Origin of the sequence: Streptomyces tauricus, from assembly GCF_014650955.1 — a bacterium.
Classification (GTDB): Bacteria; Actinomycetota; Actinomycetes; order Streptomycetales; family Streptomycetaceae; genus Streptomyces; species Streptomyces tauricus.
The window spans coordinates 56410-111556 of the sequence record NZ_BMVY01000006.1 but is presented as its reverse complement, the minus strand read 5'-3'; the positions used below and the strand labels follow the sequence as shown (position 1 = coordinate 111556).

The window sequence follows — 55147 nt, the reverse complement described above, 5'->3', positions numbered from 1 at the left end:
TGGAAGAGCGTCAGCTCATGGAGCGGCTCGACCCGTCGTACTGGGTCGAGCACGCTCCGGACCGGGGTCTGTCGGGCACGGTGACCACGCCCCCGGCCATGGAGCCGGGCGGTATCCGGTGTGAGATCCGGTTGGATGGCACGTGGACGGTCAAGACGCTCGCGGACAGGGCCGATTCGGTGCGTGCGCTGATCGGTGCCCGCACCGCGCTGCGCATCCGGATCACGTCCGCCTCACGCGGCGGCTGGGCTGTCGTGACGTTGGCGACTCGGTCGGCAGCCGCGGGGGTTTCCTCGCTGTGGACTCCGGACCGTATCCCGTCCGACCCGCTGATGATGAGCCTCGCTCTGGACACCGAGACGGGGGAGGAGGTCCTGGTCCCGTTCGACGAGCGGCTGTTGGTGTCCGGCGCGTCCGGCACCGGCAAGTCCTGGTCGTTCCGCCCACTCATGGCCACCGCCCACCTGCGCGGGGACCTGCTCCTCATCGACGGCAAGGGCGAAGAGGCCAACATCTGGGAGCACTCGTGCCGCGTCGCCGTAGAACGCGACGAGATCACCGACGCGGTAGATGAGGCACACGCGGAGATGAACCGCCGCAAGGTCGACATGAAGCAGCGCGGGATCAGCGTGTGGGACGGCCGACAGCTCACCGTCGTCGTCGACGAGGGACAGGTGATCCTGGCCCTGATCACCAAGGACAAGGATCGGCTGCAACGCCTGATCGAACTGTCCTCGCTCGGCCGCTCGCGCGGTGTCGTCCTGTGGTGGGCCACCCAGTACCCGCTCACCGACGGCGGGGCGCCAGGCGTGCACAAGCTGATCGCACCGAACCTCCTCACACGGTTCTCGCTGCGGGTGGCCGGCACGACACAGGCCCAGGTCGCACTGGACGACTGCGCGCACTACGCCCCGCACCAGATCCCCGACGGCCGCGAGTACCGAGGGCACGGATACCTCAAGGGCTACGGCCCGCGCATGCTCCGCACCTGGACCCTCGACGACGCAGGCGTCCGCGCACTGCCCAAATCGATCTGGACCCCCGCGCAGACAACCGGCCGACAGGCGCCGCGTGCGCTGCACCTGGTCAAGGACACGCCCGCACCGTCCGGCGCGGCGTCCAACCGGGACAAGGTACTGGCCGCCGTGCAGTCCGGGGCGCGCACCGCGAAGGACGTGGCGGATGCGACCGGGCTGAACAAGGGCACCGTGTCCCGCGAGATCAAGGCCCTCACCGCGAGTGGAGCCCTGCACCGGACGGCAGACGGCCGGCTTCTGCCGGGCCGGCAGGCGGCCTGACCCTTCCAGCGAACGACAACGGCGGCCCCAATCCAACCAAGAGCCGGGGCCGCCGCCAATCCAGCACGTCTAGGAACTGGAGACCTCCAGCATGACGCAACCCACCGACATCCGGCGAGACGGCGAGCGCCCGTTACTGCTGGACCTGTTCTCCTGCGCCGGCGGCGCCGCCATGGGCTACGCCCGCGCAGGGTTCCGCGTTCACGGCTGCGACATCGCCGACCGGCCCAACTATCCGTTCACCTGGTACCGGGGTGACGCGCTCGACTACCTCGCCCGCCTCATCACGTCTGGCGAGATCGGGCGGTACACGTTCGTCCATGCGTCGCCGCCCTGCCAGGCCAAGAACACCTTGACCGTGGGCACCAATCGTTCTCGCGGATGGGGCGGCACCCACGTGGACCTGGTGGCTCCCACCCGAGACCTGCTCGATCGGACCGGCTTGCCGTACGTCATCGAGCAGCCCAACGGGCAGGCGGAGATCCGCAAAGACCTCACCCTGTGCGGGGAGATGTACGGGCTCGGAGTCATCCGCCACCGCAACTTCGAGGTGAGCGGCTGCACGATCGAGCAGCCCGCCCACGTCCCGCACCGGGGCCGTGTGCGCGGCTACCGGCACGGCCACTTCTACGACGGCCCGTACGTCGCCGCCTACGGCAACGGCGGCGGCAAACCCACCGTCCCGGAGCTGCAAGAGGCCATGGACATCACATGGACGAACGTGCGCGAGGAACTGACCGAGGCCATCCCGCCCGCCTACAGCGAGCACATCGGCCGCTCGTTCCTCGCCTCCCGCGTGCTGGGGGTGGCGGCATGAGCGAGCACCTGCGCACCGCCCTCGGCCTGGCCGCCTCGCAGATCCCCGTATTGCCGTTGCGGGTGGGCAAGGTGCCGTTCGGCAACTGCCGCCGCTGCACCGACAACGCGTGTGGTGGCCGGCCGAACATGAAGACCCCCGGCCCCTGCACCTGCCCGTACCCGTGCCACGGATGGGCCGCCGCGACCACGGACCCGGACGTCATCCAGTCCGGCATGTGGCGCCGTGCCTGGGTGCAGGCGAGCGCGGTTGCCTATCACCCGGGCGGAGCCTGGCTGACGGTCGTAGACCTGGACCACGCCGAAGCCATCGCGTGGGCCCGCGAAACCCTGCCCTCCACGCAAACGGTGCCGACCACGCGCGGTGAGCACTGGCTCTACATGGGGTCCATGCCGTCCGCCAACGCCGTACGGCCCGGCGTCGACATCAAGTCGACCATGGCCTACGCCCGCTACCTCGGGCCCGGTACCGGCACCATGACGGCCCTGCCCGACGCCGTGCGCGCGCTGACCGTGAAGGAGACGGCCCCGACCCGTCCGGTGTCCGTCACGGTGCCCGCGCTGCCCGGTGGTGGCGAGTGTCCGCACCGCACGCCGACCTATTTGGACCGTGGCATTGCCATGGCGGAGCAGCGCATCACCGAGGCCCGCAGTGCGGTCCACGCGACCGTCTACCGGACGTTCCTCGCGGTGCTGTCCACGCACGGCCGGTGCGGCTGCCTCACCGAGACGCACACCGCGCGCCTGTTCACCGCCGCGCAGACCAAGGGCGAGACCGCCCGGCACTGCACCGAGGCGTGGACCAACGCCCTGACCACGTTGGGACTGAACCATGGCTGACGACGACAAGACCCCCGCCCGCGAGATCATCGCGGACTACGCACAGGCCCACTTCCGGTACTTCCGCACCGCCGACGGGACCGTGTACGCGCAGAAGAACGGCCACCCCGTCGCCCGGCCGATCCGCTCGCAGGGAACGACCGGTAGCCACCGCCAGGAACTCATGGTCGGCCTGTACCGGGACGGGCGCGGCGCGTTCAACGGGTCCGCGATCAAAGAGGCGTTGGACCTGATCGAAGCACTCGCCCTCACGGAGCAGGTGCAGCCCGTGCACATCCGCGTGGCCCCCGGGTTCGACGGGGCGACGTGGCTGGACCTGGGCCGCGACGACGGGAAGTCCGTCCGCATCCATCCCACCGGGTGGGACATCCTCACCCCCGACCCGCGTGAGGTGTCCTGGCGGCGCACGCAGCTCACCGGGGAACTGCCCCTGCCGGTCAAGGACACCGAGGGCAAGGGCATCGACCTGCTGATGCGGCTGTGCAACTTCGCCAACGCGGAAACCGAGTGTCTGGCCATCGTGTGGCTGATCGGCTGCCTCGGACCGTCGGTGCCCGTGCCCGCGCCGTTCCTCACCGGACCGCAGGGAGCGGGCAAGTCCACCGGGGGCCGGATGCTCACCAGGATCATCGAGGGGATGAGCGGTGACCTGCGCCGGGCGCCGAAGGACGAGGAAAGCCTGATCGCGGCCGTGGCGGCGGGATGGGTCACCGCGCTGGACAACCTCTCCCACGTGACGCCGGACCTGTCCGACGCGATGTGCTGCATCGTGACCGGAGCCGAGAGCGTCAAGCGGGCCCTGTTCACCGACGGGGACGTCTTCCGCGTCGGCTACCGCCGGCCTCTGCTCCTCACCGGAATCGATGTCGGAGTCATCCGTCCCGATCTCGCCGACCGGCTTCTACCGCTGCGGTTGGAGCGGCCCAAGGTCCGTCGCACCGAGGCCGAACTGTGGGCCGACTACGCGGAAGTGCTGCCCGTCGTGCTCGGCTCGCTCCTGGACCTCACGGTCAAGGTCCGCGCCGTGCAGGCGGAGACACCGACGGACCTGCGGATGGCGGACTTCGCCCATCTGTGCGCGCAGTTCGACGCCGCGACCGGCCTCGGGGCGCTGCCCGCCTACCGGGCCAGTCTGGACGACCTGAACGACGACGTGATCGAGGGTGACCTCCTCGCGCAGACCGTCCTTCTGCACGCCGAGACCATCGAACCAGGCACGGCGCAACGAATGACGTCCACGGAGTGGCTTGCCTGCCTCAGCAGCCTCTACAGCGGCACCGACTGCCGTCCCCTGCCCAAGGGATGGCCGACCACCGGCAAAGTCCTCTCCGACCGCCTCAAGCGCCTCCAGCCCACCCTGGCGGCCCGCCGTGTGGTCGTCGACGCGGGCCGCACCAAGACGGGCCGCTACCTCGAAATGACCCGCACCCTCCCCCCGGCCCCGCACGAGCAGAAGCGGGCGTTCTGACCCGCTTCCCCGCACGCTCAAGCGAACTGCAAGAGGAGCACGTGCTCCTCTTGCAGTTCGGCGGAACGCCGCCCCAAGGTCGCGCCGCGCAGCGGCTCCTTCTTCGCTCTGTAAGGCGCACCCAAGTACTACACAGCCCCTTCTTTGTCCTAAGTAGGAAGACCCTGCGTCACCCGCGTCACCCCGGCCGGAAAACGGCTGCTGACCTGCGCCAACAGAGGTGACGCAGACGGCTTTCTCTGCGTCATCCTGCGTCACCTGCGTCACCCGGTGACGCAGGTGATGACGTGGCGGTGACGCAGCCCCGATCCGTCATGTCACCTAAAACCGCAGCTCAGAGCACCAAATGACGCTGATGGCGAGGGTGACGCAGAAATCCGCACCTCGGACAGGCACGCCCCGACGCACGACCTTTCACCCGCGCACGGAGGACACGTCATGAGAGCCGTACGTGAACAGTCGGACCCGCGCGCCACGCTCCGCGCAGGGCTGCCGGACCGCTACCTCACCCCCGACGACATCGCCGAAATCTTCGAGGTGCCCAAAGAGACCGTCTACCAGTGGCGCCGGAAGCGCATGGGCCCGCCCGGATTCCGCATCGGAAAGCACATCCGCTACGACCCTGCGGACATCCGCGCCTACGTCGAGCAACGCAAGGCGCTGGACACCGCCGCTTAGCCGAACACTCAGCCACAGCAGGGAGAGCCGCTACCCGGCGGCTCTCCCTGCTGCATGTCGAGAGAGGACCACTGCCAGATGGCAGGAAGCATCCAAGACCGCTGGTTCAAGACCACCACCGACGCCAACGGCAAGACCGTGCGCGTCAAGACCGACCGCCACGGCTCAGGCATGCGCTACCGAGCCCGCTACTTCACGCCCGACGGACAACGCAAGGGCAAGTCCTTCCCCGACGGACAGAAGCGTCTCGCTGAGCAGTGGTTGAGCAGCATCACGGCGGACGTGGCCCGTGGTGACTTCATCGACCCGAACGCGTCGCGTACGACGTTCCAGGAGTTCGCTGAGCAGTGGCTCGCGAGCCAGAGCGGTGACCCGAACACCCGGGCGTCGATGAAGTCTCAGCTCACGTTGCACGCGTTCCCGCGCATCGGGTCCCGGCAGCTCGGGTCGTTCCAGCCGAGTCACATGCGCGAGTTCGTGACGCAGCTCGAAGCGTCCGGCATGTCCGGCGCGTACGCCCGCGTCATCTTCTCCAATGTCCGCGCCGTGCTCTCGGCGGCTGTGGAGGACGGGTGCCTGCGCCGGAACCCCTGCCACTCGCGCACGGTGACGCTGCCCGCGATGGGCGCGCGCCGTGTCGTTCCGTGGGAACCGGAACGCGTCTTTGCCATGCGTTCCGCCATGGTTGAACGCTTCCGGCCCATGGTCGACGTGGGCGCCGGATGCGGTATGCGGCAGGGCGAGATCCTCGGTCTGTCCGCTGATGACGTGGACTTCGAGAACGGCACCGTGCATGTGGTGCAGCAACTCAAGCTCAGCCTGAGCAAAGCCGTGTTCGCGCCTCCGAAGGGCGGCAAGCTCCGCGATGTTCCGCTGCCTGATCCCGTGGCGGACGCCCTCAAAGAGCACATGGAGCACTTCCCACCCGTAGAGGTCACGCTTCCGTGGATGCGCGCCAACGGCCAGCCGGTGACCAAACGGCTCATCTTCACGGGCCCCAACGGGGGGCACGTCTGGCGCACATCGCTGAATGAGGATCATTGGAAGCCCGCTTTGGCGAAGGCCGGCGTCATCCCGAAGGCCAAGAGCCGCGAGCACGCCGCCGCTCGCGAGCACGGGATGCACGCCCTACGGCACTTCTACGCGTCCGTGCTCCTGGACGCCGGGGAGAGCATCAAGGCCCTTGCCGAGTACCTCGGGCACTCCGACCCCGGCCTGACCTTGAAGGTGTACGCGCACCTCCTGCCGAGCAGCCGGGACCGGGCCCGCAAGGCTCTCGGCCATGCTCTCCGCCCGCACGGGTCGGAGAGCTGAGGGCCCAGAGTGGTCCCAGGCCATAAAAATGCCTCCCATCTGCGCCGTATGCGCAGGTGGGAGGCATGATCACAAAGGCTACTTCTTCTTGCCCTGGTTCTTGACCGCCTCGATTGCCGCCGCGGCCGCCGCCGGGTCCAGGTACGTGCCGCCCGGGGTCAGGGGCTTGAAGGACGCGTCCAGTTCGTACGCGAGCGGGATGCCCGTCGGGATGTTCAGGCCCGCGATGTCCGCGTCCGAGACGCCGTCAAGGTGCTTGACCAGGGCTCGGAGCGAGTTCCCGTGCGCCGCGACCAGGACCGTGCGGCCGGCCAGGAGGTCGGGGACGATGCCGTCGTACCAGTACGGGAGCATGCGGACGACGACGTCCTTCAGGCACTCCGTGCGCGGGCGCAGCTCCGGCGGGATCGTCGCGTAGCGCGGGTCGTCCGACTGCGAGAACTCCGTGCCGTCCTCCAGGGGCGGCGGCGGGGTGTCGTACGAGCGGCGCCACAGCATGAACTGCTCCTCGCCGAACTCCGCGAGGGTCTGCGCCTTGTCCTTGCCCTGCAGCGCGCCGTAGTGGCGCTCGTTCAGGCGCCAGCTGCGGTGGACCGGGATCCAGTGGCGGTCCGCTGACTCCAGGGAGAGCTGCGCCGTGCGGATGGCGCGCTTCTGGAGCGAGGTGTGCAGCACGTCGGGGAGCAGGCCGGCGTCCTTCAGCAGCTCACCGCCGCGGACTGCCTCCTTCTCGCCCTTCTCCGTCAGATTGACGTCCACCCAGCCGGTGAACAGGTTCTTCGCGTTCCATTCGCTCTCGCCGTGGCGGAGGAGGATCAGCTTGTACGGTGCGTCGGCCATGGCCCCGAGCGTAATCGACACCCCGCGGCGTCCGCTCGCCTGCCCGGGAGACGGACACCCGTCCGCCGTCCGACCGTCGCCGCTTCGACCGACAGAGGTCGTCACTTGACGACTTCTGTTAATTGAGTGGCCGCCGTCGAACCCGCCCCCGTAAATTTCCCGTAAGTCGCGCTCACCGCACCAGCCACTTACATGCGCGGACCGCCGACACCTACCGATCACACGTACCTGGGGGTCCCCGATGCCGTTCACGTCCCTGAGTGCGAGACGTGTCGCCCGCGAGACCCTCTCCGGGCTCCCCCGCGAGTTCTGGTGGCTGTGGACCAGCACGCTCGTCAACCGGCTCGGTGCCTTCGTCGCCACCTTCATGGCCCTGTACCTGACGCTCGACCGCGGCTACTCCGCCTCGTACGCAGGACTCGTCGCCTCGCTCCACGGGCTCGGCGGAGTGATCTCGTCCCTCGGCGCCGGCGTGATGACGGACCGGCTCGGGCGGCGGCCCACCCTCCTCATCGCCCAGACGTCCACCGCAGTCTCCGTCGCGCTGCTCGGCTTCGTGCACGACCCGGTGTCCATCGCGGCCGTCGCCTTCCTTGTCGGCATGGCCAGCAACGCCTCCCGTCCCGCCGTGCAGGCGATGATGGGCGACATCGTCAAGCCCGAGGACCGGGTGCGGGCCTTCTCGCTCAACTACTGGGCGATCAACCTGGGCTTCGCCGTCTCGTCCACGGCGGCCGGGTTCATCGCGGAGGTCAGTTACCTCGCCGGCTTCCTCATCGAGGCCGGGATGACGTTGGCCTGCGCGGTCGTCGTCTTCGTGAAGCTGCCCGAGTCGCGGCCCGCGCCGACCGCCAAGACGGCCGGCGAACCCGAGGTCGGTCTGGGGACGGTTCTGCGCGACGGGCGGTTCATGAGCGTCGTCGGGCTGTCCTTCCTCGTCGCGCTCATCTTCCAGCAGGGTTTCGTGGGGCTGCCGGTGGCGATGGGCGCGGCGGGTTTCACGCCCGCCGACTACGGCCTGGTGATCGCGGTCAACGGCGTCCTCATCGTCGTACTGCAGCTTCCCGTCACCCGTTTCATCCAGCACCGGGACCCGAAGCGGCTCCTCGTCGTGTCGTCCGTCCTCGCCGGGTACGGGTTCGGGCTCACCGCCTTCGCGGGCTCGGTCGGCGTCTTCGCGCTCACGGTCTGCGTCTGGACCCTCGCCGAGATCGTGAACGCGCCCACCCAGACCGGCCTGGTCGTCCGCCTCTCCCCCACCCAGGGCCGCGGCCGGTACCAGGGCATGTACACGATGTCCTGGTCCGTCGCCGCCCTCGTCGCGCCTCTGATGGCCGGCATGATCATCGACCGGTTCGGGGCGGCGTGGCTGTGGGGCGTGTGCGCGGCCGTCGGCACGCTGGCCGGACTGGGGTACGGGCTGCTCATGCGCAAGCTCCCGGACGAGGAGCCCACCACCGACCTCCCCGCGCCCCTGCTCGTGTCCAACACCGGGAAGCCCGACGTCAGCGCCGAGAAGCCCGAGGTCAGCCCCGCGTAACGACCCGGAGCGGCTCGCGGCGGCCCGTACGCCTCAGTGGTGCATCCGCGCCCCCTTCACCACCTTGTCCACCGCGTTGCGCGGGCCGTACACCGCGAGGCCGACCAGGTCGAGGTCCGCGGTCGGTACGGCCCGTACCGCCGCCCGGTTGTCGCGGTCGTTGCCGGTGGCGAACAGGTCCGAGGTGAAGAGCGCGCGGGGCAGGGCGCGGGACAGGGCCTTGCCGTGGGCCGCCGTCAGCGTCTCCTTCGTCCCCTCGAAGACCAGCACCGGCTGGCGGAACATCGACAGGTAGCCGACGCCGTCGGCGTCCTCGTACGGCTCCCCCATGACCTCGGGGACCGCCGGGCCCAGGCCGCTGACCAGGAACGCGGTCACGTTCAGCCGCTGCCACGGCTCCAGGTCCTCGCGCAGCAGGACGGCGATCTTGGTGTCGAAACGGACGGGGGCCGGGGTGTTGTCAGGGGTCTCGCTGCTCACGCTGCTCATGCTTCGAGACTGCCCGGCCGCGTACGCCCCGGTCTTGTACGTTGTTTGCATGGTGGTCCGGCGTGAGGTCTCCGCCTGGCGCCCCAGCGTGCCGGGTGTCGTGGAGGTCTTCCACGCCCACTTCACGGAGTACGCGTATCCGATGCACGTCCATGACGCGTGGACCCTGCTGCTCGTCGACGCGGGCGCGGTGCGCTACGACCTCGACCGGCACGAGCACGGCACCCCGGACGGGACGGTCTCGCTGCTGCCGCCGCACGTTCCCCACAACGGTTCGCCGATCACCGCGGACGGCTTCCGCAAGCGTGTCCTGTACCTGGACCTCAGCCGCCTCGACGAGACGTACATCGGGGCGGCCGTGGACACCCCCGACTTCCTCGATCCGGTGCTGCGCCGGCGGGTCGGGCAGCTGCACACCGCCCTCTCCCACCCCGGTGACGAACTGGAGGCGGAGAGCAGACTGACCCTGATCGGTGAGCGGCTGCGCGGCCATCTGCGGCCCGCGCTCGTGAAGGACGGCGGCCGGGACGGCGACCACCCGCTCGCGCACCGGCTCCGCGAACTGCTCGACGAACGCCTTCTCCAGGGGGTGACCCTCCAGGAGGCCGCGGGGCTGGTGCACGCGCACCCCGCCCATCTGGTGCGGGCGTTCAGCGGCGCCTACGGGATACCTCCGCACCAGTACGTGATGTCACGCCGGGTGGAGCGGGCCCGCCGGCTGCTGCTGGCGGGCCGCGCACCCGGCGAGGTGGCCGCGGAGACCGGCTTCTACGACCAGTCCCATCTGAACCGCCACTTCAAGCGGCTCGTCGGCGTGGCACCGGGCCGTTACCGCGACAGCGCCCGCTGAAGCATCGGTTGCCGACGCACGGGCTGATGCCCCGGCTGAAGCACCGGCTGAAGCACCGGCTGAAGCGCCCGCTAAAGATCCCGCCCCAGCTCGCGCTGCGCGTCGTACAGGTTCCGAGGACGTACCGCGTCCGTCGTCCCGTACAACTCCAGGCGGGAGCGCAGCGGTCCGGTGAAGTCGGGTACGTCGATCTGGTCGAACTCCGTCACCTCGTTGATGCCGACGGTGGCGCTGTACGGGGCCAGGCCGTCGATCCTCATCAGGCCGGCGCGGCCGTTGGTGACGCGGATGTTCCAGTGGGTGAAGCGGGCGCCGAAGAGGGGACCCGCGCTCGCGTCGCCGCCGTGACGGCCGTTGTTGACGACCGTGATGTCGGTGCGGACGTTCGCGAAGGGCATCCCGCGATGCGAGTCGAAGGTACCCATGCGCATGTCGCCGCGCGACCAGACGTTGTACGAGGAGAGACCCTCCACGTTGATGCCGTGGAGCTGGGTGTTCGCGGGGGCGGGGGTCGTGCGTTCCTCGATCGTGAAGCGGTCGACGAGGTTGTCGTGCGACCCCTCCCGGCAGAAGTACGGGTGGTGCGTGCCCCGCCCCGCGACCCGGGTGTTCCTCAGGGTGCAGGCCGAGGCGGCGACGAGCCCGAAGCCGTTGTCCATGTGCCGTACGACGATGTCGTCGGCCCAGCAGTCGTACGCGCACTGGAAGGTGACGCCGTTGTAGCCCTTGTCCAGGAGGTGCGGGGACTGCGGGGTCTCGACGGCCTCCAGGGTGAGGCCCTCCACCCCTGATCCCGTGAGGGCCTTCACATGGGTGGTCAGGCGCGGGTCCCATTCCGGGCGTAGGTCGAGCGGGAGCGGGCGCTCCAGGGTGACCTTTCTGCCCCGCACGCGCGTGATGCGCACGGGCCACTCGTACGGGACATAGCTGGTCAGTTTTGTCTTGTCGTCCCAGACGTATGCCTCCGGGCCGGGGCCGCCGCCCGCCATGTGTTCCAGAAGGGTGTGGTCGGTGTCATCCGCGAGGCGTAGGAGGACGAGGTCGCCGGGGGCGAGGTGGCCCGGGTCCGTGACGGTCACCGTCCAGGAGCCCTGGCGGGCCGGTTCGAGGGTGGTCAGCGTCCGCCACTCGTCCCGTTTGTTGCCCGTCCAGCCCTCGAAGGGCCACTCCTTGGCGCGGATGGCGTCCGTCAGGGTGGTGAAGCGGTCCGTGGGGCAGAGCCAGACCAGGCCGCCCGCCCAGGACCAGGACGACTTGTCGCCGCCGTAACGCGATCCGTAGACACCGATCAGCTCGGTGAGGTTCCGGGTCGCGCGGAGCTTCGTACGGGCGCTGCCCGCGCCGCGCAGGACGACGTTCGAGTACCCGATGTGGATCAGGCCGTCGAGGCGGTAGGTGCCGGGTGGGATGAGTACCGTGCCACCGCCGGCCCTTCCGGCAGCGGCGATGGCACGGTTGATCGCGGGTGCGGAGTCGGCCGAGCCGTCCGCCGTGGCGCCGTGGGCGCGGACGTCGACCACGACGGGCACGACGGACCTACCGGGGCGGCGGGGGAAGTGCGCCGCCCCGGCGCGTTGGCCGGCTCTGCCGACGTACGGGATCTGCGGGTGCGTGTACGGGGTGCGGGTCAGCTCCCGCCAGAGGCCGGGTACCTGCGGCCGGGCTGTCGCGGCGGCCGCGGACGCGCCGGGCGCGGGTGCTGCGGGTGCGCCGGTCGCGGGCGCCGCGGGCGTGCCGCCGGTCGCGGCTGCCACGGGTGCCGCGGATGCGCCGGTCGCCGTGCCCGCCGCCACGGCTGTCGCGATGCCCAGCAGGGCCCGTCTGGTGATGCCCGCGCCACGGTCGCTCATGCCCGAACCGCCTTCCAGGGATGGGGATTCCATGGATGTGAACAAAGTTCAGATGTGCGTTGGCGGTGAGCATGACACGGCACCCGCGGGGCGGGAAAGGGTCGTACGGAGGTTATCTACTGGCAGTTGGTACGGACCGCTGACTCAGTCGGTCGGACGCTGGGTCAGGTGGCTGAACGCGTCCAGGTTGCGCGTGGACTCGCCGCGCGACACCCGCCAGGCGTGCTCCTTGCGGATCGCGGACGCGAAACCGAGCTCCAGGAGGGTGTTGAAACTGCCGTCGGCGGCCTCCAGGACCGACCCGAGCAGCCGGTCGACCTCGTCGGCGGTGACCGCGGCCAGCGGCAGCTTGCCCGCCACATAGATGTCACCGAGCGGGTCGACGGCGTACCCCACTCCGTAGAGCTTGAGGTTGCGTTCCAGGAGCCAGCGGTGCACCCCGCCCTCGTTCTCGTCCGGGTGCCGGATGACGAAGGCGTTCAGCGACAGGGAGTGTCTGCCGACGATCAGCGAGACGGTCGTCGACAGCTTCCGGGTGCCGGGGAGCTTCACCACGAAGTGGCCGGACTCCGGGCTCTCCCACTCCAGTTCGGCGTCCTTGAGGAACTCCTCGACGGTCCCCGTCGCCCGCTCCGCAGCCTTCGTGTCAGCCATGGTGGGAGCGTACGTGACGGCGGTGTTCGTTCATCGCCGCCGTGTAGACGTCGGCCGTGGCCGCCGCCGCCGTGTCCCAGCCGAAGGACTTCGCGTGCCAGGCGGCGGCCGCGCCCATCCGGTCCGGGAGCGCGCGGTTGTCGGCGAAATCGCGCAGCACGCGCGCGTAGTCGACGGGATTGTGCCCGGACACCAGAAAGCCCGTCTCCTTGTGGCGGACCGCGACCGGCAGGCCGCCCACCGCGGCGGCGAGCACCGGCGTACCGGCCGCCTGCGCCTCTATGGCGACGAGCCCGAACGACTCGCTGTAGGAGGGCATCACCAGGACGGACGCGGCCCGGAACCAGTCCGCCAGCTGCTCCTGGCCGACCGGCGGACGGAAGCACACCACGTCGGCGATGCCCAGCCGGGCGGCGAGTTTCTGCAGCCCCTCGGGCTTGGCGAGACCGCTGCCGCTCGGGCCGCCCACAATGGGGACGACGATGTTCGAGCGCAGGTCGGGGCGCTCCTCCAGGAGGACGGCGACCGCGCGCAACAGCACGTCGGGCGCCTTCAGGGGCTGGATGCGGCCCGCGAAGAGCGGTATGAGGGCGTCCTGCGGGAGGCCGAGCCGCGCGCGGGCGGCGGCACGTCCGTCGGCCGGGCGGAAACGGTCGAGGTTCACGCCCGGGTGGACGACCGCGACCTTGCTCTGCTCGGCCTCGTAGTGCCGTACGAGCTCGTCGGCCTCTTCCGAGGTGTTGGCGATGAGGCGGTCGGCGGCGCGGACGATCTGGGTCTCGCCGATGACGCGGGCGGCGGGCTCGGGGGTGTCGTCCTCGGCCAGGGCGGCGTTCTTGACCTTCGCCATGGTGTGCATGGCGTGCACGAGGGGGGCGCCCCAGCGTTCGGCGGCCAGCCAGCCGACCTGTCCGGAGAGCCAGTAGTGCGAGTGGACGAGGTCGTAGTAGCCGGGGCGGTGGCCGGCCCAGGCCTGCATCACCCCGTGCGTGAAGGCGCACAGCTGGGCGGGCAGGTCCTCCTTGGCGAGGCCTTCGTAGGGGCCGGCGTCCACGTGCCGGACCAGGACGCCGGGCGCGAGCTCCACCTTGGGCGGCAGGGCCCCGGTGGTCGCGCGCGTGAAGATCTCGACCTCGATGTTGATCGCGGCGAGGCGCTGGGCCAGTTCCACGATGTAGACGTTCATGCCGCCCGCGTCGCCCGTGCCGGGCTGGTGCAGCGGTGAGGTGTGCACGGAGAGCATCGCCACGCGGCGTGGCCTGCGATGCAGGCGAAGCCTCGTCGAGGCCGCCGGCGAGCGGCGCCCGAGCCTGCTCACGTACTGGCTCACGTGGCGTTCCTCCTTCTACGGACCGTGCTGCGGGCATGCCTGCGGCGGGGCGTGGAGCCCCCGTCAAGTCCTGAACGCCGGAAGACTCTGCTCCATTTCCTCTTTACCGAATCATTGCCGTGGTTCGCTCAACCGTTCGAGGTGGTTCTGCGTGCGGGTGGGTCGGGGGGTGCCTTTTCAGCCCGTCCGGCGTTTGAGGACGAGGCCGGAGGCAGACAGCGGGGCCCCCGGGGGGCGGCAGCCCCCGTGACGCCCGCACCGAGCCGGAGCTCACGCCAACGCGCCGCTTACCCTTGACCCCATGAACGCCCGCGCAGCGAAACCCGTGGGGACGGTGACGCGCGGGACCACCAACCCGAACCGCCTCCGCCGCATGGACCGCTGGATCGCGGCCACCCACGGCGTCGAACTGCGCCGCGCCGCCGACCCCGTGGCGGTCGACCTCGGATACGGCGCGGCCCCCTGGACCGCGGTCGAGCTGCTCCAGCGCCTGCGTACCGCCGCTCCACGCGCGCGCGTGGTCGGCGTCGAGATCGACCCGGCCCGGGTCGCCGCCGCGAAGCCGTACGAACGCGAGGGCCTCCGGTTCCGGCACGGCGGCTTCGAGATCCCCCTGCCCGTGCGGCCGACGCTGATCCGCGCGGCGAACGTCCTGCGGCAGTACGAGGAGGCCGAGGTCGCCGCGGTGTGGGCCCGGCTGTGCGCGCGCCTGGCCCCGGCGGACGCCGGCTCACGCGGCGGGCTCCTCGTCGAGGGCACGTGCGACGAGATCGGCCGCCGGCACGTGTGGATCGCGCTCGGCCCCGAGGGCCCGCGGACCGTCACTTTCGCCACCCGCCTCGGCTCCCTGGACCGCCCGTCCGACCTGGCCGAACGCCTCCCCAAGGCCCTCATCCACCGCAACGTCCCGGGTGAACCGGTGCACGCCTTCCTGCGCGACTTCGACCGCGCGTGGGCATCGGCCGCGCCGTACGCCTCGTACGGCGCCCGGCAGCGATGGATCCGGGCGGTCCGCGATCTGGCGGCCGACTGGCCGGTCGTGGACGGGGTGGCGCGGTGGCGGCAGGGCGAAGTGACCGTGCGGTGGGAGGCGTTGGCGCCGGGCGCGTAGGACCGGCACACCACCCGGCGGCAGACCTTCCCCCCGCACCCGGCAGACCTCCCCCGGGCATCCGACGGACCTGCCTCAGGCACCCGACCGCCTTCTGACGGGCTCGCCACGGTCTCCGGACGGGCCTCGGACAGGCCACCCGACGGCCCTCTGACGTGGCGGGAACGATCTCGATGAGTCATTCGTCACATTGACGGGGAACGCGAAGGAGATCACCGGCGAGTGGGCAGTGAGGGGTGGGGAAGGGGCGGAAGGGAAGCGGGAGTTCTTGCCCGCCTCTGTCGTATTCCGCGCCGCCGTGGCACGATCCCCGAGGCGTTCCTAAGTTACTGACGGTAAATCAGTTGGGGGGTCGGTTCATGGGGACCGGTGTGCGGAGCGTGACCACTACGGCCATGGCCCTGGCCTGCGCGGCAGTCATCCTGGCCGCGCCGGGGGTGGCGTACGCGGCCCCGACGCCGACACCCGCACCCACACCGAACCCGACCCGGACGCCCGTCCCGAGCCCGGCCCCCAGCTCAACACCCGTGAGCACCGCGGACCTTGAAGCGGTCCGCGTGAAGCTGGAGGGGCTGTACCACGACGCGGCGGTCGCCACGGACGCGTACAACCTCGCAGAGGAGCGGACCGAGAAACAGTCCACGCAGATCGTCGGGCTCGCCCGCGAGATCGTCGAGGGCAAGGCCCGGCTGGAGGTGCTGAAGAAGCGCGTGGGCGCCGCCGCCCGCGCCCAGTACCGGATCGGCGGGCTGCCGGACGAGGCCCAGCTGATGCTCAGCGACGACCCGCAGGCCTTCCTCGACGGCGCGGGCCGGATCCGCCAGGGCGCGCAGGCGACCAAGGGCCTGCTCGCCGAGATGCGGCGCACCCAGCAGGATTTGGAGCAGTACGCGCGCGACGCGGCGGCCCAGTGGACGAAGCTCGAAGCCAACCGCGAGGCGAAGGCCAAGGCCAAGAAGAAGATCAAGAAGCAGATCGCCGCCGCCGAGGAGCTCGAGTCCCAGCTGGAGAAGGACGAGAAGGAGCGCCTGGCCAAGCTGGAGCAGGAGGCCGCGCGCAAGGCGCAGACGACCTGGCTGGACTCCGGCATCCTCGGCGAGATCAGCGGCACGGCCTCCGCGCAGGGCAAGAAGGCCGTGAAGTACGCGACCGCACAGATCGGCAAACCGTACGAGTGGGGCGCCGAGGGCCCGAAGACGTTCGACTGCTCCGGACTCACCTCACAGGCGTGGGCCGCCGCCGGACAGACCATCCCCCGCACCTCGCAGGAGCAGTGGAAGCAACTCGACCGCGTCGCCGTCGAGGCCATGCGCCCCGGCGACCTGATCATCTACAACTCCGACGCCAGCCATGTCGCGATGTACGTCGGCGACGGCGCGATGGTCCACGCCCCGCGCCCCGGTCGTACGGTGACGATCGCGGGGGCGGGCTCGATGCCGATACTCGGCGTGGTCCGACCCGGCACGTGAGGCCCGCACGGGGCGCGCGTCCCGCCTGACGCGCCGCCCGCCCGCGGACACGCCGTACGCCACCTCGGTACGCCCGACGAACCGGCCGGGCCGTGGACGCGTACCGCCGTTGCCACCGCCACCGACAGTGGTGGCGCCGGCCCCGCCGCCACCAGCGCCACCGCCGTCGCCGCAGTGACCTGCCACACGTGATCCGCGGCACGTTCGGGGCCGCCGCTAAACCGGTGGGGCGTGATGTACGTCATCCCGTACAAGCGCACATCCTGCCCAATTGCGGTACAGGATGCGGCATATGACGGCGGCCGTTTTCCCCGCGTGTGGGCTGCCGCCATTCCTATGTGACGGCGCCTGACGCTATGGTCCCCGTCGGTGGATCGAGATCCCTTGACCCGCCATGCCCTCGGGGGGAGGGAAGGAACCCAAGACGATGCCCGTACCCGTACCGCGGCAGAGAGCGATCCCCGCCGTGGAAGGTGGACAGGCTCACGCCGCGTCTCCATCCGGCGGACCGGCACAGGCCGCGCCCGCACCCGGCGCCCTGTCCGGCCAGGAGCCGTCCTCGACGAGGCACGGCACCTCCGGCGACGCCTCCCACGGCGAGACCGACGACACCGGCCACAACGGTCACGGCGGCAGCACCGGCGGCGGTCACCACGGCAGTGCCCACCACGGCACCTCCGCCAACGGCACCGCCCCGCTGACGCTGCTCGTGATCGAGGACGATCCGGCCGGCGCGCTGACCGTGCCCGAACTGCGGGACGCGGCCGGCAAGCAGATCCGGGTCCGTACCGCCCGCAACCTCACCGAGGCCGAGCGGCTGCTCACCGACGACGTCCAGTGCATCCTGCTCGACCTCGCGCTGCGGACGCCCGGCCCCGCCACCACGTCCGAGGGGACGTCGGCGCAGATGGGGCCGGACCCGGAGCCGGACGACGAGCTGGCCACGCTCAGGCACGTGCTGCGGCTCGCGCCCCGGCACGCGGTCCTCGCGCTCACCCCGGCCGAGGACACCGAGCGCGGCGCGGAAGCCGTACGCGTCGGCGCCCAGGACTATCTCTTCCGTGACGAGCTGGACAGCCGGCTGCTGAGCCGCGCGGTCCGCTACGCGGTGGAGCGCAAACGTTCCGACCGGGCCGAGCGACGGCTGACCGAGTCCAAGCTGCGTGCGCAGGAGAACGCGCGGCTTGAGCGCGGTCTGCTGCCCACCCCGCTCCTGGAGGGCTCCTCGCTGCGGTTCGCCGCGCGCTACCGGCCCGGCCGCTCGCGCGCGCTGCTCGGCGGCGACTTCTACGACACGGTCCGCACCCCCGACGGCACCGTCCACGCCATGATCGGCGATGTCTGCGGTCATGGCCCCGACGAGGCCGCGCTCGGTGTGGAGCTGCGGATCGCCTGGCGCGCGCTGACCCTGGCGGGCCTGTGCGGCGACCGGCTGCTGTCGACGCTCCAGCAGGTCCTGGAGCACGAGCGCGACAGCGACGAGATCTTCGCGACGCTCTGCACGGTGGACATCGCGCCGGACGGCCGCCGCGCGGGTCTGTGCCTGGCGGGCCATCCCGCTCCGCTGGTCTCGCGTCCGGCCCGCTCCCGTGCCCTGGTGGGCGCGGACGGGACCGACGGGATCGGCGGGATCGGGGGCGTGCAGGCGCCTCCCGTCGCCGAGCTGCTGCCGTACGAGAACGGCGGCCCGGCGCTCGGTCTGCTGCCGAACGCCCGGTGGCCGCGCCAGCAGGTGGAGCTGGGCGGCGAGTGGAGCCTGATGCTCTACACGGACGGCCTGATCGAGGGCCGCACCGGCGAGGGCAGGGAGCGGCTCGGCCAGGACGGGATGGTGGACATGGTCCGCCGCCAGCTGGCACAGGGGCTGCGGGGCGAGGAACTGCTGCGGGCCGCCGTGAACGAGGTGCGGGACCTCAACGGTGGGGAGCTCACGGACGACGTGGCGGTACTGCTGCTGGATCGCGTGCCGTAAGCGCGGGGTCCGCCTGCGCCTACGCCTCCGTTTCCGCCTCCGCCCGGGCCGGCGTCGGCGACTGCGCCGGAAGCTGTGCTTGCTCGGCGCGGTCGGCTGGTGCTCGGAGCCTCCGGGCTCGCGAGGGCTGCCGGGGGAACGTGCGCCGACGTGAGGGCTGGTTGCGCAGTTCCCCGCGCCCCTGAGAGGGCGGGCCCTGCTTTCGAACGTGCGCGCCGTGAGGGCTGGGCGCGCAGTTCCCCGCGCCCCCACAGTACGAGGCGGACCCTGCTCTCAGGGGCGCGGACGCGGGGAACTGCGCGGGCCCCTGACAAGGCGGGCCCTGCTTTTAGGGGCGCGGGGAACTGCGCGGGCGACCTCCACCGACCCGCACGTCACTCCGGAGCCCCCCGTACAGCCGCCGTGTGTACACCGGCCCCGGGGCCGGGATCAGCGGCCGCCGTTGTACGGGCCGTACGGGCCGTCGCTGCTGCTGCCGCCCCGGCGGCCGCCCCGCCCGCCGCCCGAGACCTGCTGGAGAGCGGGCCGGACGTCCACGAAGAAGACGATCGTGGCGACGAGGAACGCGATCTGCAGGAAGAGCATCGGCACCAGCAGGTTCACGGCCACCGCGAGACCGAGAAGGATCAGCCAGAACATCTTGGTCTGCTTGTTCGCGGCGCGGTAGGCGTCGTCGCGGGCCAGTCCTGCCATGACCAGCGCCACCACCGCGAGCACCAGCATGGCGGTGTAGAGCAGCCACATGAGGCCACCGAATGCCGTCAGGAGCACTTTGCCCACCACCCGTGTCGAGTCCGTCGTCCCTACGCGGTCACCGTACCCGCAGAACGGGCCGGGAACTCCGATAGTGCCCGGAGTGCCCGACCCGTTCCCGTCGTGTGCGCGGCCCGCGTCCTACTTGGCGGGCGGCGTCGACTTCTTGGCCGTGGTGGTGGTCTTGCGGGCGGCCGGGGCCTTCTTCGCCGGAGCCTTCTTCGCGGCGGCGGGCTCGGTCTTGGCCTCGGCGGGCGTCACGATCGTGCCCTCGGCGGGCTCGGGGTTCGGCTCGACGGCGATGGCGAGCTCCTCGATCTCCTCGGCCGCCTCGCCGCGCCAGGTCTTCACGGTCTGCTCGCCGTGCTCGGCGACCTTCTCGTAGGTCTCGCGCGCCTTCACGGCGTACTCGGCGGCGACGCCGACGCTGCGCAGGGCGAAGTCCTGAGCCGTCTCACCGATCTTCTTCAGGTCGGTGTCCAGGGTGCTGATGAAGCCGTTCACCTTGGTCTGAAGGGTCTCCTGCGCCTCCTTGGCGCGGGCGGTGGCCTTCTCCTGGACGGCGTTCGGGTCGATGCCCCGTACGGCGTCGATACGGGCCGGCGCCTCGGCGCGCAGCTGCTCGACGATGCCCGGCACCTTCTTGGCCTGCTGGATGGCCAGATCGGCCGTACCGGCGGCGAAGTAGAGGGGGGTCGGGTCGCTGAGGGTCTTGCGCAGGTCGTCGGTGATGGCCATGGTGATGGTCCTCCCGGAATCGCTATCGCGTGGAGCGTGAGGGTGTGGTCTGTCTGTCGGTACTTACTCCGCAGTCGGCCGGCCGGCCGACTGGCCCGTCCGAACGGGACGGGGCCGGGGCGTTCCGTGCCCGGTCGTGATGCCGGGCCCGGTCAGCTCGCGGAGGACTGCTGATCGTGCGGGTGACGCGGGTCGTGCGGGTCGTTCTGCAGGGCATCGCTGCCGTCGGCCGTGCGGGCCGTGTCGACGACGGTGTCCCCACCATCCGTGACGCGTGCGACGGCTGATACGTCCGACACACTCGCCAGGTCCGACCCGACCGGCGCGCCTGACACGTCTGCTACGCCATCCGCGTCCGGAGCGCCCTCGACCGCCTTGATCTCGAACCCGTTCTCCTTGCGGAAGGACTCGTAGATCTGGAGCAGCACCTGCTTCTGCCGCTCGGTGAGCGTCGGGTCGGCGAGGATGACCGCACGCGTCTCCACCTCGTCCCGGTCCCGCTCGGCGTCGAGAATCCCGGCGCGGACGTACAACGTCTCGGCGGAGATCCGCAGGGCCTTGGCGACCTGCTGCAACACCTCCGCGCTCGGCTTGCGCAGCCCGCGCTCGATCTGGCTCAGATACGGATTGGACACCCCGGCCGCCTCGGCGAGCTGCCGCAGACTCAGCTGCGCGTTGCGCCGCTGGTCCCGCAGATACTCACCAAGATTGCCGACGTTGAGCGATGCCATGCCCCTACCCTGCACCACCCGCGCTAACTTTTGCAAGCACGTGCTTGCAAAAGTGCGCTACACCACTCCCGGAGCGATCCGGCGCCGCCACCCAGCCCGTGAGCCGTGCCGCCAAGCCGTCCAGGACCCGGTCGAGGCCGTACGCGAAGTCGGCGTCGCGCATCCGCCGCGGGGCTGCGTCCACATCGGTATGCGCTGCGGCCCGAAGACCGTTCACACCGCGAGCCGCTGAAGAAGTGGGGGTGGGCCGCTTCTCCGGCCGAGGATTCATGTACGGCCGAGGGGTGTAAGTAGGCGTAGGGACAAGCGAGTTGGCTTATGCGCGCACGCCACGGCCAAGGACCGACACGAGACCCGCCCCGCGTAGCCGGCCCAATCCCCAGACCCGACACCCCCCCGGACCCGACCCAAGGACTGCCCCCGTATGCGACCGGACGACTGGTATCTCACCGAAGACGTCGACGATTTCCTCGCCCGCGCCGGCGACTTCCTGCGCTCACGGCCCGGCCTGCACGTCATGCCGCTGACGTGGGCCGCCCGCCTGCGGGCACGTGGGACGGCGGCTTTCGGCGCCGGACCGGCCCTCTTCGGCCTGCTGGAGCAGGCGGGTGAGGTCCGCGCCGCCTTCTACCGTCTCCCGGCCCGCGCCCTGGTCCCCACCCCGCTCACCCCCGAGCAGGCCGACGGTCTCGCCGCCCACCTGGCCGCCCTCGGGCACTCCCTCCCCGCCGTCAGCGGGGACGACGGCTCCGCCGCCCTCTTCGCCGAGGCGTGGCAGCGGCACACGGGCGCGACGCCGAAACTCCGGGACACGCGGCTGGGCCTGTACCGGCTCGGCACGCTCACCCCGCCCGATCCGCACCCGGCGGGCCGGGGTCGTTTGCTGGGCGAGCAGGACCTCGATGACGTCATGTACTGGTGCGGCGAGTTCGCCAGGGCCACCGGAGAGGACGTCTCCATCGACGCAGACTCCTGGGCCGGCACCCGCTACGCCGACAAGACCTACACGCTCTGGGAGACCCCGGACGGCACCTCCGTATCCGTCGCGGGCATGAATCCGGTGATCGGCGGCCAGGTACAGGTGGACGTCGTCTACACCCCGCCCCACCTGCGCGGTCACGGTTACGCGGGTGCCGTGACGGCGGAGGTGAGCCGGGCCGCGCTGGCCGCGGGCGCGAGGGAGGTCGTCCTGTTCACGGACTTGGCGAACCCCACCAGCAACGCCCTCTACCAGCGCCTCGGCTACCGCCTGCTCACCAACTGGTCGGCCTACGAATTCGCGGGGGACCTCGCGTGACCGTGGGTGTTCCGGACGGACCCCCACCGCCCGGAACACCCATGCCGCCCCCTGATAAGCCCCCCCCCGCCAGTGGGTAACGCCAGCGGGTGACGGCGGCGGGATCTACCTGGCGAGTTCCGCCGGCTCGTCCAGCCGTGTCAGCTTGTGCGGGTTTCTCACCACGTAGATCCGGGTGACCCGCCCGTCCTCCACGACGAGGCTCACCGCCGCCGACTCGCCGCCGATCTCGATACGTACCGCGGGTGCGCCGTTGAGCCACACGGCCGTCGTCTCGGCGACCGCCGCCACCTGGCTCACGCGCGCGAGCAACACCGACACCGGTTCGATCCCGTGGACCGGAGCCCGCGCGGCCGGCACCAGCCCGCCCCCGTCGGCGATCAGGACCACGTCCGGCGCCATGACCTCCATCAGTTCCCGCAACCGTCCGGTGCGCAGCGCGAGCAGGAACCGTTCCACGACGGCCTGTTGCTCCGACGGGCTCACCCGTACCCGTGGCCGCCGCGCGGCCACATGCTCGCGGGCCCGCCGTGCGACCTGCCGTACCGTGGCCGCCGACTTCCCGATGGCCTCGCCGATCTCGCCGTACGGCATCTCGAAGACCTCGCGGAGCACGAACACCGCCCGCTCGGTGGGCCCGAGCGTCTCCAGGACGGTCAGCATCGCGATCGACACGCTCTCCGCGAGTTCGACGTCCTCGGCGACGTCGGGGCTGGTCAGCAGCGGTTCCGGCAGCCACTCACCCACGTACTCCTCCCGGCTGCGCGACAACGAACGCAGCCGGTTGAGTCCCTGCCGTGTGACGACCCGGACGAGGTACGCCCTCGGGTCGCGCACCTGCGACCGGTCGACGTCGGCCCACCGCAGCCAGGACTCCTGCAGTACGTCCTCGGCGTCGGCCGCCGACCCGAGCATCTCGTAGGCCACCTTGAACAGCAGGGCGCGATGGACGACGAACGGATCGGCGTCGCCGGTCATGCCGTCGACGCCACGCCGGACTGCTCAGAACGCGGCTCGGGCCGTGTCTCGGGCCCTGTCTCGGAACGCGGCTCGGAACGCGGCTCAGGACGCGTCTCCGGTCGCGCGGACAGCGGAATCCCGCACGCGTCGGAGAAGCCCTGCGAGCTGATCCCGTGCGCCGAGTTGTTCCTGGTCGCCAGGTTGGCGAAGGCGACGGACGCGGTGAGCTCGACCATGGCCGCCTCGCCGAGCCGGCCGAGCAGACTCGCGTACTGCTCGTCGGTGACGGTCGGCGGTGTGTGCGTCATGGCCTCGGCGTACTCCAGCACGTCCCGCTCCAGCGGTGTGAACACGTCCGACTCCCGCCAACGCGGCACCTGGCTCGCCTTGTTCAGGTCCAGGTCCTTGTTCAGCGCCTGGAAGTAGTTGATGTCGAGGCACCAACCGCAGCCGACCAGCGCCGCGACCGCCATGTGCGCGAACGTCTTCAGACCCTCGTCGGCCATGTCCCACTCATTGACCTTGCCGCCCATCTCCGAGGAGTCCCGGGCGACCTTGGGGTTGTGCGCCGTCACCGCGAAGGGCTCGGGGACCGCGCCGAACTGCTTGATCATGTCCTGCTCGACCTCGGCGGGGAGTTCCGCCTTCGTGATGCGTAGTGCCATGGTGTCCTGTCCTCCTCGGACGTCTGCCGTTCCGGTTCGGCATGAAGACACCGGCGGGCCCGGGAACGTGACATCACCCAGGAACGTGACATCACCCAGGAACGCGACACAGCCCGGGAACGAGGCAGCGCCCAGGAGCGTGACATCGGCCCGGCTCCGGCTGTCGCCTACCAGATGATGATCCCGCCCCCGATGTCCGACGCCCGCCGGGCCGCGTCCACGATGTTGTCCAGCCTGCGGCTCACGGCGTCTGCGGGGGCGAGGGCCGGGGCGAGCCGTGCCAGCTGCGTACGGATGAGCGCGCACTCGGCGAGGAAGGCGGGCATCTCGTCCGGTGCCACGGTGAGGTCCTCGGTGGCGAGCCGCGGAAGGAACCGCGCGCCCAGCGAACGGACCGGCTCCGACCCCCACACCTCGGTGCGCCACTGTTCCGGGCCCGCCGCGTCGGAGCGTCCGGGCGGAACGTCCAGCACCTCGATGCCGCCCTCCGCACGGGGCACGTACACATCGACCGACAGACTCATAACAGGAGTCGACCACGGAGGGGTGCCGGCGGTCCACCGTGCATCCGTCACGGCTATGACAAAGAGGCACTGCGACAACCCCTTGCCTGAACACCATTACTTGAGCGCCACTGCCTGAACTCGATTTCCTGTCCGCCATTGCCCGAACGCCCGCATTCCCCTAACATTTCCGCCATGACTGCCGGGTCGGCCATTGGCCAACGAACAGTAGGGTTCCCGGCCTCCAAGTGAGGCCCGGGCGGGCCAGAGGGCCGCCCCCACGCATACGCGCACTTTGCGCCGCAGCACGATGCCGCCAGGCGTGCCTTCGCACGCGCAGCCGCACGTCTCGCCGCGCCGTCACCGTCCTCACCGCGTCAGCGTTCCGCCGCGTCACGTTCCGTTCCCATCCGTCGTGCCGTGCCGCGCCGCGCTGCGCTCAATTCACCGCGGGTTCCACCGTGCACGGCGTGCGCGGCGTGCGCGGTGCGCAATTCGCCCCGCGGCGATTCCCCATGCCCTTTTCCGGAACGACCCGGAAGACATCCAAATTCATTCCGGAGTGGATCCGGAATGAATCCAGCAGAGAGAAAAGAATGCCCAACGACTTCAACCAGCAGATCATCGAAGAGTTCCGCGCCAACGCCGGGGAGGTCGGCGGCCCCTTCGAGGGGGCCCGGCTGATCCTCCTGACCACCACGGGAGCCCGTTCCGGGGAGCGGCACACCACACCCGTCGCCTACTACGCCGACGGGGACGGGGACGTGCTGGTCATCGCCTCGGCCGCGGGCGCTCCGAAGCATCCGGACTGGTTCCACAACCTGGTCGCGCATCCGCAGGTCACCGTCGAGAGCGGCGTGTTCACGTACGAGGCCACGGCCGAGGTCCTGGAGGGCACGGCACGCGACGACGCGTTCGCCCGCGCGGTCGAGGCCGACCCGGGCTGGGCCGACTACCAGGCCAGGACCAGCAGGGTGATCCCGGTGGTCGCCCTCCACCAGAACCCGAGCGACGGACCGCCGAACGTCGGCGCCTCCTCGATGGGCCAGTACGTGCGGCTGATCCATGACGCCTTCCGCCGTGAACTCGCCCTGATCCGCAAGGAGATCGGCAACACGGGCCCCACGCTCGGCGCGCAGCTCCGTATCAACTGCCTGACGTTCTGCCAGGGCCTGCACAACCACCACACGGGCGAGGACATCGCCATGTTCCCGTTCCTGGCCGACAGCCACCCGGACCTCGCCCCGGTCATCGACCGCCTGCGCGAGGAACACGAGCGGATCGCCGAACTGACGGCGGAGTTGAAACAGGTCATCGGCGCGGACCCGGCAGTCCCGGTGGACCCCCGGCACGTACGCGAGGAGGTCGAGCGTCTGACCACCGCGCTCGAAGCACATCTGACGTACGAGGAGGAGCAGTTGATCCCTGTACTGGACGCGCCGGCAAAGTCGGCCGGGTCGGCCGGGTCGGCCCACTAGACCACCGCGTGCCACCCCTCACGCGAAGCACGCACACAACTCACCTCACGCGAACGGCAACGGCCGCGCGTGCACGGCGTCCAGCCGGGACACGGCCCGCGTCAGCACGACGTACAGCCGGCGCAGCCCCCGCCCCTCACCTGCACCGCCCTCCGCCGCGATCGCGGCCGGTTCCACGGCCACGACGTGGTCGTATTCGAGCCCTTTCGCGGCACCGGCTCCCAACACGACGACACGGGCGCCCAGTCGGCCCACGTCGGCGGCCTCGATCCCGGCGGCGCCGAGCGCCTCCCGCACCCGTACGACGTCCGAGTCGGCGGTGACGACCCCGACGGACCCCTCGTACGTGAGCGCGCGGCGGACGCACTCCGCCGTCTCCCGCAGCACGTCCGAGGGGTCCGTCGGACGGATCCGCAGTTCGCCGTCCTTGCGCAGGGACCGCCCCGGAGGCACCCCTACGTCCAGTCGGGCCAGTACCCGGTTCGCCAGTTCCATCACCGTCTCGGGCACCCGGAACCCGGTGGTCAACGGCACGACCGACGCCTCGGGCTTCCCCAGGTGCGCGAGCAGTTCGCCCCACTCCCGCGCGGCCCACGGCGTGGTCCCCTGGGCGAGGTCGCCGAGGACCGTGACCGACCCGAAGGCGGCTCTCCGTCCGATCGCCCGGCACTCCATCGGCGACAGGTCCTGGGCCTCGTCGATGACCAAGTGGCTGTATCCCTCCGGGTGTTCGATCAGGCCCGCGACCTCGTCGAGCAGGACCAGATCGGCCGTGGACCAGCGGGCGGACTTCCACGACCGGGGCGGCCGGGCCCACAGGACCGCCTTCTGCTCGTCCGCGTCCAGCACCCCGTCCGCCGCGGCGGCCAGCGCGTCCGGATCGCTGAGCAGTTCCGCGACGACCTCCTCCGCCCTCACCCTGGGCCACACGGAGTCGACGTACGCGCCGACGGGCCGCGCCCGCGACATCCTCTGCAGCCACGCGCCGCTCTGGGGCCCGGCCCGCCGTTCGGCCTGCGCCTGTACGTGCCGCACGACCCGGGTCCGTACGCGCTCACGTCCGACGGCGTAGGGCGGTTCCTCGGCCCGCACGCCCGCCACGATCCGCGCGAGCGTACCGGCGGACACCCGCCAGCGGTACGAACCGTCGGGCACGGCGAGGCCGTCGGGCACCGCCGGGTCCACGCGGGCGTACAGGGCGCGCCGCAGCACCTCCGCCATGCGGGCGTCGTGCTTGACGACGGCGGTGCTCTCGTCGTCCTCGCCCCTGACCTGGTGCCGGCCGATCTCGTCCCCGATCGTCGACTGCCGCACACCGGTCTCGCCGAGCGCGGGCAGCACCTCCGAGATGTAGGAGAGGAAGGTGGGGTTCGGCCCGAGGATCAGCAGTCCGCCGCGCCGGATGCGCTGCGGATGGGTGTAGAGCAGGTATGCGGCGCGGTGCAGACCGACGGCCGTCTTGCCGGTGCCGGGCGCGCCCTGCACGCAGACGGACTCGGCGAGATCGGCCCGTACGAGGTCGTCCTGGTCCGGCTGGATGGTCGCCGCGATGTCCCGCATCGGGCCGACCCGGGGGCGCTCGATCTCACCGGCGAGGATGCGGCTCTCCGCCCGGAGGGCCTGCGACCGGGGGGCATGAGGTCCCTCGCCCCCGAGGTGCTCGTCCTCAAGGCCCGTGAGGTCGGCCGACTCCCCCCGGCTGCCCGGCGCCCAGCCGAACCGCCGCCGTACGCCCACACCCTGTGGACGGCGGGTACTCGCCTGGTAGAAGGCGCGGGAGACGGGGGCGCGCCAGTCGACGACGAGGGGCGGAGCCGCGGGGTGCTCGCTGATCCGGCGCCGCCCGATGTGGTAGCTCTGCCCGGCATGGTCGCCGACCGCGGGGTCCGCCCGGAAGTCCAACCGGCCGAAGAACAGGGGCCCTTCGGGCAGTTCCCGCATCTCCTTCGCGCGGCTCCGGAGGGCGTACCCGAGCACTTCGGCGTCCGCGCCGGACGCGGACACGTCCTCTCCGGTGACGACGTGTTCCTGGGCGCCGTCGACCATCGCGGCGAGGGCGGCACGGCAGAGGTCGTGGTAGCCGCGCTCGCGGCGGAGGGAGGCGACGAGCGTGCGATCGGGGTCGAGGGCGAGGTCGGGGTCGGGGTCGGCTGACGTCATTCGGGCAAGAGTACCCGAATAACGTAACCGAGTTACATTCTTTACTTCATCTCGTAAGCTGGGAGTCCCGCCGCCAGCCGCGCGAAGGCGGCCTCGGCCGAGACGACGGCGTCCTGCCGCACCTTCGTGATGTCCTCGCCCCCCGCGATCCGCCGCCAGTTGTCCATCGCGAGGATCCGCTGGACGGCGACGATCTGCCCGGCGGCGAGCCGCGCCTCCAGGTCCCCGCCGAGCGCGGCGGCCAGCGCGGCCTCGGAACGCTCCAGGTACTCGTACAGCCTGGCCACCAGGGACGGAGTCCCGTACAGCAGCCGGTGGAAGGCGAGAACGTGCGGATCGCCGTTGACCCCGGTCACGGGGTCGCCCCGCTCGATCCCGGCCAGGAAGTGCCGCCGCAGGGCGTCGACCGCGGACTGCCCGGACCCCCGCTCCCCGACCACCCGCGCGGCCTCGGCCTGATGATCGGCGAACCGATGCAGGACGAGGTCCTCCTTGGAGGAGAAGTACCGGAAGAGGGTCGGTTTGGAGATCTCGGCCGCCGCGGCGACCTCCGCGACGGAGACCTGCTCGAACCCCTTTTCCAGGAAGAGCGAGATGGCGATGTCGGAGACGTCCTGGTACATCCGCAGCTTCTTGCGCTCACGCAGACCCATGGCGCCCGCGGCGCCCACCGTGCCCCTCACACCGGACGCACCCCTCGCATCAGCCGCGCCCCACGCACCCGTCTCGCCCATGCCCCGAGCCTACGCACCTTCCGGACTCCCGCCCTCCCCTTGAACACAACCGGTCTTGAGACCCGGCACCGCACCGGCCCCGCGCCCCACCGCCGCCCGCTGGAGCAAGGGGGCGTACGACCCGAGTACGGCCTCCGCCCCGGCCGCGCGCAATCGCCCCCGCTTCTCGGGGTTCCGGCCGTATCCGATGAAGCCCACACCGGCGCGTCCAGCGGCCTCCACGTCCGTACCGGTGTCGCCGATCATCACCGCGTCCTCGGGGCGGAGCCGCAGGCCCCGCAGGGCGCGGAACACGACATCGGGGTCGGGCTTCATCCGGCCGGGGTCGGCGGTGCGGCCCTCGATGACGGCGAAGTGGTGGAGCAGACCCTCCTGGCCGAGGTACGCCTCGGCGGCCAGGGGGGAGTTGTTGGTGACCACGGCCAGCCGGGTGCGGCGCCGCGACAGGAGGTCGATCAGGGTGTCGGCGTCCGGTGTGGGCCATGCCGTCCGCGCGGCCCGCACCTCACCCGTCACCACCAGCTCTTCGAGCGTCTCCAGCAGGCCCGGCATGGCCCGGTGCCGCCCCGCCCGGTGCACCGCCCTCAGCACGACGTGCGGATCCTTGTCGGCACGCTCCTGCGCCGTCAGTACGTCGCCGGCCCCGAACTCGTCGGTCTTCTCACGGAGTTCGTCGGCGACGGGCCTCGACCGGTTCTCGGGGAACAGCCGGCAGATCGGCCCGTCGAAGTCGAAAAGCACACAACGGGCGTCCGCGAGCAGTCTCCGAGCAGCCCCGGCGTCCCTGTCCTCGACGAGGCCTTCCTCAGCGAGGCCTTCCTCAACAAGCCCCTCCTCGACGAGGCCTTCGAAGTCGGCAGCCATACCGCTCTCCTAGCTTCACCATCGCGCCGGTCACCGCACCGTCGCGCCGAACGCTTCACCGTCGTGTCGACGACGGCTCCTGCCCTGCCCACGGGGTCCCGTCCACCCGGACCACCGGGTCCACCGGGTCCGTCCCGTCCGCCCGGTCCTTGGCGTGCCACTCCCGGAGCGCCGCACTCACGTCCCGTATGTCCGGCACCTTCTCCGTGAGGCCCAGTGGTTCCCGGGCCCTGCGCAGGGCCCGGCCCACGCGTCCGGCCGCCGTGGCGAGGTCCTCCTCGGCGGGCCGGTCCGGCAGGGCCAGCGCCGCGCGCATCACATCGGGGAACACCGACTGCGCGTACTCGAAGCCGAGGTAGACGGGCAGGTCCACGTCCATGCCGACCGTCATGTCCTCGTGGCCGGCCCGCCGCATGGCGTCCGTCCACATGAGGGTCATCAGGTCCTGTTCCGACTTGTCGTAGTTCATTCGCACGAGGTGGGTGGCCAGATCGTGCAGCGGATCCCCGTAGAGGGCGAGTTCCCAGTCGATGACCGCCAGACGCCCACCCTCCGGATCCGATACCGGACCGGATACCGGCCCCGGCGCCGGATCCCGTACCGGCCCCTGTACGACGACCACATTGGCCCGGTGGACGTCCGTGTGGAGCAGGGAGAACGGGCGGCCGGTCAGCTTCGGCACCGACCTCATGAAGCGGTCCACCGCGTCGAGCGGAATGCCCACCGCGTCGAAGAGCCGTCCAAAACGCGGCCGATTGGACTGATGCACCTCCTCCTCGGCGAACCGGGCCAGCCAGGCGAGGAAACCCGCGCTGTCCCCTTCGTCGGGCCAGTCCAATGGCAGCGGGGGCAGCTCACTCACAGGCACCCCGGCAAGGCGGGCGAAGAACTCCGCGAGCTCCAGCAGCCGTGCGCTGCCGAGCCGTTCCGCGGGGTTCTCGTCGGCCAGCGCCCGCCCGTCGAGATAGCCGTGCAGCGACCAGGTGTCGAAGTCGGCCAGACAGCGGGGGACCTCACCCACATGCGCGGCGACCGCCCGCAGCACCTCCGACTCGCGCCGCCAGATCCGCGGTACGACCTCCACGGTCGGGAGGGGGGTACGGAACTTGGCGAGGACCTTCCCTGACTCCGCTCCCAGCAGGAATGCGAGCGGCTGTCGCAGGTGGGCGATGCGATTGGTGTTGTGGTGGCCGGAAACCACCAGCCCGTCGCGACCACTGCGGCGCGCCTCCGCGAACAAGCGAACCAGTGACTGGCGCGCTCCACGGGGCTTAGGGGAGGACATGCGCGCAAAGAATAGTGACTGGAGTGACTGCTTTCACCTCGTGTCGCCATTTGGACAGCCTCCGATCACCGTCGGTGAATGGCGCGATACCTACTTTTCCGTGGGTGTCCCATCCGTCGCTATTCGGTGTGCGGAACTTCCGGCCAACGGTCCCAGTGCGAGCTGAACCAGTCCTTCATGCTGCTGAAGAAGACGGAGTCGTGCGTCCTGTCGTCCGCCTCCAGACGGTGGTACGACAGGGTCGCGCCGAGGCCCAGCACATCCAGCGAGTCGACGGCCTCGTCCTCGTCGGGGCGGCCCTCGCGCGGGACCTTGATCGTGCGCCGCAGCACCGAATACGGCCCGAACAGCATGTGCTCGTCATTGATCACGTACAGCTTGAACTGGGGTGTCATCGGAATGTGCTGGATGTCGACGCTGGTCTCCACCCCCAGGCCGAGGAAGCCGGCCTTCAGTTCTTCCAGCCGTCTGCCGTTCTCGCGGACCATGGCGCGCCAGCGCTCCCAGATGCGGGGGTCCTCGGCGTGCACGGCGCGGGGGTAGGCGAGCCGTTCCGTCGTCCAGGGCAGGAGCATGCGCACCCGTAGCCTCTCCGGTGCGCTCGCCCCTTCGTCGGCGATCAGTTCGTGCTGGTTCCTGAGGTGCCGCAGCAGGGTCTCGGCGGTGAGCGTGGCCACATCCAACGACACTTCGGCCTGCTGGAAGGCCTGTTCGATCAGCGGCTTGAGCGATGCGGACCCCGGCCGCCGGGACTGCGGGGGGTGGGGGCGGGAGTTCGGCACCCTGATCACCCGGGTGCCGCTGCCCCGCCGGGTCTCGATCAGTCCGTCCTCGGTCAGCCGGGCCAGCGCCCGCTGGACGGTGTCCCGGCTGACCCCGAACTCGTCGGCCAGCTGCCGTTGCGGGGGCACCCGGGCCTGCAGCGGATAGGTCCCGTTCTCCAACTGTTCCCGGAGCACTCTCTCCACGCGCGCCTGCGTGGACTCTCCGCCTCCGCCGTCATCCGCCGTTCGTGAGGTATCCACGCACCGAACCTACCGCCCGGGCACCGACAACACACCACTTCTCACCAATTCGGCACGCCGGTTGGCCTGGTGATTAGCGATCAGCCGGTCCGGGGACAACCAATTCACTTCCATCAGCCCAATTGGTGGGCTGATGGACCGGGCGGCGAGAGCGCCCGAAAGCCGGTGAAGGCCGAGGAGGTGGACGGTGGACCCACGACACGCCTCACGCCGTACCGTCCCGTACCGCCCGCAACACCGTCTCCAGCGACCGCACGATGCCCCAGCGGGGCACGCCCGCGTCCAGCAGCAGCTGGGCCTTCTCCTCGTTACGCGCGTAGCCGAGGAAGTGCACACCGGCGCTGACGGCCGCGGCGTGGTCCGACGGGGTGTCGCCGATCATCAGGGTGGTGTCCGGCGCGGCCCCGAGCGCGCTCAGCGCACGGTTGAGCGTGTAGGGGTGGGGCTTGAGGAGGCTCAGGTCCCGGGTGCGGCCGTAGATGTTGGGCGCGAAGTACCCCACCAGATAACGGCTTTCCAGATAGGCCCGTACCGCCCGGTCCGAGTTGTTGGTCACGATGGCGAGCCGCGCGCCCATGGAGCGCCAGGTGCGGATGAGCGGATCGGCGTACGCCGTCGGCATCGCGCGGTCCACCGCCTTCAGCTCCTGCTGGGTGAGCCACTCCTCCAGTTCGACGACCAGATCGCTGCCGCGGTGGCGCCCGGCGACCTCGCTGAGCACCCAGTGCGGGTCACGGCTGCTGCGCTCCCCCTCGGTCAGCACCCCGGCCAGCCCGCGCGTGGCCAGCCATTCCGCCTGGTCGGTGGCGATGGCCTTCGCGGAGAGGCCCGCGAACAGCCGGCAGATCGGCCCGTCGAAGTCGAAGAGGACACACCTGGCCCGTCCCACCAGCTCCTGGAACTTCTCGGCCTCGCCCGCCACCAGCTCGAACTGTTCGGTTTCGAATGTCACTCAGAGAGTGTCGGCTTCACGGCGATCGTTTCCCAGAGGGCGTTCGCCGCTTTCTGGCCCTCAGGAGAGCTTGAGATCCGTGGTGATGGTGTCCCACAGTCCGTCGAACCACTTCTGGGACTCCTCCACGAACGCGGCGTCGCGCTGCCCGGACCGCGTCAGGAAGGAGAAGAGGAGGGACTCGGAGCCGAGGGCGTCGTACATCTCCAGGGTCTGGCTCTCGTACGGCTCCTCCCGCCGGGTGAGGACGTAGTAACCGATCAGCGCCTCCTGCCCGTTGAGCAGGTAGAGCTTCACCGGCGGGGTGAACGGCAGCGCGCGGAACGTGACCCGTACGTCGATGCCGTGCGAGGAGCGCAGGGAGCGGAGGTTGTGCCGCAGGACGTGCCCCTGGGCGTTGCGCATGTCCAGCCAGCGCTGGTGGACCGGGTCGTCGTCGCCGTCCGCGTCGACGGAGACGGGGAAGGCGAGGGTGATCTCCCGGGACGGCACCAGGATGCGGACGTCGATCGACTCGGGGGCCAGGCTGCCCTCGTGGATGCGGCGGACCGGGTCGCCGATGGCCAGCATCAGGGTCTCCGCCGTGTGACAGACGACGTCTATGCGCACGTGCGGCGCGGCGAACGCGTCCACCAGCCGCGGCGCGAGAGCCACCATCGTCGGCTGGGGTTCGTCCCGGGTGTGGGTGACCTCGGCGATCCGGGGCGGGCTGCCCTTGCTGACGTTGCTGAGCAGACCGTCGTCCTGGAGTGCGCGCAGGGCCTGGCGGACCGTACCGCGCTCCACGCCGAACTCCTCGGCCAGTTCGGCCTGGGTGGGCAGGCGGTCGCCGGGGCGCAGGTCGCCCGCGCGTATGCGGTCCCGCAGGACGTCGGCGATCTCCTGCGGCGAGAGCCTTCTGCTGCCGTTCACGGCCACGTTCTCCTGGGTCACGACCAAACGCTACAACTTTGGCCCATCTATGGGGAGTTGTTTGAAACTTGTTTGTGAGTAGGTACCAACTGGGGATAAGTTAATCATAGTTGGTTGCCAACTTGGTGAAGATGGCGGAAGTTCTCCTTCCTCTCGCAAGTAGTTGGCAGATGGGAAGGCTCCGCGCCTCTCCGGCACCGGAGCACGACTCGCGCACCAGCGCTCTCCATCGCACCACAGCACCATCGCACTCGTCCCGCACGCTCCCGCAAGACCCGAAGGAGGATCCACCATGCCCGCCATCGCCCTACTCTCCGCCCTCCTCGTCGTCGGATTCGAGCAGTTCGTCGAGTGGCAGTACGGCCCCAGCGGAGCCGTCGGACTGCTGCTGCTCACTGTGGGCCTCAAGCTGAAGAGTCCCACCTGCAGCTCGATCGGGGCCGTCGTCCTGGCCCTGATGTTCGCGGGCCCGGCCCTATGACCTGCGACAACCGCCCGCTCCGCACGACAAGGAACCGCACGCCGAGAAACCGCAGAACGAAGAACCGTACGTCGAAGAACCGCCCGACCGCACGCGTGGGAGATCTCAGCCCGTGAGCACCAGCTCCGAGCTGATGGTCTCCCACAGTGCGTTGAACCACAGATGCGACTGCTCCACGAACGTCGTGGCCCGCAGCCCCTCCCCCTGCTCGAAGGCGAACAGCGTCGACTGGGTCCCCTCGGCGTCGTACGTCTCCAGGTACTCGCTGTCGAACTCCGCGCCCCGCCGCGCCAGCGTGTAGTACGCGAAGAGCGCCTCCGCCTCGTTGAGCAGGTACAACTTCACCGGCGGGGTGAACGGCAGGGCCCTGAACGTGATGTGTACGTCGATGCCGTGCGTCCCCCGTAACGCCAGCAGGTTGTGCTTCAGGACCTGGCCCTGGGCGTTGCGCTGGGCCAGCCACCGCCGCCGCACCCGCTCGCCGTCCTCCGTCGCGTCCACCGCCGCCGGGAAGGCCAGATCGATGTCCCGGGACGGCAGGAGTACGCGGACGTCGATCCTGGCCGGTTTTAATCGGCCCTCGTGGATGAGGCGCAGCGGTTCGCCCATCGCGAGAGTGAGCGAGACGGCCGTCAGACACAGGGCGTCGATCTCCACGTGGGGCGCCGAGAAGGCGGCCGTGATGCGTGAGGACAGTGCCACCATGGTGGTCTGCGGTGGAGCCGCCGGCCCGGTCAGAGCCTTCTCCACGCCCTCGGCGACGGTCGCCGGACTCCCCTTGGAGACGTTGGACAGCAGGTTCTCCGACTGCAGGATGCGCAGCGCCTGCCGCACGGTCCCGCGCTCGACTCCGAACTCGTCGGCCAGTCTGGCCTGGGTGGGCATGCGTTCTCCCGCCCGCAGCTCACCCGACAAGATCCTGCTGCGCAGCTCGTCGGCCACCTCACGGTGTGACATCTGCGGCCGTTGTGCCCTCTTCCGCCCGTTGACGGCGACGCGTTCCGGGTCCACGGCCAAACACTACAACTTCGCGCCATCTTTGGGCAGTTACCGAGAAGGTGGTTATGAGACGCATCCAAGTGGAGATAACTTTATTTAAGTTGGTCACCAACTTGAGCAACATGGTCAGGCTTCCGGGGGGTTGGCCGCCAGAGTCGCAGCAGGCGACCAGGGTGGACGGTCCCAGCGGGGGTCCGCCTCCCCGTCCCGAAGGAGGGACCGCATGCCGCTCATCGCCATCGTCGTCGCCGCCCTCGCCATCGGTCTGGAGCAGCTGCTCCAGATGAAGTACGGAGTGATGGGCGTCATCGCCTTCGTCGCCCTCGCTGTCGGTATCAAGGCCAAGAACTCAATGATCGGCGGCATCGGGGCAGTGATCCTCGTGATGCTGCTCGCCCAGTCCGGCTGACCGGGCCTCACCGCCCGGCAGTCCGGCCGACCGGGTTCCCTTCCGGAGGGGAGCCGGGAGCCCGGTCGGCCCGCACCACCGCGGACAGCCGCACCGCCCGCGGAGCACGGCAGTTCAACGGCACAACAACTGAATCGCTACGGATGAACAGCACGGACAGAGCAGTGAGCAGAGCTCGGAAAACAGCGAACGGAGGACAGGCAGAGAACAGGGAGCCGGAACGGAGGAGGGAACAGGGAAGGAAATCAGAAGATGTCCGGGCACCACGGTCGCCTGGACGTACGCAGCAGGGCGTCGGCCACCAGGGCGGCGCCCGCTCGTTCTTCCCGGACCCGGCCCAGCGCCACGAGCCGCACCGCGGACTCGCCCCCCAGCCACAGTTCGCTCAACTCACCGACACCCAGCGTCAGTTCGGCGGCCTCGGTGGTCCGGACACAGCTGCCGCCCTCGGGCGAGGCGTCCAGCCGGTACCGGCCCCCGGCCGACCCCTGCCCCTGTCCGTCGGTCACCTCCAGGACGAGGGCGCCGGCCGCCCCGTACGTCCGTGCCTCCAGGGCCGCCACGACGTCCAGGATCCGTAGCCACAGCCAGTCGGCCTGCGAGGTGATCGCCGCCGCGCGCGGGTCCGGCAGCAGATGCGGCAGCAGGTCGTCCGGTGCCCGCCACCCCGTCCTGACCCGCGTGACCCAGTCGATCGAGCACACGTACCGCCACAGGGCGCGTTCGGCGGCCGGTGTGACGGCGATCAGGTCGGTGACCTTCGCGGTCTGGAGCGGCTGCTTCGCGTCTCCCCAGCGGTCGTCCACGGTGTACGAGAGCAGCCCCTCGACCTCTCCGCGCGCACCGCGGTACACGGCGTGGAAGGGCTCGGTCCACGGGACCCGGTCCAGTACCAGCGCACCGGTGGCGATCCGCCACCACCGTTCGCTCCGGTCGGTCGCGCCCGGCTGCGCCCGCCGGAACCGCTCGTACAGCTCCGGCCCGGTCTTGCGTACGTCGTCGCCGTCCACCAGGTCGATACGGCCGCCGTCGTCGGGGGCCGCCCGGCGGGGGTCGAGCCCCGACCGCGGGACGTCGATCGTCCACTCGGCTGCCGTCGTGGCCGCCCCGAACCCGTACCGGCCGTAGATCGGGTACTCGGCGGCGATCAGCGTCGCCACGACGTCCCCGCGCTCCTCGGCCGCGGTGAGTTCCCGGGCCATCATCCGCGTGAGGATGCCCCGCCTGCGGTGCGTCGAGGTCACGGTCACGTTCGTGATCGCGTCGGCCCGCACGGCCGCACCGCCCACCGCCGTGATCTCCTGCCCGAACGACCGGAAGGTCCCCACGCACCGCTCACCGTCGAAGGCCCCCAGCGTCCGCTCGGGCACGAGGTAGGTGGAGCGGTCCGCGATCTCGGCCTCCGACACACTCGGCGGCCGAAGGAACCCGGTGTTCAACGCACGGATCCACTCCGGGATCCCGTCGTCACGGAGGGGGCGTACGTCGATGTCCTGGCGCGGGCTCATGCGCCCACGCTAGGCATACGGTGCGAAGCTGTCGTGCGATTTCGTACCCCGGGGAGCGGGTGCCCGGGGCCGGTGGCGGGTGTCCGGGGCCGACTACAAGAGCAGGTCGTCGACCTGGGCCTCGCCCTCGCGGTATCTGCGGGCGATCTCCGCGCTGCAGTCGTCGGCCGTCCGCTGCAACTGCTGCCGCCGCCGCGAGACCTGCTGCTCGTACCCCACGAGCCGCCCCATCGCAGTGCTCAGCTCAAGATCCGTACGCGCCTCCAGGTCGGACAGCTCGACCTCGGAGAGCATCTCGGCGGCCAGCAGCCGGTACTCCTCGCTGTACGGCGTGCCCACGGTCACGTGCCGCGCCGACGAGCGGTGTCTGGCGGGCCCGTCCGTCAGGATCTCCGACAGCCGCGCGACGACCGACGCCTCCCCGACGGCAGGAGCGCCGTGGCCGTCGTCCCGGCCCTCCCGGGGGGATTTCCTACGCCGTCCCACCTCGGCCCGCAGGATGTCGATCCGCCCCTGCAGCAGCCGCCTCACGTAACTCAGATCGGCCTCGTCCCGCTGCGCGTCCCTGCGCAGGCCGCGCAGTTCGGGCAGGAGCAGGACGCCCAGTTCGGGGGCGGGCTCCGGCATCGGACTGTCCGTTCGCTGAGTGGGCGGACGCGTCGCCTGGACCGACGAGGACGACGGTCCCGTCGACGGCGGCTCCCCCCGGATCAGCGAGACGAACCCGGGTGACTGCCCCGTACTCGATGTGCTCATGTGCCTCAACCGTCCCCTCGACCGGCGCGTGTGAGCATCGTGCCACCCCAAGTGGCCGCTATGTGACCGAGTGCCCCCGATCAGCCCCAGATGGCCGGTTAAGGATCAATAAGAAACACCCCGTACGGAGGTCGCACCGGGGCGTACGGGGGCTTTCACGACGTCGGCCGGGCGCACGGCATGATGGACCCCATGCGTGCGGTGGTGCAGAGGGTGGACGGCGCGAGCGTCGTCGTGAACGGTGAGACGGTCGGGGAGATCGACGGCGAGGGACTGTGCGTCCTCGTCGGGGTGACCCACGAGGACACGAAGGAGAAAGCGGCCCAACTGGCCCGCAAACTCTGGTCCGTACGGATGCTGGCCGACGAGAAGTCGTGCTCCGACATCGACGCGCCGCTCCTCGTCATCAGCCAGTTCACCCTCTACGGGGACGCCCGCAAGGGCCGCCGTCCCACCTGGAACGCGGCGGCCCCCGGCGAGGTGGCCGAGCCCCTCGTGGACGAGGTCGTGGCCCAACTCCGGTCGCTGGGCGCGACGGTGGCCACGGGCAGGTTCGGCGCGCAGATGCGCGTCTCCCTGACGAACGACGGCCCGTTCACCGTACTGATCGACATGTGAGCCCTGGACTCCGGCGCGCTCGTCCAGGGCCCGCCGCGGGCCCTACGGCTCGACCACGACCTCCTGGGCGGCGGCCGTCGCGTCGGCCGTCAGCCGGGCGTCCAGGGGTACGTTCCGCTTGACGAGGGCCAGGGCGATCGGGCCCAGCTCGTGATGGCGTACGGATGTCGTGATGAAGCCGATCTTGCGGCCCTCCGCGCCCTCGTCCGCGAGGCGCAGCTCCGTGCCGTGCGGCGGCAGATGGACCTCGCTGCCGTCCAGGTGCAGGAAGACGAGCCTGCGCGGCGGCTTGCCCAGGTTCTGGACGCGGGCGACGGTCTCCTGGCCGCGGTAGCAGCCCTTCTGCAGATGCACCGCGCTGCCGATCCAGCCCAGCTCGTGCGGGATCGTACGGTGGTCGGTCTCGAAACCGAGCCGCGGCCGGTGCTGCTCGACGCGCAGGGCCTCGTACCCGAGGAGCCCGACCGCAGGACCGTGCTTCTCGGCGTCCCGCGCGAAGGCCTCCAGGTCCGCGCGCGGGAGGAACAGATCCCGCCCGTACGACGTCTCGCGGACGACGACACCCTCGGGGACCTCGGCGATGGAACCGGCCGGCAGATGCACGACCGCGAGATCACCGGTCCGGTCGGCGACCTCGACCCGGTAGAAGAACTTCATCGACTCCAGGTACGCGATCAGGGCGTCCTGCGTGCCGGGCTCGACGTGCGCCCAGGTCGTCGTGCCGTCGTCGACGAGATACAGGGCGTGCTCGACATGACCGTTCGCGGAGAGGATCAGCGCCTCGGTGGCCTGACCGGCCGGCAGGTCGCTGACGTGCTGGGTGAGCAGCAGGTGCAGCCAGCTGAGCCGGTCCGAACCGGTGACGGCGACCACCCCGCGGTGCGAGAGATCCACGAAACCGGTGCCGTCGGCGAGGGCACGCTGCTCGCGGAACAGGTCGCCGTAATGGGCGGCTACGCCTTCGTCCACTCCCTCGGCGGGAACGGCACCGGGCAGGGACAGCAGAGGGCTCTTCATATCCACACAGCCTACGACCGAGTGGTAGCCGATTTTATTTCCCGGCGGTGCCGGTTCCGGCGCCATGGTCGGTGTCAGTGCCTGTGCCGGGCTTCGCCGCGCACTCCTCGCAGCGGCCGAAGATCGCGAAGTGCTTCATGTCGGTGACGAAGCCGAAGGTGTCGCGCAGCTTGGCCGTGAAGTCGGCGGCGACCTCGATGTCCGCCTCGATGACGTTCGTGCAGTCGCGGCAGACCAGATGGATGTGATGGTGCCGGTCCGCGAGGTGGTACGTGGGCGCGCCGTGCCCCAGATGCGCGTGCGAGACCAGCTTGAGCTCCTCCAGGAGCTCAAGGGTCCGGTACACCGTGGAGATGTTGACCCCCGACGCCGTCTTCCGCACTTCCACGAGGATGTCGTCGGGAGTCGCGTGCTCCAGGGTGTCCACCGCTTCGAGCACGAGCTGCCGCTGGGGCGTGAGCCGATAGCCACGCTGCCGCAGATCGCTCTTCCAGTCGGCGCCGGTGCCCGTACCCACGCCGGTACCCGCGCCTGTGCCTTCGGTGCTGCTTCCTGTGCTCACCACACGGGAAGTGTAGGACTACTTGAAGAAGGCGATGCCGTCGTCCGGCATGTCGTCCGGGAGGGCCTTCGCCCAGCGCTCGACGTCGTCGGGGCTGACGACCTTCTTGAGCTGCGCCGACATGTATGGGCGGAGCGGGACCTCGGGGGTCTGCTTCTCGCCGACCCACATGAGGTCGCTCTTCACATAGCCGTACAGGCGCTTGCCGCCGTTGTACGGGCCCGAGGCCGCCGTACGCGCCACCGCGTCCGTGACCAGGTCGATCTGCGGCTTCTTGGCGGCCAGGTCGCCGTACCAGATCTCCACCACACCGTCGTCGCGGACCATCACGACCTCGACCTTGCGGTCCTTGTCGATACGCCAGAAGCCCGACTCGGACTCCAGCGGGCGCACCTTGTTGCCCTCGGAGTCGAGGACCCAGGTGTGCGAGTGGTATTCGAGGAAGTCCCGGCCGTCGTGGGTGAAGCTGACCTCCTGGCCGAAGTTGCACTTCTCGGCGCCGGGGAAGTCGTGAACGCCCGCGCCGGTCCACTCACCGAGCAGGAAGACGAGGGGGACGAGGTCCTTGTGCAGGTCGGACGGGATCTCGATCATGAGGTCGGCAGTTCCTTGATGGGGGTCAGCGCTGGCCCTGGTACAGCTTCTTCACGGCGAGCCCGGTAAAGGCGAGCACGCCGACACAGACCAGGATCAGCAGAGCTTCGAAGAAGTACTCAAGCACGGGGTGCTCCTCGGGTGACGCGGTGGTGGGCAGTACAGAGCCGGTCCCCACTCTAGACGGGCGGGGACCGGCTCTCTCTCCGAGGTCCGCCGGTCAGCCCAGGAGCTGGCTCTGCAGGACCACGGTCTGCTGGAACGGGACCTTCTTCGCGGTGCCCTTGCGGGACTGCACGACCACGGCGACGGTGTCGGCCGCCCCCAGGTACGCCTGTCGCACGTGCTCGGCTCCGTAGGGCTTCGCCTCGTCACCGATGACGCGTTCGACGCCGTCGACCTCGGAGACCATCGGGAACCCGTCGCCCTCGCCGGACATCTCCGGGCTCCCGCGCAACTCGTACCGCAGGGTGTCGTACGAGATGAGTTCGCCGACGAGCAGTTCGTCCACGACGGCCGCCGTGGAGAACTGCAGCAGGTAGATCCGGGTGTGCGTGCCGTCCGGCGTGGTCCAGCCGCGGGCGGCGATGTGCCGCAGGCCGTAGTCGGTGAGCAGCTGTCCGAAGGGCTCCCGGTCGCCCTTGACGTACTCCGCCAGGAAGGTCTTCGTGGGGAGCCAGCCGTCCTCGCCGCGCAGCGCCGTGTCGGCCTTGGCGCCCTTCGGCGTGGGGAGGACGAGTTCGCGCAGGTCGGCGTGGTGGGCGCCGGCCCTGTTCGACCGGTCGTCGGGGCCGGGGCTGCCTTCGGGCAGCGGCGGCCGGGTGATCCGCGGGTAGTCCCAGCGCCCGTCCGACGCGGTCGCCAGGCCGGGTACGTCGGTGCGGTCCAGCCGCGTGACGCCGTACGCGGACGCCGTACCGAGCGCCGCGAAGACCACGACGGCGGCGGTCCAGCGCAGGGCCGCGCGCAGCACGCGGCGGTCCTTCTTCGCCTTGGGCTGCGCCTCCGGCGGAGAAGGCGGCGCCTCGGGCAGGGGCGGCGGGGAGACGGGGTGTTCGATCAGCTCGGTCATACCGCTTCCCCCGGCTCGGCGATGCGGTCGAGCTGTTCACGCAGGAACACCGCGACCCCCTTGGTGTCCAGTGGCTTGGCCCCGTACGCGGTGGCGCTGACCCTCACGTCGCCCTTGTAGGCGGAGCAGACCATCAGGTCGAGCTTCTCGTCGGCGTCCTTCGGCGGCAGGAAGCACTGGGCGTTCTTGTGGCCCTCGATCTTCGGGCCCTTGCGGAAGATCTCCAGGGCGTTGAGGAACTCGCTCTGGAAGGTGGCGATGTCGCGCACGGCCTTCTTGTCCATCTGGGACAGCACGACGTCGACCGTGAAGACCTTGCCGTCGTAGCCGAGGCTGTCGGGCGGGCTGACGTAGCTGCGCATCGCCATGCCCTGGATGTGCTGCTTGTCGATCTGCTTCTCCAGCCGCAGCCGCTGGGAGCGGGGCAGGTCGCGGACCGACTCCTTGCGCAGTTCGGTGGCCTGCCGGCCGCTGAACTCGGAGTCGGAGCCGAACTCCTCGATGTCGGGGCCCCGGGTGAAGCCGTCGGTGTTCGGGTCGGTCTCGTAGGGCACGAGCAGACCGGCGAGGCCGGCCTTGTCACCGTCCACGGCCACGTCCGCGCCCTCCTTCGGAAAACGCCACACAGGAGCACCGGCGTCCCGATCGGCCCGCTCAACGGCCACGACGGTGTACGCAACGCCCCCGACCACACCGAGGAGCAACGCCCCACAGGCGACACCGGCGAGTACGCGCCCTCGCCGCACCCGCCGCCGGGGCGCTGCTACGGCCACGCCGTCGGGCCCGCCCTCGGGCGCGACTCCGGCCTCGGCCGCGGCCTCGGGGCGAGACTCGGGCGCGACCTCGGGGCGAGGCTCGGGCGCGGCCTCGGCCCCGGCCATAAGGCCAGGCGCGGGCGCGGCTTCAGGCCCAGCCTCGGGCGCGGCCTCCGCCGTGGCCTCGGGGCCAGCCGCGGGCGCTGCCTCCGACCCAGCCTCGGGGCCAGCCTCGGGTGCGGCCTCGGGTGCGGCCTCGGGGCCAGCCCCAGACGCGGCCTCGGGGCCGGACTCAGGCGCGGTCGCGGGATCAGGTGCGCCCGTGGTCTCGGCCGGCGGGGTGGCGTCCGGTCTGGCGGGGTGGTCGTTCACAGGCGCTCCATCTGCCGCTCGGCCAGATCCATGATCGTCTTCTTGGGGACCGGCTTCGTGTCGTAGATCCAGATCTCCATGGCGATGTCACCGCGCCAGGCGTGCGCCTGGGCCGAGTACAGCGGCTGGTAGCCCGCCTTCCGCTGGGGCTCGTCATGGACGTACGCCATGCCGTCCCCCGTACCGGGAATCGACCAGCTGTGGTTGGCGCCCAGATCGTCGGCCCAGTAGTACCCGCTCTCGGCGTAGCCGGCCGCGGCGACCTGCTCCTCCTGGCGGTACTGCACCAGCCGGACCTCGACGTCGCGGGTGCCGCTCTCGCTCCACGTGGTGACGGCCGCCCGCCGGAACTCGTCGCCGACGAGATCGCGGAAGGCGGTGTCAGGCTTGGTGTACCAGTCCGCGTACTCGGCGAGCGACATCCATTCGCCCTCGTCGTCGGTCGCGTAGGCGCCGTCCCCGGCCCCCTTCGGCCGCTCGACCAGCAGCCTGCGCAGGTCGCCCTCGAACTTCACCTTGCGGTCCTGCGCGGCCGACAGCGGCTCGGGGCCCTTGCCCTTGGCCTGCGCGACGACCGGCTGCGAGAGCGACGGCAGCTTCGTGGGCTCGCGGTCGGCCTGGACCAGGTAGCCGACGCAGGTACCGGCGACCGTGCCGAGCACGGCGGCCGCGGCGATCAGGAACGTCGTACGTCCGCGCCGGCGCACACGCGCGGCCTCAGGAACCGCCACAGGAACCGGCTCCGTCACCTCAGGTGCTTCAGGTGCTTCAGGTGCTTCAGGTGCTTCGGGTGTCTCAGGTGTTTCGGGTCTTTCTGGTACTTCCAAGACGTCGTCCCCCACAGAACGAGAAACGCGGATTCCGTATCCGCGCGCACAGGAGACCCGTGGCCAATGCATTGGGTTGCAAGGGAGTTGATTACGATTCGGCCATGGCGAAGAAGCTCGTGATCAAGGTGACGGCGGGGGCCGACGCCCCCGAACGCTGCTCGCAGGCCTTCACGGTGGCGGCGGTCGCCGTGGCCAGCGGGGTGGACGTCTCGCTCTGGCTCACCGGGGAGTCCGCGTGGTTCGCGCTGCCCGGCCGCGCCGCCGAGTTCGAGCTCCCGCACGCGGCCCCGCTGCCCGACCTGCTCGACTCGATCGTGGCCGGCGGCCGTCTCACCCTCTGCACGCAGTGCGCGGCCCGCCGCGACATCTCCGAGAAGGACGTCATCGACGGCGTACGGATCGCGGGCGCGCAGGTCTTCGTGCAGGAGGCCCTGGCGGACGACACGCAGGCGCTCGTCTACTAGCGTCGGCTAGCGGCGGCGTTTCCTGCCGTCCAGCTCGTCCCACCACTCGTCGGACTTGTGGTCGCCCGACGGGTCGTCCCACCAGCGGTCGTCGGGGCCCCGCCGGTTGGCCGTCATCGCCGCGAGCGGTGGGATCACCATCGCCACGACGCACATGCCGACGGCCACGGGGACCGACCAGAGCCGTACGACTCCCCAGGCCAGTACGAACAGCCCGATGCACGTCCCCATCATGGCGAAGTAGACGTGCCGCCTTCGCGCATACATAGGTCCAGCGTAAGCCGGTTCCGGGCAAGCCGTCCGGGGCAGGCCGGTTCCGGGCAAGCCGAAGGGCCACACCCCGTACCGGAAAGCGTCCAACCCCCGGGGGTGCGGCCCTTCGGCCGTTCATACGGTGCGAACCGCCGGACGGTTCACCTGGTTCAGACGGCGATGGCCACCTCGGCCAGGCCGCCCGTCTGGGCGACGACCGTACGGTCGGCCGTGCCGCCCGGAACGAGGGCGCGAACGGTCCAGGTGCCCTCGGCCGCGTAGAACCGGAACTGTCCGGTCGCCGAGGTCGGGACCTCGGCGGTGAACTCGCCCGTCGAGTCCAGCAGGCGGACGTAGCCCACCACCGGCTCGCCGTCCTTGGTCACCTGACCCTGGATGGTGGTCTCACCGGGCTTGATCGTCGAGGCGTCGGGGCCGCCGGCCTTCGCTCCACACATGTTTCTTTTCCGTCCTTGAGTCCTGGTGGCCTGGAGGGTTACTTGTTGGCGCCGAGCTCGATCGGCACGCCGACGAGGGAGCCGTACTCGGTCCACGAGCCGTCGTAGTTCTTGACGTTCTCCACGCCGAGCAGCTCGTGCAGCACGAACCAGGTGAGCGCGGAACGCTCACCGATGCGGCACAGGGCGATGGTGTCCTTCGACAGGTCGACCTGCTCGTCCTCGTAGAGGGCCTTGAGCTCGTCGTCCGACTTGAAGGTGCCGTCGTCGTTGGCGTTCTTCGACCACGGGATGTTACGCGAGGACGGCACGTGGCCGGGGCGCTGCGACTGCTCCTGCGGCAGGTGCGCGGGGGCGAGCAGCTTGCCGGAGAACTCGTCGGGCGACCGGACGTCGACGATGTTCTGCTGGCCGATCGCGGCGACTACGTCGTCACGGAAGGCGCGGATCGCCTTGTTCTGCGGCTTGGCCTTGTACTCGGTCGTGGCACGCTCGGGGACCTGCGAGCCGTCGACCAGGTCGCGGGAGTCGAGCTCCCACTTCTTGCGGCCGCCGTCGAGGAGCTTCACGTTCTCGTGGCCGTAGAGCTTGAAGTACCAGTAGGCGTAGGACGCGAACCAGTTGTTGTTGCCGCCGTAGAGGACGACCAGGGTGTCGTTCGCGATGCCCTTGCCGGAGAGGAGCTTCTCGAAGCCCTCCTGGTCGATGAAGTCACGGCGGACCGGGTCCTGGAGGTCCTTGGTCCAGTCGATCCGGATGGCGTTCCTGATGTGGTTCTTCTCGTACGCGGACGTGTCCTCGTCGACCTCGACGACGGCCACGTTCGGGTCGTCCAGGTGCTCCTGGACCCAGTCGGCGTCTACCAGGACGTCACTGCGGCTCATGCTCGTTCTCCTCCGGGGCAGTTACGGCGGGGCTGTGCGTCAGTGAGGGGTGCGGCTGCGGTACGCGCTCGGCGGTCATGACCACTCGGGCGTACGCGGCGCGGGGGCGGCCCCGACAAGAGAGGTCGAAGGGCCCGGCTCGCGGAAGGACGAAGGCTTCCGCTCAGAAGGTGCGACAGAGCATGGCGGCGACGCGGCACAGGTCTACTGCCCGCCGCTTCGTGAGGTCCGCCTGTTGCGTCATGCCGTCGATCGTAGGGACGGAAAGCCGGACATGTCACCGGCGTGTCGCATGCTGAGACGCGATCGTCCGCGATGTGGGATGCGAGGGGCGCGCGGCCTGCCCTCGCACGCCCTCCGGGCCCGCACGGCTTGTGCGGCCCGTGTCCCGCCGCCCACGGATCTACTGTGCGGACAGGTCCGTCTCGCCTTTCGGACGGTGGACGGCGCTGGACTACGGGACTGCACGACCGGACTGCCTGACAGCAATGGCTGACGGCACTGGCTACGGCTCGGGTGCGGCGGCCGTCCTGGCTACTACCCGACGAGGCTGACGTCCGAACCCTTGACGTCGATGTCGACGCCCTTGGGGGCCGCCTCGACCTTGTCGAGCTTGATGCCGCCCGGCAGACCGTCGATCTTCTGCTGGAAGTCGGTGATCAGACGGACCTTGTCCTCGGCGAGCTGCACGCCCAGGTTGGGGAGGGAGTCCGCGTTCACGACGACGCTGTCGCCCTTGACGCTGACCGAGCTGAGCACGGAGACCGGGCGGGGCAGCTTCGTGCCGAGCACGGTGGCCTCCACCTCGACCTTGATCTTGCCGTTGCCGCCGTCGGAGAGGCCGACCACCTGGGCGGTGACGCCGGTCGCGACGTCCACGGGCTCGGCCTTGGCCGCCTTGAGCAGCTCGGCGTACGAGATCGTGGCCGTGCCGGTGGCGGTGGCCGCCTTCGCGGAGCTGTAGTCGCCGGAGAACGCGACGCCGCGCATCTGGGCGGTGAGGTTCTCGATGCGGATCTTGGCAGGCAGGTCGGCGTTCGTGCCGCCGCTCGCCGCGCCGCTCGTGTCGGCGTCGTAGTTCTTGATGCCGACCTGGACCTCGTCCAGTTCGCCGCCCACCACCTGGGTGAGGAAGGGGAAGCCCTTGATCGAGACGTCCGGGGTGGTGGAGAGGCCCTCGTTGGTCTTCAGGCGGTCCGCCGCCTCGTCCTCGGCGAAGCCGACTGCTACGCGGTCGGCGATGACGAAGAGGCCGCCGAGGACGATGGTCACGATCAGAAGTATTCGTAGTGCTCGCATTGTCTCCGTGTTCCCCCACCTTGGCGGTCTTCTGTGCGCGAGGGTAACCCCGGGCGGGTGCCTCCGGCCGGGGGACGGTTCTGTTGTCGATCACCTGTGACAGGCCCCGAGCACGCCGGACCGGATTTCCGCCCCCGCCGCCCCTACCCGTTCCCGTCCCGTTCTCGGGGGCTCCGCCCCCGAACCCCCGCTCCTCAAACGCCGGAGGGGCTGACTGCTAGCCCGTCCGGCGTTTGAGGACGAGCGCGCAGCGCGATCAGGGGGGCGAGGGGGCGCAGCCCCCATGCGTGGATGGGAACGGGTAGGGGCGGCGGGGGCGAGGAAAGTCAGATCAAGGCGCGGCCCAGTAGGTATACCGCCGGGGCCGCCGCGGCGAGCGGCAGCGCCACCCCCGCCGTGAAGTGCACGAACTTCGACGGATAGTCGTAGCTGGCGACCCGGTGCCCGACCAGCGCACAGACCCCCGCCCCCGCCCCGAGAACCGCCCCACCCGCCCCCAGATCCGTCAGCGCCCCCACGGCAACCCCCGCCCCCACCGCCGCGAGCAACGCGACGACCACCGACGCGGCCGTCGGCAACGGCAGCGCCCGCGCCGGCAGCGCCGCCGCGACCGCCACCCCGCCCACGATCACGGCGTCGGGTTCCGCCGCCAGATACCCCGTGGCGATGATCGCCAGCGCCGCCGAGACGACCGTGGCCATCAGACCGAGCATCCGCTCGTCCGCCCCGGCGTGGCTGCGCAGCTGGAGGACCAGCGTCAGCAGGACCCAGACGCCGAGCGTGCCGAGGATCGCGGCAGGGGCGTTCTCACGCCCGGCCACGAGGAGCGCCACGTCCGCGGTGAGCGCACCCGCGAAGGCGAGCGCGATGCCCTGCCGTGCGGGCCACATCCCGTTGAGCCGGAACCAACCCGCCGCGGTCACCGCCTGAAGGATCACCAGCGGCACGACCAGCGCGTACTGTCCGACCGCCGCCGCGCCGGCGAGCAGCAGTCCGAGGATCGCCGTCAGCACGGCCGGCTGTCCGCCGGGCTCGATGATCGGCGAACGCCCCTCGGCACGGGCGCGCTGGGCGTCGGTGACCCGGGTGTTGCCGGTGACGGTCGCCGGACCGTAACCGGACGCGGGCGTGGAGGCGGGCGCGGGCTCGGGCACGGCGTTTCCGCCCGCCGGAGCCTGGTGAGCCTGGTGACCGGGCATCGGCTGCCCGACGACCCCGTACTGCCCCTGCCCCTGAGCTTCGTACGACTGCTGCGGAGCCCCGTACGTCCCGTACGACGCCTCCGCCTGGCCGTGACCCTGGCCCTGGCTCAGGCCCTGCTGCGGCAGATACGCCGTGTCCGCGGCCGGGACGGCCGGCCTCACCGGCTGGTGGACCTGGGTCTCCCAGGTCTGGCCCTCCCACTGCTGGGTGTACTGCTGCTGTTGCGCGGCGCCCTCGTCGTACTGCTGCTGCCCGGGCCACCCGGCCTGCGGCGCCTGCGGCGCCTGCTGGTACGGGGCGTATCCCTCGTACCGGCCGTCGTACTGCTGACCCTGATACGGATCCTCGTACGGACCCTCGTACGGCTGATCGCTCATCGTCCCGTCACCCTCCTGCGAACGGCGGGAGCACCTCGACCGTGCCGCCCTCGGCCAGCCGTACCGTCTCATGTCCGCGGGTACCCACGGGATCGCCGTCGATGAGGAACGAGCATCGCCGCAGGACGCGCGCGAGTTCGCCGGAGTGTCGCTCGCGTGCCGCGTCCAGCGCCTGCGCGAGGGTCTCCGCCTCGTACGGCTCCTCGGCGACGCCTGCCGCGGCCTTGGCGGCGGCCCAGTAACGCACTGTGCCCTTTGCCATCTGGTTCCTCGATCAAGGTGAAAGAAAACGGGTGACGGACCCCGCCAGGCTAGGCCCTGTCGGCTAACCCGCGTGCGCGGCGGCCCATTCCCCGATGCGGGACAGCAGAGCGTCGTCCGCCGCGTTCTCGGCGTGACCCATGCCCCGCTCCAGCCACAGGTCCGCGTGGTCGCCGGACGCGGCGGCCAGCATGCGCGGATGGTCCACGGGAAAGTAGCCGTCCCGGTCGCCGTGGACGATCAGGAGAGGAGTGGGGGCGATGAGAGGGACCGATTCCACCGGGGAGGAAGGGACCGGGTCCCATTCGCGGTGATAGATGCGGGTTCGCAGACCGTAGCGGCCGACCGCGCGGCCCACCGGGCGGGTTACCAGCCAGTGCAGGCGCCGCATAGGGGCCGTACCCCGGTAATACCAGCGGGCGGGTGCACTCACCGAAACCACGGCGTCCGAATGCGCTCCTGTGCGCCCCTCGTGCTCCTGATCGCTCTTCGCGTGCAGCGCCGCGTGCCGGAGCACCACCGAGCCGCCCATGGAGAACCCGACGGTCGCCACACGGGTGTGACCGAGTTCTCTCGCCCACTCCACCGCCGCCGCCAGATCGAGCACCTCGCGGTCGCCGACCGTGGAGCGCCCGCCGGAGGCGCCGTGCCCGCGGAAGGAGAAGGTGACGACGGCCGCGTACCGCGCGAAGGCCTTCGCCGCCCGCCGGACGTGCGGACGTGCCAGGTCCCCCGTGAAGCCGTGCGCCACCACGATGACCAGGCCGGTACCGGGCTCGGCCGCCCCGGAACCGGCGGATGTGCCCGACGTGCCGGACGTGTCGGACGTGTTCTGCGCGGGCTCGTACGCGGCGTCGATCGTCACCCCGTCGGCGGTGCGCAGAAACTTTCTCAGCACCCCTCGCGAAGATCCTTCCGAAGCACTTTCCGTACATCCACCCGCCGTCTCAGGTTCTGGACGAATGAAAGATCGCGTCACATGACCTGCCGGACCTTGGCTCATGTGGGCTATTCTCCTGGGCAGAGGACTCGGGCAGCGAAGCCCCCGGGTCCTTTTGCGCTTTCTGGAGCGTTGTATACGAAAGCTGTATACGACGTTGAGCAGTGCCGAAAACGTCCTCGCAGGGACCGAGGAGGAACCAGACGTTATGGGCGAGCGAACCGTGCGTGACCGTAGGACGACCCAGGCAGGTGGGGTGCGATGAGTTCTCTGCTGCTCCTTACCAATGCCCTTCAGCCGTCGACGGAGGTGCTTCCCGCCCTCGGCCTGCTGCTGCACAACGTGCGCGTGGCTCCGGCGGAGGGCCCCGCTCTCGTCGACACCCCAGGTGCCGACGTCATTCTCATCGACGGCCGCCGTGACCTCCCGCAGGTCCGCAGCCTCTGTCAGCTGCTGCGCTCCACCGGGCCCGGCTGTCCACTCGTGCTCGTGGTGACGGAGGGCGGCCTCGCGGCCGTCACCGCCGACTGGGGCATCGACGACGTACTGCTCGACACGGCGGGTCCGGCCGAGGTCGAGGCCCGGCTGCGGCTGGCCATGGGCCGCCAGCAGATCGTCAACGACGACTCCCCCATGGAGATCCGCAACGGCGACCTCTCCGTGGACGAGGCCACCTACAGCGCCAAGCTCAAGGGCCGGGTCCTGGACCTCACCTTCAAGGAGTTCGAGCTCCTCAAGTACCTCGCCCAGCACCCGGGCCGCGTCTTCACCCGCGCCCAGCTGCTGCAGGAGGTCTGGGGCTACGACTACTTCGGCGGTACGCGAACGGTCGACGTGCACGTACGGCGGCTGCGCGCGAAGCTCGGCCCCGAGCACGAGTCGCTGATCGGTACCGTCCGGAACGTCGGTTATCGATTCGTTACGCCGGAGAAGGTGGACCGGGCCGCGGACGAGGCGAAGGCCAAGGCCGCACAGCCAAAGCCGGAGGATGCGGACGAGACGGCGCACCTCGACGCGGCCGGCGCCGCGGAGGCCTCGGCACAGGCCTCGGCGAAGGCGCAGGAAGAAGCCGTACGACCTGCCCAGCGGTAGGTCCATCCGCGTAGACTCCGCGCGTGGCCAAGGTGACTCGGGATGATGTGGCACGACTGGCGGGTACCTCCACCGCCGTCGTCAGCTATGTCATCAACAACGGACCCCGGCCGGTTGCCCCGGCCACGCGCGAGCGTGTACTCGCCGCGATCAAGGAGCTGGGGTACCGGCCCGACCGGGTCGCCCAGGCCATGGCGTCGCGGCGCACGGACCTCATAGGCCTGATCGTGCCGGACGCGCGCCAGCCCTTCTTCGGGGAGATGGCGCACGCGGTCGAACAGGCCGCGTCCGAGCGCGGAAAAATGGTGCTCGTCGGCAACTCCGACTACGTCGGCGAGCGCGAGGTCCACTATCTGCGGGCCTTTCTCGGTATGCGGGTCTCGGGGCTCATCCTCGTCAGCCACGCGCTGAACGATCTGGCCGCCGCCGAGATCGAGGCGTGGGACGCGCGAGTCGTGCTGCTGCACGAGCGGCCCGAGGCCATCGACGACGTCGCGGTCGTCACGGACGACGTGGGCGGGGCGCATCTCGCCACGCAGCATCTCCTTGAGCACGGGTACGAGTACGTCGCCTGTCTCGGCGGGGTCGCGGAGACGCCCACGGTCGGTGACCCGGTCTCCGACCACGTCGAGGGGTGGCGGCGGGCGATGCACGAGGCGGGGCGCTCTACGGAGGGTCGCCTCTTCGAGGCGCTCTACAACCGGTACGACGCGTATCAGGTGGGGCTTCGGCTGCTGGCCGGGCCCGATCGGCCGCCGGCGATCTTCTGCTCCACGGACGACCAGGCGATCGGTTTGTTGCGGGCGGCCCGGGAGCTGCGGATCGATGTGCCGGGGGAGCTGGCCGTCGCCGGGTTCGACGACATCAAGGAAGCGGCGTTGACCGATCCGCCGCTGACCACGATCGCGAGCGATCGGTCCGCGATGGCTCGGGCGGCCGTTGATCTCGTTCTCGACGACGGGCTTCGGGTTGCCGGGGCTCGGCGGGAGCGGTTGAAACTGTTCCCGTCCTCTTTGGTGGTCCGGCGCAGCTGCGGGTGTTAGCTCCGCTGGGTGGGTCGGATTTCGGCTGCGGGTGCGTCGTGGCTGGTCGCGCCGTTCCCCGCGCCCCTAAAGGCAAAAGACTGCGCCGTTCCCCGCGCCCCTAAAGGCAAAAGACTGCGCCGTTCCCCGCGCCCCTGAAGGCAGGCGGCCCCTGCCGAGTGGCAAGGGCCGGCCCGTGTGTCTGTTGGTCTAGAACAGCAAGTTGTACTGGTTGAAGCCTGTGCCCAGGCTGGTGCGGGTGGCGAACAGGTCCGTCGAGGCCTTGTTCGTACCGCGGTAGAGCCACAGCTTGCCCGCCGAGTCGCGGGTCATGACATCCGCGATGCCGTCGCCCGTGACGTCGCCGCTGGAGACGTACGAGGTGAAGTTCCAGCCGGTACGGGCCTTGATACGGGCCGACCAGGGGGTCTTCTCCTTGCCCGTGCCGCGGTAGAGCCACAGCGTGCCGTCCGTGGAGCGGACCAGCAGGTCGGCCTTGCCGTCGCCGGAGAGGTCGCCGTGGCCGAAGACCTTGACGTTCTTCCAGGCGCCGCTGACGACCTTGACCTTGCCGTAGAACTGGCCGTTGCCGCGCCCCGGGTAGAGGTAGACCGAGCCGTCGGCGTCCACCGCGACCAGGTCCGGGCGGGCGTCGCCCGTCATGTCGCCGGGGATCGCGTACGACTTGTAGCCGCCCCACACCGAACTGATCTGCATCCAGGTCCAGTCACCGACGGAGTGGTCCATGTAGCTGCGGTACAGCTTGCCGTCGGTCTTGTCGCGGATGATCAGGTCCTGGTAGAAGTCCCGGTCCAGGTCGGCCTGCAGGCCCCAGCTGGCGTTCTGCCAGTTGGCGCCCTGGTAGGCGCGCTGCGCGAGCGAGGTGCCCGTGCTGTTCTGCTGGAAGAGACCGCCCGACGGCGTACGCGCGAGCAGGTCGGCGCGGCCGTCGTACGACAGGTCCGCGTCGTCGATGCGCGGCTGGGCCGCCCAGGTGTACGAGCTGACCTTGGTGAAGACCGGGTAGGCACCCTTCGCGGTGCAGCCCGCGACGCCCCAGGAGACGATGCCGGCGATCTTGCCGCCGACGACCAGCGGGCCGCCGGAGTCACCGTTGCAGGGGCTGTTCGTGCCCTCGTCGGCGCCGCTCGCGGGGGTGCCCGCGCAGGCCATCGAGCCGGCGGCGAAGTAGTCCCCGTCGAGGACCGACGCCATCGCGCTCTTGCAGGTCGCGTCGGCGACGAGCGGCAGGTTCGCCTTCTTCAGCTTCGTCGAGAGGGTGGCGTCGTCGGCGCCGGAGGTCAGGCCCCAGCCGTAGACGGTGCCGGTGGTGCCGGTCTTGTACAGCGCGCTGTCGTCGGACGCGGCCAGGCGCAGCGTCGGCACGCCGACCAGCGGGCGGTCCAGGGTGAGGACCGCGATGTCGTTCTGCGTGGTGTCGGCGTCGTAGCGGGGGTGCGTCCACTGGCGGAACACGCCCGCGGGGGTGCCGTTCGTGTAGTCGTCGAGGTCGGTGGTGCCGGCCAGGACCGCGCCGTTGCCCACCCAGTCCAGGCCCGCGACACAGTGCGCGGCGGTGAGGACCTTGTTCGGGGCGACGAGGGTGCCGCCGCAGAAGTAGCCGTCGCCGGTGGTGGGCTCGTAGTAGCCGAGCTGGACCATCCACGGGGCGCCGGCGATGGTGGTCTCGCCGCCGCCGATGATGAACGGGGACTTCGCGGGCGAGGCGTCGTCCGGGGTCTCGCCGGTCGCCTTCGCGGCGTCGACGATCCGGTCGCGCAGTTCCGACGCGCCAGCGGCCGGCTTCGCGGGCTGCGCGAGGCTCACGTCGGGCAGTCCCCCGGCGGGGCCGTCCGCGGCGGTGGCCGGCTGGGCCGCGAGAACGCCGGCGCAACTCAGCGCCAGCGCGAGGGCGGCCGCGGGAAGCGCCGTACCGGCGCGTCTCCAACGGCTGCGCAGAGCAGGTATCACTCAGGGCTCCTGAGGTGGTGGGGTGTGGTCGCCCACGACGGTGTTGTGTCGTGAACCCACCAAGCCTGCGCCCCGCAAACCTCCCCGCACACGTACTTCACAGCAGTCCGACAAGTGTTCGTCCGCCGCTTCCGTCACCTCACCGTGCGGTAACCCCCCGTTTCCCCGGTATCAGCGGGATCCGGCGTCTTTATATCGGGCATACGAGGTTCTGTCGGGCTTCTCAGGGAGCACTCAGGGAGCTCTCATGGTCGGGCGACAGAGTCGTACCCATGACCGAGAGCTTCCGCCGCAGCGGCGAGTACCCCCAGGGCGACCAGCAGCAGTCCGCGTACTCAGGACAGCCGTACGAGCAGTCGCACCACCAGCAGAACACCTCCTCCGTGAACCCGGAGTGGCCGCCCCCGCCGGCGTACCAGCCGGCCGCGGGCCCGGCCCCGGCCTCGCACGGCGGTGGCGCTCCCACCGCGCTCCTCACGGAGCCCGTCTCCTCCGCTCCCGCCGCGCCCCGCAGGCGCGCCAAGGGCCCGCTGGCCCTGCTGGCCGCCGTGGCGATAGCCGCCGCGGCCGTCGGCGGAGGCACCGCGTACGCCTTCCAGGAGCTGACCGGCAACGACACCGCGGCCGGCAGCAGCACGAGCACCAGCGTGGTGCCCACCAGCAAGAAGGGCACGGTCGCCGGGGTCGCCGAGGCGGTCAGCCCGAGCATCGTCGAGATCAGCGCGACCTCGAACGCGGGCTCCTCCACCGGTTCCGGTGTGGTCATCACGACCGGCGGCGAGATCATCACCAACAACCACGTGATCTCCGGCGCCTCCCAGATCAAGGTGCAGCTGAGCAACGGCAAGTCGTACACCGCGAGCGTCGTCGGCACCGACAGCAAGAAGGACCTCGCGCTGATCAAACTGGAGGACGCCCCGTCGGGTCTGGCGCCCGCGACGCTCGGCGACTCCGACGCCGTCAAGGTCGGCGACGAGGTCGTGGCGATCGGCTCCCCCGAGGGCCTGACCGGCACCGTCACCAGCGGTATCGTCTCCGCGCTCGACCGGGACGTCACCGTCTCCACGGACGAGAGCCAGGGTCAGCAGCAGCAACAGCAGGGCGGCGGCAGCGGCAGCCAGCAGTGGCCGTTCGAGTTCGGCGGCCAGGAGTTCAACGGCGACACCGGCTCGTCCACGACGACGTACAAGGCCCTGCAGACCGACGCGTCCCTCAACCCGGGCAACTCCGGCGGCGCGCTGATCGACATGAACGGCAACATCATCGGCATCAACTCCGCGATGTACTCGGCCGCCACGGACTCCTCGTCCTCGTCGAGCGCCGGCAGCGTCGGCCTGGGCTTCGCCATCCCGGTCAACACCGTCAAGGCCGACCT

General features: G+C 70.4%; 57 protein-coding genes (2 of these 57 running past the window's edge). 21 read left to right on the top strand and 36 right to left on the bottom strand.

Annotation, left to right across the window (positions count from 1 at the left end; genetic code table 11):
- The 6 genes from IE278_RS12650 to IE278_RS12625 form a co-directional block, all read left to right on the top strand.
- Window positions 1-1298, top strand: the 3' portion of a protein-coding gene (locus IE278_RS12650; RefSeq protein ID WP_189771721.1) for an FtsK/SpoIIIE domain-containing protein. It extends 544 nt beyond the left edge of the window; the window shows 1298 of its 1842 coding nt (coding positions 545-1842); its start codon lies off the left edge, out of view; the stop codon is at window positions 1296-1298.
- Window positions 1299-1389: 91 nt separating this feature from the next.
- Complete coding sequence (locus IE278_RS12645) at window positions 1390-2115, top strand: DNA cytosine methyltransferase (protein ID WP_189771720.1); 726 nt, start codon at window positions 1390-1392, stop codon at window positions 2113-2115.
- Entirely contained in the window at window positions 2112-2954 is an 843-nt protein-coding gene (locus IE278_RS12640; RefSeq protein ID WP_189771719.1) for a bifunctional DNA primase/polymerase, read from the top strand. Before IE278_RS12645 ends, IE278_RS12640 begins: the two co-directional genes overlap by 4 nt.
- Window positions 2947-4422, top strand: a complete 1476-nt coding sequence (locus IE278_RS12635; protein WP_189771718.1) for an AICE element replication initiation protein — start codon at window positions 2947-2949, stop codon at window positions 4420-4422. Before IE278_RS12640 ends, IE278_RS12635 begins: the two co-directional genes overlap by 8 nt.
- Window positions 4423-4860: 438 nt before the next feature.
- Window positions 4861-5100: a helix-turn-helix domain-containing protein gene (locus tag IE278_RS12630; protein WP_189771717.1), complete on the top strand. Its 240-nt coding sequence runs from the start codon at window positions 4861-4863 to the stop codon at window positions 5098-5100.
- Window positions 5101-5178: 78 nt separating this feature from the next.
- Window positions 5179-6414 (top strand): tyrosine-type recombinase/integrase, encoded by a 1236-nt coding sequence (locus IE278_RS12625; RefSeq protein ID WP_189771716.1) that lies wholly within the window; start codon window positions 5179-5181, stop codon window positions 6412-6414.
- Between the two features lie 78 nt (window positions 6415-6492).
- Here IE278_RS12625 and IE278_RS12620 read toward each other — a convergent pair whose 3' ends face one another.
- Complete coding sequence (locus IE278_RS12620; RefSeq protein WP_189771714.1) at window positions 6493-7254, bottom strand: phosphoglyceromutase; 762 nt, start codon at window positions 7252-7254, stop codon at window positions 6493-6495.
- 241 nt (window positions 7255-7495) lie between these two features.
- On the opposite strand from IE278_RS12620, the gene IE278_RS12615 reads away from it, so the two are divergent.
- Window positions 7496-8794: an MDR family MFS transporter gene (locus IE278_RS12615; RefSeq protein WP_189771712.1), complete on the top strand. Its 1299-nt coding sequence runs from the start codon at window positions 7496-7498 to the stop codon at window positions 8792-8794.
- 33 nt (window positions 8795-8827) lie between these two features.
- Here IE278_RS12615 and IE278_RS12610 read toward each other — a convergent pair whose 3' ends face one another.
- Window positions 8828-9283 carry a DUF2000 domain-containing protein gene (locus tag IE278_RS12610; RefSeq protein WP_246570280.1) on the bottom strand — a complete coding sequence of 152 codons (456 nt, stop codon included), beginning with the start codon at window positions 9281-9283 and terminating at the stop codon, window positions 8828-8830.
- Between the two features lie 49 nt (window positions 9284-9332).
- Here IE278_RS12610 and IE278_RS12605 point away from each other — a divergent pair, with 49 nt between their 5' ends.
- Entirely contained in the window at window positions 9333-10133 is an 801-nt protein-coding gene (locus tag IE278_RS12605) for a helix-turn-helix transcriptional regulator (RefSeq protein WP_189771708.1), read from the top strand.
- A gap of 71 nt (window positions 10134-10204) precedes the next feature.
- On the opposite strand, the gene IE278_RS12600 is transcribed toward IE278_RS12605, so the two are convergent.
- The 3 genes from IE278_RS12600 to mshA all read right to left on the bottom strand — a co-directional run bounded on the left by IE278_RS12600 (window position 10205) and on the right by mshA (window position 13967).
- On the bottom strand, window positions 10205-12016 hold the full coding sequence (locus IE278_RS12600) for a glycosyl hydrolase family 28-related protein (RefSeq protein WP_246570279.1): 1812 nt from the start codon (window positions 12014-12016) through the stop codon (window positions 10205-10207).
- A gap of 111 nt (window positions 12017-12127) precedes the next feature.
- Window positions 12128-12637: a type III secretion system chaperone family protein gene (locus IE278_RS12595; RefSeq protein ID WP_189771706.1), complete on the bottom strand. Its 510-nt coding sequence runs from the start codon at window positions 12635-12637 to the stop codon at window positions 12128-12130.
- On the bottom strand, window positions 12630-13967 hold the full coding sequence (gene mshA, locus IE278_RS12590) for a D-inositol-3-phosphate glycosyltransferase (RefSeq protein ID WP_189771703.1): 1338 nt from the start codon (window positions 13965-13967) through the stop codon (window positions 12630-12632). Before mshA ends, IE278_RS12595 begins: the two co-directional genes overlap by 8 nt.
- A 301-nt stretch (window positions 13968-14268) precedes the next feature.
- Between mshA and IE278_RS12585 the strand changes: the two genes are divergently transcribed.
- The 3 genes from IE278_RS12585 (at window position 14269) to IE278_RS12575 (ending at window position 18519) form a co-directional block, all read left to right on the top strand.
- Entirely contained in the window at window positions 14269-15078 is an 810-nt protein-coding gene (locus IE278_RS12585; RefSeq protein WP_189771701.1) for a class I SAM-dependent methyltransferase, read from the top strand.
- Window positions 15079-15437: 359 nt separating this feature from the next.
- A complete protein-coding gene (locus tag IE278_RS12580; protein ID WP_189771699.1) occupies window positions 15438-16547 on the top strand; it encodes a C40 family peptidase in 1110 nt (369 codons plus the stop codon).
- Between the two features lie 427 nt (window positions 16548-16974).
- Window positions 16975-18519: a PP2C family protein-serine/threonine phosphatase gene (locus tag IE278_RS12575; protein WP_189771697.1), complete on the top strand. Its 1545-nt coding sequence runs from the start codon at window positions 16975-16977 to the stop codon at window positions 18517-18519.
- Between the two features lie 429 nt (window positions 18520-18948).
- Here IE278_RS12575 and IE278_RS12570 read toward each other — a convergent pair whose 3' ends face one another.
- The 3 genes from IE278_RS12570 to IE278_RS12560 form a co-directional block, all read right to left on the bottom strand.
- A complete protein-coding gene (locus IE278_RS12570) occupies window positions 18949-19290 on the bottom strand; it encodes a DUF2516 family protein (protein ID WP_189771695.1) in 342 nt (113 codons plus the stop codon).
- Window positions 19291-19413: 123 nt separating this feature from the next.
- On the bottom strand, window positions 19414-20010 hold the full coding sequence (locus IE278_RS12565) for a hypothetical protein (protein ID WP_189771693.1): 597 nt from the start codon (window positions 20008-20010) through the stop codon (window positions 19414-19416).
- Window positions 20011-20162: 152 nt separating this feature from the next.
- Complete coding sequence (locus IE278_RS12560) at window positions 20163-20741, bottom strand: helix-turn-helix domain-containing protein (protein ID WP_189771691.1); 579 nt, start codon at window positions 20739-20741, stop codon at window positions 20163-20165.
- Window positions 20742-21165: 424 nt separating this feature from the next.
- Here IE278_RS12560 and IE278_RS12555 point away from each other — a divergent pair, with 424 nt between their 5' ends.
- Entirely contained in the window at window positions 21166-22038 is an 873-nt protein-coding gene (locus IE278_RS12555) for a GNAT family N-acetyltransferase (protein WP_189771690.1), read from the top strand.
- Window positions 22039-22143: 105 nt separating this feature from the next.
- Here IE278_RS12555 and IE278_RS12550 read toward each other — a convergent pair whose 3' ends face one another.
- The 3 genes from IE278_RS12550 to IE278_RS12540 all read right to left on the bottom strand — a co-directional run bounded on the left by IE278_RS12550 (window position 22144) and on the right by IE278_RS12540 (window position 24187).
- Window positions 22144-23016 carry an RNA polymerase sigma-70 factor gene (locus tag IE278_RS12550; RefSeq protein WP_189771688.1) on the bottom strand — a complete coding sequence of 291 codons (873 nt, stop codon included), beginning with the start codon at window positions 23014-23016 and terminating at the stop codon, window positions 22144-22146.
- A complete protein-coding gene (locus IE278_RS12545) occupies window positions 23013-23663 on the bottom strand; it encodes a carboxymuconolactone decarboxylase family protein (RefSeq protein ID WP_189771686.1) in 651 nt (216 codons plus the stop codon). The genes IE278_RS12550 and IE278_RS12545 overlap by 4 nt, the downstream gene beginning before the upstream one ends.
- Before the next feature lie 167 nt (window positions 23664-23830).
- Window positions 23831-24187: a hypothetical protein gene (locus tag IE278_RS12540; RefSeq protein ID WP_189771684.1), complete on the bottom strand. Its 357-nt coding sequence runs from the start codon at window positions 24185-24187 to the stop codon at window positions 23831-23833.
- 575 nt (window positions 24188-24762) lie between these two features.
- Between IE278_RS12540 and IE278_RS12535 the strand changes: the two genes are divergently transcribed.
- Window positions 24763-25644, top strand: a complete 882-nt coding sequence (locus IE278_RS12535; protein WP_189771683.1) for a nitroreductase/quinone reductase family protein — start codon at window positions 24763-24765, stop codon at window positions 25642-25644.
- 45 nt (window positions 25645-25689) lie between these two features.
- Here the strand turns inward: IE278_RS12535 and IE278_RS12530 are convergent, their stop codons facing one another.
- From IE278_RS12530 to IE278_RS12500, 7 genes are all read right to left on the bottom strand, one after another.
- Entirely contained in the window at window positions 25690-27804 is a 2115-nt protein-coding gene (locus IE278_RS12530) for a HelD family protein (protein ID WP_189771681.1), read from the bottom strand.
- Window positions 27805-27845: 41 nt separating this feature from the next.
- Complete coding sequence (locus IE278_RS12525) at window positions 27846-28457, bottom strand: TetR/AcrR family transcriptional regulator (RefSeq protein WP_246570299.1); 612 nt, start codon at window positions 28455-28457, stop codon at window positions 27846-27848.
- 90 nt (window positions 28458-28547) lie between these two features.
- Window positions 28548-29402 (bottom strand): HAD family hydrolase, encoded by an 855-nt coding sequence (locus tag IE278_RS12520; protein WP_189771677.1) that lies wholly within the window; start codon window positions 29400-29402, stop codon window positions 28548-28550.
- A 55-nt stretch (window positions 29403-29457) separates the two neighbouring features.
- Complete coding sequence (locus tag IE278_RS12515) at window positions 29458-30642, bottom strand: aminoglycoside phosphotransferase family protein (protein WP_246570278.1); 1185 nt, start codon at window positions 30640-30642, stop codon at window positions 29458-29460.
- A gap of 164 nt (window positions 30643-30806) precedes the next feature.
- Window positions 30807-31655 carry a winged helix-turn-helix domain-containing protein gene (locus IE278_RS12510; RefSeq protein WP_189771673.1) on the bottom strand — a complete coding sequence of 283 codons (849 nt, stop codon included), beginning with the start codon at window positions 31653-31655 and terminating at the stop codon, window positions 30807-30809.
- 262 nt (window positions 31656-31917) lie between these two features.
- Entirely contained in the window at window positions 31918-32664 is a 747-nt protein-coding gene (locus IE278_RS12505; RefSeq protein WP_189771671.1) for an HAD family hydrolase, read from the bottom strand.
- Between the two features lie 60 nt (window positions 32665-32724).
- The gene (locus IE278_RS12500; RefSeq protein ID WP_189771669.1) at window positions 32725-33603 is read right to left on the bottom strand and encodes a GntR family transcriptional regulator; all 879 of its coding nucleotides are present in this window, start codon (window positions 33601-33603) and stop codon (window positions 32725-32727) included.
- 265 nt (window positions 33604-33868) lie between these two features.
- Here IE278_RS12500 and IE278_RS12495 point away from each other — a divergent pair, with 265 nt between their 5' ends.
- The gene (locus IE278_RS12495) at window positions 33869-34057 is read left to right on the top strand and encodes a hypothetical protein (protein WP_189771668.1); all 189 of its coding nucleotides are present in this window, start codon (window positions 33869-33871) and stop codon (window positions 34055-34057) included.
- A gap of 105 nt (window positions 34058-34162) precedes the next feature.
- On the opposite strand, the gene IE278_RS12490 is transcribed toward IE278_RS12495, so the two are convergent.
- Window positions 34163-35014, bottom strand: coding sequence for a winged helix-turn-helix domain-containing protein (locus IE278_RS12490; RefSeq protein WP_373311984.1), 852 nt, complete (start codon window positions 35012-35014; stop codon window positions 34163-34165).
- Between the two features lie 265 nt (window positions 35015-35279).
- On the opposite strand from IE278_RS12490, the gene IE278_RS12485 reads away from it, so the two are divergent.
- Entirely contained in the window at window positions 35280-35465 is a 186-nt protein-coding gene (locus IE278_RS12485; RefSeq protein ID WP_189771666.1) for a hypothetical protein, read from the top strand.
- A gap of 245 nt (window positions 35466-35710) precedes the next feature.
- Here IE278_RS12485 and IE278_RS12480 read toward each other — a convergent pair whose 3' ends face one another.
- Together IE278_RS12480 and IE278_RS12475 are read right to left on the bottom strand one after the other, a co-directional pair.
- Window positions 35711-36973, bottom strand: a complete 1263-nt coding sequence (locus tag IE278_RS12480) for a GNAT family N-acetyltransferase (RefSeq protein WP_189771665.1) — start codon at window positions 36971-36973, stop codon at window positions 35711-35713.
- Window positions 36974-37066: 93 nt separating this feature from the next.
- Window positions 37067-37600 carry an RsiG family protein gene (locus IE278_RS12475; RefSeq protein WP_246570277.1) on the bottom strand — a complete coding sequence of 178 codons (534 nt, stop codon included), beginning with the start codon at window positions 37598-37600 and terminating at the stop codon, window positions 37067-37069.
- 19 nt (window positions 37601-37619) lie between these two features.
- Here IE278_RS12475 and IE278_RS42210 point away from each other — a divergent pair, with 19 nt between their 5' ends.
- Both IE278_RS42210 and dtd read left to right on the top strand, forming a co-directional pair.
- Window positions 37620-37763: a hypothetical protein gene (locus tag IE278_RS42210; protein WP_246570276.1), complete on the top strand. Its 144-nt coding sequence runs from the start codon at window positions 37620-37622 to the stop codon at window positions 37761-37763.
- Window positions 37764-37921: 158 nt separating this feature from the next.
- Window positions 37922-38347, top strand: coding sequence for a D-aminoacyl-tRNA deacylase (gene dtd, locus IE278_RS12470; RefSeq protein ID WP_189771663.1), 426 nt, complete (start codon window positions 37922-37924; stop codon window positions 38345-38347).
- A gap of 42 nt (window positions 38348-38389) precedes the next feature.
- Here the strand turns inward: dtd and ygfZ are convergent, their stop codons facing one another.
- From ygfZ to IE278_RS12440, 6 genes are all read right to left on the bottom strand, one after another.
- Window positions 38390-39364 (bottom strand): CAF17-like 4Fe-4S cluster assembly/insertion protein YgfZ, encoded by a 975-nt coding sequence (ygfZ, locus tag IE278_RS12465; RefSeq protein ID WP_189771661.1) that lies wholly within the window; start codon window positions 39362-39364, stop codon window positions 38390-38392.
- A gap of 34 nt (window positions 39365-39398) precedes the next feature.
- A complete protein-coding gene (locus IE278_RS12460) occupies window positions 39399-39881 on the bottom strand; it encodes a Fur family transcriptional regulator (RefSeq protein WP_189772004.1) in 483 nt (160 codons plus the stop codon).
- A 63-nt stretch (window positions 39882-39944) separates the two neighbouring features.
- Complete coding sequence (locus tag IE278_RS12455) at window positions 39945-40520, bottom strand: heme-binding beta-barrel domain-containing protein (protein ID WP_107015264.1); 576 nt, start codon at window positions 40518-40520, stop codon at window positions 39945-39947.
- Window positions 40521-40740: 220 nt separating this feature from the next.
- Window positions 40741-41592, bottom strand: coding sequence for a hypothetical protein (locus tag IE278_RS12450; protein WP_189771659.1), 852 nt, complete (start codon window positions 41590-41592; stop codon window positions 40741-40743).
- Complete coding sequence (locus IE278_RS12445) at window positions 41589-42473, bottom strand: hypothetical protein (protein ID WP_246570275.1); 885 nt, start codon at window positions 42471-42473, stop codon at window positions 41589-41591. Before IE278_RS12445 ends, IE278_RS12450 begins: the two co-directional genes overlap by 4 nt.
- Window positions 42474-42715: 242 nt before the next feature.
- A complete protein-coding gene (locus IE278_RS12440) occupies window positions 42716-43450 on the bottom strand; it encodes a hypothetical protein (RefSeq protein WP_246570274.1) in 735 nt (244 codons plus the stop codon).
- 200 nt (window positions 43451-43650) lie between these two features.
- On the opposite strand from IE278_RS12440, the gene IE278_RS12435 reads away from it, so the two are divergent.
- Entirely contained in the window at window positions 43651-44013 is a 363-nt protein-coding gene (locus IE278_RS12435) for a DsrE family protein (RefSeq protein ID WP_107015259.1), read from the top strand.
- Window positions 44014-44019: 6 nt separating this feature from the next.
- Here IE278_RS12435 and IE278_RS12430 read toward each other — a convergent pair whose 3' ends face one another.
- The 8 genes from IE278_RS12430 to IE278_RS12400 all read right to left on the bottom strand — a co-directional run bounded on the left by IE278_RS12430 (window position 44020) and on the right by IE278_RS12400 (window position 49750).
- On the bottom strand, window positions 44020-44280 hold the full coding sequence (locus IE278_RS12430) for a DUF3099 domain-containing protein (protein WP_189771657.1): 261 nt from the start codon (window positions 44278-44280) through the stop codon (window positions 44020-44022).
- 155 nt (window positions 44281-44435) lie between these two features.
- The gene (locus IE278_RS12425) at window positions 44436-44723 is read right to left on the bottom strand and encodes a DUF1416 domain-containing protein (RefSeq protein WP_033324392.1); all 288 of its coding nucleotides are present in this window, start codon (window positions 44721-44723) and stop codon (window positions 44436-44438) included.
- 38 nt (window positions 44724-44761) lie between these two features.
- The gene (locus IE278_RS12420) at window positions 44762-45607 is read right to left on the bottom strand and encodes a sulfurtransferase (RefSeq protein WP_189771655.1); all 846 of its coding nucleotides are present in this window, start codon (window positions 45605-45607) and stop codon (window positions 44762-44764) included.
- 163 nt (window positions 45608-45770) lie between these two features.
- The gene (locus IE278_RS43170; protein WP_356537092.1) at window positions 45771-45851 is read right to left on the bottom strand and encodes an Ms5788A family Cys-rich leader peptide; all 81 of its coding nucleotides are present in this window, start codon (window positions 45849-45851) and stop codon (window positions 45771-45773) included.
- Window positions 45852-46144: 293 nt separating this feature from the next.
- Window positions 46145-46906: an LmeA family phospholipid-binding protein gene (locus IE278_RS12415; RefSeq protein ID WP_189771653.1), complete on the bottom strand. Its 762-nt coding sequence runs from the start codon at window positions 46904-46906 to the stop codon at window positions 46145-46147.
- 326 nt (window positions 46907-47232) lie between these two features.
- Window positions 47233-48486, bottom strand: coding sequence for a chromosomal replication initiator protein DnaA (locus tag IE278_RS12410; protein ID WP_189771651.1), 1254 nt, complete (start codon window positions 48484-48486; stop codon window positions 47233-47235).
- A gap of 7 nt (window positions 48487-48493) precedes the next feature.
- A complete protein-coding gene (locus tag IE278_RS12405) occupies window positions 48494-48748 on the bottom strand; it encodes a MoaD/ThiS family protein (protein ID WP_189771649.1) in 255 nt (84 codons plus the stop codon).
- Between the two features lie 63 nt (window positions 48749-48811).
- Window positions 48812-49750 (bottom strand): alpha/beta hydrolase family protein, encoded by a 939-nt coding sequence (locus tag IE278_RS12400; protein ID WP_189771648.1) that lies wholly within the window; start codon window positions 49748-49750, stop codon window positions 48812-48814.
- A 198-nt stretch (window positions 49751-49948) separates the two neighbouring features.
- On the opposite strand from IE278_RS12400, the gene IE278_RS12395 reads away from it, so the two are divergent.
- Together IE278_RS12395 and IE278_RS12390 are read left to right on the top strand one after the other, a co-directional pair.
- Entirely contained in the window at window positions 49949-50779 is an 831-nt protein-coding gene (locus tag IE278_RS12395; protein ID WP_189771647.1) for a winged helix-turn-helix transcriptional regulator, read from the top strand.
- Between the two features lie 23 nt (window positions 50780-50802).
- Window positions 50803-51822 carry a LacI family DNA-binding transcriptional regulator gene (locus tag IE278_RS12390; RefSeq protein WP_189771646.1) on the top strand — a complete coding sequence of 340 codons (1020 nt, stop codon included), beginning with the start codon at window positions 50803-50805 and terminating at the stop codon, window positions 51820-51822.
- A 189-nt stretch (window positions 51823-52011) separates the two neighbouring features.
- Here IE278_RS12390 and IE278_RS12385 read toward each other — a convergent pair whose 3' ends face one another.
- Complete coding sequence (locus tag IE278_RS12385; RefSeq protein ID WP_189771645.1) at window positions 52012-53772, bottom strand: trypsin-like serine protease; 1761 nt, start codon at window positions 53770-53772, stop codon at window positions 52012-52014.
- Between the two features lie 272 nt (window positions 53773-54044).
- Here IE278_RS12385 and IE278_RS12380 point away from each other — a divergent pair, with 272 nt between their 5' ends.
- A protein-coding gene (locus IE278_RS12380) for a S1C family serine protease (RefSeq protein ID WP_189771644.1) crosses the window boundary here: on the top strand, window positions 54045-55147 show its 5' portion. The gene runs 34 nt beyond the window's last position; 1103 of the gene's 1137 nt are visible here — the first part of the coding sequence; it begins with the start codon at window positions 54045-54047; the stop codon falls past the right edge of the window.

What these genes read in the sequence shown, in the direction of transcription:
- IE278_RS12645 (WP_189771720.1), top strand. Translation starts at nt 1,390, where the DNA reads ATGACGCAACCCACCGACATCCGGCGAGACGGCGAGCGCCCGTTACTG.
- IE278_RS12640 (WP_189771719.1), top strand. Translation starts at nt 2,112, where the DNA reads ATGAGCGAGCACCTGCGCACCGCCCTCGGCCTGGCCGCCTCGCAGATC.
- IE278_RS12635 (WP_189771718.1), top strand. Translation starts at nt 2,947, where the DNA reads ATGGCTGACGACGACAAGACCCCCGCCCGCGAGATCATCGCGGACTAC.
- IE278_RS12630 (WP_189771717.1), top strand. Translation starts at nt 4,861, where the DNA reads ATGAGAGCCGTACGTGAACAGTCGGACCCGCGCGCCACGCTCCGCGCA.
- IE278_RS12625 (WP_189771716.1), top strand. Translation starts at nt 5,179, where the DNA reads ATGGCAGGAAGCATCCAAGACCGCTGGTTCAAGACCACCACCGACGCC.
- IE278_RS12620 (WP_189771714.1), bottom strand. Translation starts at nt 7,254, where the DNA reads ATGGCCGACGCACCGTACAAGCTGATCCTCCTCCGCCACGGCGAGAGC.
- IE278_RS12615 (WP_189771712.1), top strand. Translation starts at nt 7,496, where the DNA reads ATGCCGTTCACGTCCCTGAGTGCGAGACGTGTCGCCCGCGAGACCCTC.
- IE278_RS12610 (WP_246570280.1), bottom strand. Translation starts at nt 9,283, where the DNA reads ATGAGCAGCGTGAGCAGCGAGACCCCTGACAACACCCCGGCCCCCGTC.
- IE278_RS12605 (WP_189771708.1), top strand. Translation starts at nt 9,333, where the DNA reads ATGGTGGTCCGGCGTGAGGTCTCCGCCTGGCGCCCCAGCGTGCCGGGT.
- IE278_RS12600 (WP_246570279.1), bottom strand. Translation starts at nt 12,016, where the DNA reads ATGGAATCCCCATCCCTGGAAGGCGGTTCGGGCATGAGCGACCGTGGC.
- IE278_RS12595 (WP_189771706.1), bottom strand. Translation starts at nt 12,637, where the DNA reads ATGGCTGACACGAAGGCTGCGGAGCGGGCGACGGGGACCGTCGAGGAG.
- IE278_RS12585 (WP_189771701.1), top strand. Translation starts at nt 14,269, where the DNA reads ATGAACGCCCGCGCAGCGAAACCCGTGGGGACGGTGACGCGCGGGACC.
- IE278_RS12580 (WP_189771699.1), top strand. Translation starts at nt 15,438, where the DNA reads ATGGGGACCGGTGTGCGGAGCGTGACCACTACGGCCATGGCCCTGGCC.
- IE278_RS12575 (WP_189771697.1), top strand. Translation starts at nt 16,975, where the DNA reads ATGCCCGTACCCGTACCGCGGCAGAGAGCGATCCCCGCCGTGGAAGGT.
- IE278_RS12565 (WP_189771693.1), bottom strand. Translation starts at nt 20,010, where the DNA reads ATGGCCATCACCGACGACCTGCGCAAGACCCTCAGCGACCCGACCCCC.
- IE278_RS12560 (WP_189771691.1), bottom strand. Translation starts at nt 20,741, where the DNA reads ATGGCATCGCTCAACGTCGGCAATCTTGGTGAGTATCTGCGGGACCAG.
- IE278_RS12555 (WP_189771690.1), top strand. Translation starts at nt 21,166, where the DNA reads ATGCGACCGGACGACTGGTATCTCACCGAAGACGTCGACGATTTCCTC.
- IE278_RS12550 (WP_189771688.1), bottom strand. Translation starts at nt 23,016, where the DNA reads ATGACCGGCGACGCCGATCCGTTCGTCGTCCATCGCGCCCTGCTGTTC.
- IE278_RS12545 (WP_189771686.1), bottom strand. Translation starts at nt 23,663, where the DNA reads ATGGCACTACGCATCACGAAGGCGGAACTCCCCGCCGAGGTCGAGCAG.
- IE278_RS12540 (WP_189771684.1), bottom strand. Translation starts at nt 24,187, where the DNA reads ATGAGTCTGTCGGTCGATGTGTACGTGCCCCGTGCGGAGGGCGGCATC.
- IE278_RS12535 (WP_189771683.1), top strand. Translation starts at nt 24,763, where the DNA reads ATGCCCAACGACTTCAACCAGCAGATCATCGAAGAGTTCCGCGCCAAC.
- IE278_RS12530 (WP_189771681.1), bottom strand. Translation starts at nt 27,804, where the DNA reads ATGACGTCAGCCGACCCCGACCCCGACCTCGCCCTCGACCCCGATCGC.
- IE278_RS12525 (WP_246570299.1), bottom strand. Translation starts at nt 28,457, where the DNA reads ATGGGTCTGCGTGAGCGCAAGAAGCTGCGGATGTACCAGGACGTCTCC.
- IE278_RS12520 (WP_189771677.1), bottom strand. Translation starts at nt 29,402, where the DNA reads ATGGCTGCCGACTTCGAAGGCCTCGTCGAGGAGGGGCTTGTTGAGGAA.
- IE278_RS12495 (WP_189771668.1), top strand. Translation starts at nt 33,869, where the DNA reads ATGCCCGCCATCGCCCTACTCTCCGCCCTCCTCGTCGTCGGATTCGAG.
- IE278_RS12490 (WP_373311984.1), bottom strand. Translation starts at nt 35,014, where the DNA reads ATGTCACACCGTGAGGTGGCCGACGAGCTGCGCAGCAGGATCTTGTCG.
- IE278_RS12485 (WP_189771666.1), top strand. Translation starts at nt 35,280, where the DNA reads ATGCCGCTCATCGCCATCGTCGTCGCCGCCCTCGCCATCGGTCTGGAG.
- IE278_RS12480 (WP_189771665.1), bottom strand. Translation starts at nt 36,973, where the DNA reads ATGAGCCCGCGCCAGGACATCGACGTACGCCCCCTCCGTGACGACGGG.
- IE278_RS12475 (WP_246570277.1), bottom strand. Translation starts at nt 37,600, where the DNA reads ATGCCGGAGCCCGCCCCCGAACTGGGCGTCCTGCTCCTGCCCGAACTG.
- dtd (WP_189771663.1), top strand. Translation starts at nt 37,922, where the DNA reads ATGCGTGCGGTGGTGCAGAGGGTGGACGGCGCGAGCGTCGTCGTGAAC.
- ygfZ (WP_189771661.1), bottom strand. Translation starts at nt 39,364, where the DNA reads ATGAAGAGCCCTCTGCTGTCCCTGCCCGGTGCCGTTCCCGCCGAGGGA.
- IE278_RS12455 (WP_107015264.1), bottom strand. Translation starts at nt 40,520, where the DNA reads ATGATCGAGATCCCGTCCGACCTGCACAAGGACCTCGTCCCCCTCGTC.
- IE278_RS12450 (WP_189771659.1), bottom strand. Translation starts at nt 41,592, where the DNA reads ATGACCGAGCTGATCGAACACCCCGTCTCCCCGCCGCCCCTGCCCGAG.
- IE278_RS12445 (WP_246570275.1), bottom strand. Translation starts at nt 42,473, where the DNA reads ATGGCCGGGGCCGAGGCCGCGCCCGAGCCTCGCCCCGAGGTCGCGCCC.
- IE278_RS12435 (WP_107015259.1), top strand. Translation starts at nt 43,651, where the DNA reads ATGGCGAAGAAGCTCGTGATCAAGGTGACGGCGGGGGCCGACGCCCCC.
- IE278_RS12430 (WP_189771657.1), bottom strand. Translation starts at nt 44,280, where the DNA reads ATGTATGCGCGAAGGCGGCACGTCTACTTCGCCATGATGGGGACGTGC.
- IE278_RS12425 (WP_033324392.1), bottom strand. Translation starts at nt 44,723, where the DNA reads ATGTGTGGAGCGAAGGCCGGCGGCCCCGACGCCTCGACGATCAAGCCC.
- IE278_RS12420 (WP_189771655.1), bottom strand. Translation starts at nt 45,607, where the DNA reads ATGAGCCGCAGTGACGTCCTGGTAGACGCCGACTGGGTCCAGGAGCAC.
- IE278_RS43170 (WP_356537092.1), bottom strand. Translation starts at nt 45,851, where the DNA reads ATGACGCAACAGGCGGACCTCACGAAGCGGCGGGCAGTAGACCTGTGC.
- IE278_RS12415 (WP_189771653.1), bottom strand. Translation starts at nt 46,906, where the DNA reads ATGCGAGCACTACGAATACTTCTGATCGTGACCATCGTCCTCGGCGGC.
- IE278_RS12410 (WP_189771651.1), bottom strand. Translation starts at nt 48,486, where the DNA reads ATGAGCGATCAGCCGTACGAGGGTCCGTACGAGGATCCGTATCAGGGT.
- IE278_RS12405 (WP_189771649.1), bottom strand. Translation starts at nt 48,748, where the DNA reads ATGGCAAAGGGCACAGTGCGTTACTGGGCCGCCGCCAAGGCCGCGGCA.
- IE278_RS12400 (WP_189771648.1), bottom strand. Translation starts at nt 49,750, where the DNA reads ATGAGCCAAGGTCCGGCAGGTCATGTGACGCGATCTTTCATTCGTCCA.
- IE278_RS12395 (WP_189771647.1), top strand. Translation starts at nt 49,949, where the DNA reads ATGAGTTCTCTGCTGCTCCTTACCAATGCCCTTCAGCCGTCGACGGAG.